Source organism: Actinocorallia aurantiaca (genome assembly GCF_039533685.1).
GTDB lineage: Bacteria > Actinomycetota > Actinomycetes > Streptosporangiales > Streptosporangiaceae > Actinocorallia > Actinocorallia aurantiaca.
In genome coordinates this window covers 532,352-589,134 of sequence record NZ_BAAATZ010000006.1, presented here as the reverse complement: position 1 = coordinate 589,134, position 56,783 = coordinate 532,352, and the positions used below count along the sequence as shown (strand labels likewise).

Genomic DNA, 56,783 nt, shown 5'->3' with positions numbered 1-56,783 from the left:
CTTCGCCCGGTCGCCGTGCCCGGGCCACCAGGCCGCGTGGCCCAGCAGCGCGGTGACGGCCGGGACCAGGAACATCGACATGACGAACGCGGAGAGCATGATGCCGGCGGCCACGCCGAAGCCCATCTGCTGCATCATCGCGACCGGTGCCAGGACCATGACGGCGAAGGTGCCCGCCAGGATCAGGCCGGCGGCCATGACCGTCGGGCCGCCGTGCTCGACGGCCAGCGCCGCCGCCTTCCTCGGCTCGTGGCCGTCCCGGGCCTCCTCGCGGAGCCGGGCGGTCATCAGGATGTTGTAGTCGGTGCCGATCGCCAGAACGAAGAGGTACATGATGATCGGCAGTTGGAAGGTGACGCCCGGCTTGTCGCCCAGGTACTGGAAGAAGTACACGGCCGAGCCGATGGTGGCCGCGAAGCCCAGCAGCACCGCGGGCACCAGGTAGAGCGGGGCGACGAGGCTGCGCAGCTGCAGTGCCAGGATCAGCGCGATGAGCAGCGCGGCCACCGGCAGGATGACCGACAGGTCGCGGTTGTTCACCTCGTTGATGTCCGCGTAGATCGACGTCGCGCCGCCGACGTAGGCGCGTACGCCCTCCGGCGACATCTCGTGCACGGCGGGCCGCAGTTCGTCCTTGACCAGGTTGATCGCGTCGTTGGAGTTCGGGTTCTCCTTCAGCAGCAGGTCGACCCGCGCGATCGACTTGGTCGTCGTCCCCAGGACCGCCTGCTGGACCCTGCCGACGCCCGGAGCGGACGCGGCCTTCTGGGCGAAGGCGTCGAGCTGGGCCTGGGTGAGGTCCGACCCGTTCTCGCTCTTGAGGATGACCTGCACGGGCGTGGTGAGACCGGGCGGGAAGCCCTTCTGCATGTCCTTGAGCGCCTGCGCCGACTCGGTGTCCTGGGGGAAGCCGGCCTGGAAGTCGTAGTCGGCCTTGAAGAACGCCGCGCCCGAGGCCAGGGCGACCAGGAGGCCGCCGGACACCAGCGCCACCAGCACCGGCCTGGCCGCGACGAGGCCTCCGAGTTTGCGCGCGACGCCCGGCTTGGGCTGGGTCTTCCACGACTTGGACGGCCAGAAGATCGCGGTGCCCAGCAGGGTGACGATCGCGGGGATGAGGGTGAGCGAGGTGATGGCCATGACCACCACCGCGATGGCCAGGGACGGGCCCCAGGCGCTGAACACCCCGAAGGCCGCCAGGAGGAGGACCAGGAAGGCCGCGGCCACCGCCGCGGCGGCGGAGGTGATGACCTCGCCGACCCGCTCGACCGCGTGGATCATCGCGGTCCGCTTGTCGTCGCCGGCGCGCAGCCGCTCCCGGAAGCGGAAGAGCAGGAACAGGTAGTAGTCGGCGCCGATGCCGAACAACACGATCAGGATGATCGTCGACAGCGAGTCGTCGCCGGAGAAGTCCATCACCTTGGACGCGGCGCCGATCAGCCCCATCGCCACCATCATGGTGACGTAGATCACGATGATCGGGAGGATCGCGGCCAGCGGGGCACGGAAGATCAACAGGATCAGGCCGATGATCAGGACGAAGGTCGCGATGCCGACGATGGCGAAGGCCTGGTTGAAGGAGTCCTCGTTGTCGAGCCAGCTGGCGATGTCACCGCCGACCTTGGCCTCGAGGCCGCTGCCCTGGAGCTGCCCGGGAAGGGCCTTGCGCAGTTCCTTGACCGCTTCGAGCTGCTTCGCCTGGTCATCCAGGGTCTGGCCCTGCATCGGCACGGTGATGATCTGGACCAGTTTGTTGGGCGCCACCGCCTCGGGGCCGGTGACGACCGCGACGACCGAAGGCGGCTTGGGCAGCGCCTGGGCGACCGCCGTCGTCTTGGCGACGTCGCCCTCGGTGAACGGCTTGCCGTCCGTGCGCTTGACCACGATCAGGGCCGAGGTGGCCTCGGCCTGCGGGAAGGCCTGCGCGGAGATCTCGGCCGCCTGCAGGGACTCGTACTTGGAGGGAAGGAAGTTGCTCTGGTCGGACTCGGTCTCCAGCTTGGGGGAGAGGACGATGACGAGTACCGCCACCACCAACCACGCCGCGATGGTCCACCAGGGATGTTTGACGACAGCGTTGCCGAGCCGTCCGAACATTTCGGAGCCTCTCTGATGAAGTCGGTTTATAGAATTTTTACTTAACCTAGGGCCCGCATATACGTCTTGTGATCCATCCCATTGCGGAGAACGGGGCTGGTACCTGCGATGGAGGGCGACCTCCCTCGGGAGGAGGCGGATACCTCCTAGCCTGGGGGGATGAACGACCAGAGCTTCGAGACGCTGGCGATCCACGCGGGGCAGGCGCCCGACCCGGTGACGGGCGCGGTGGTGCCGCCGATCTACCAGGTGTCCACCTACCAGCAGGACGCGATCGGAAGCCTGCGCGGGGGGTACGAGTACAGCCGCAGCGCCAACCCGTCCCGTACGGCCTTGGAGGAGTGCCTGGCGGCCCTGGAGGGCGGGAGGCGCGGGCTGGCCTTCGCGTCGGGCCTGGCCGCCGAGGACGCCGTCCTGCGGGCCCTGTGCGGGCCCGGCTCGCACGTGGTGATCCCGAACGACGCCTACGGCGGCACGTACCGGCTGTTCGCCAAGGTCTACGAGCGCTGGGGCGTGTCGTTCTCACCCGTGCCGCTGGCGGACCCGGCGGCCGTCCGGGCGGCGATGAGGCCCGAGACGGCCCTGGTGTGGCTGGAGACGCCCACCAACCCGCTGCTGGGCATCGCGGACATCGAAGCCATGGCGGGGATCGCCCACGAGGCCGGGGCGCTGCTGGTCGTCGACAACACCTTCGCCAGCCCCTACCTGCAGCAGCCGCTGGCGCTCGGCGCGGACGTCGTGCTGCACTCCACCACCAAGTACATCGGCGGGCACTCCGACGTGGTCGGCGGGGCCGCGGTCACCGCCTCGGACGAGCTGGGCGAGCGGCTGGCCTACCACCAGAACGCGATGGGCGGGGTGGCCGGCCCGTTCGACTCCTGGCTGACGCTGCGCGGGATCAAGACCCTGGCGGTGCGGATGGACCGGCACAACGCCAACGCCGCCAGGGTCGCGGACCTGCTCACCCGGCACCCGAAGGTCACCGGCGTGCTCTACCCCGGCCTGCCCGACCACCCCGGGCACGAGACCGCCGCCAAGCAGATGCGCGGCTTCGGGGGCATGGTCTCCTTCCGGATGGCCTCCGAGGAGGCCGCGGTCGCCGTCTGCGAGGCCACGGAGCTGTTCATCCTCGGCGAGTCCCTGGGCGGCGTGGAGTCGCTGATCGAGCACCCGGCCCGCATGACCCACGCCTCGGCCGCCGGTTCCCCTCTCGAGGTCCCGGCGGACCTGGTGCGCCTGTCGGTCGGCATCGAGGAGGCGGGCGACCTCCTCGCCGACCTGGAGCAGGCCCTGAAGAAGGCCTGAGGAAGGCTTGGAAGAGACCGGGGAAGATGCGAGGTGGGAGGCGCAGGGGTGGAGATTCAAGGGGAGAAGCGCAGGAGGGCCAGGTCAGCCGACCGCAGCGAAGCGAGGATCGGCTGACCCGGGAACAACCGACCGCAGCGCAGCGAGGATCGGTTGTTCCCTCGCGGGGGTCTGGGGGTCGCCCCCCAGATGGATACGGCTCAGTCGGCGTTCCAGTAGCTGTCGCCCTCGAAGATGAGGGCGGCGGCGCCGACGAGGCCGGAGGTCTGGCCGAGGGCGGCGGGGACGACCCGCACGTTGCGGGCGTACTCCATGCGGGCGTGGGCGCGGAAGGTCTCCTCCAGGGGGGCGAACAGCAGCGGTCCGGCCTGGGCGAGGCCGCCGCCGATGGCGACCACCTCCAGGTCGCACAGGTGGGTGGCCGAGGCGATGCCGATGCCCAGGGCGCGGCCCGCCCGGCGCATGGCGGCGACCGCGATGGGGTGGCCGCGGGTGGCGTCGGCGGCCAGGTCCTTGGCGGTGGCCACCATCTGCTCGGGGCGCCAGCCCTCGGCCTGCGCCCAGGCCGACAGGGCGGGGCCGCGGGCGATCGCCTCCAGGCAGCCGCGCCCGCCGCAGGTGCAGGGCAGGCCGCCGGGGTCGACGACGATGTGGCCGATGTGCCCGGCGTTGCCGCTGGCGCCGTCGATGAGCCGCCCGTTGAGGATCAGCCCGCCGCCGACACCGGTCGACACGACCATCCCCAGCACGTTCTGCGCGCCCTTGCCGGCCCCGCGCCAGTGCTCGCCGAGCGCCACGGCCACGGCGTCGTTGTGCACCCGGACGGGGAGCCCGGGGTGACGCTCCCGCAGCCGGTCGCGCAGGGGGAAGCCGCGCCAGCCGGGGATGTTGAGCGGGGAGACCTCGCCGGAGGGCCAGCGCATGGGCCCCCCGCAGCCGACACCGACGCCGATCAGTTCGGCGTCGGTGTGCAGCTTGTCGAGCAGGGCCTCCAGGGTCCGCCACAGGCCTTCGGCGTCCACTCTGGGGGTCTCGGCTCTCTCGTAGGACTCGATCCTCCCGTTCGGATCGACGATTCCCACGGCCATCTTGGTGCCACCGATGTCTACGGCTAGAACGCGCTCTTCTTTCATATGGCGCTGTCCTTCCTGTTGTCGGATTCTGCGAAGGCGAGAATGGAGGCGGTGAAGCCGTGAATGTGGTTGCGGCCCCGGACGGGGCCGATCTCCCCGTCGGCGAAGAAGCCGCCGACGTGGCCGAACTGGTCCAGGGCCCGCACGTCGTGGTCCGAGGCGCCGAACATCGCGCGTCCCCGGCCGTTGCAGGAGAACAGGAGGGCCCCTTCGACGGGGCCCATGTCGAAGCCCCGTACGAGTCTGGTGAGGTTGCTGTCGGCGGCCCCGGCGTCCCGCACCTGGAACCTGACCGTCTGGCCGGTGGAGATCACGTCGCCGACGGCCAGCGCCCCGGTGTCGGCGTCGACCCCGACGACGCCGCGGACCAGGAAGTCGCCCTGCTCGTGCTCCTCGGCGTACTCGTCCATGGCGATCCCGATGAGCAGGCCCTGGGTGGCCAGCTCGCGTTCGGGTTCGGAGAGCTCGGTGATGATCTCCTCGAGCTTGTCCAGGGCGGGGACCCCGGCCAGCTCCAGCAGGATGTTCTGCTCGGCACTGGTGACCGTCATGGGCGGCCCGATCGGGCGGGCGCCCTGGCTGAGCAGGGTGATGGCGTGGACGGGGCCGCTGATGACCACGCCGACCGCGCCGGACTCGACGATCTGGTCGTCCACGAAGAGCCGGGTCTCGCCCTCCCCGCCGCCCGCGAGGCCGCCGACCAGCGGGAGCCCGGGGAGGACCTCCTCGGAACGCTCGACGAAGGCGTCGACCGGGAAGGAGAACGGGTCGGCGAGCAGGACCCCGACCACGTCCTCCGGCGTGCTCTCCGGCATGCCCACGACGACCAGGCGCTCGTCCGCCTGGAGGGTCTCCAGCCGGAAGGGCTCCAGGCGGGCCCCCGGCAGGATCGCGGCCCAGGCGCTGACCGCGGAGGTCTCCTCGACGCCCCGGCCCGCGGCGATCACCCCGTCGGCGCTGCAGCCCAGCACCGTGCGGGCGTCGCTGTAGGCCATGGCGTGCCGTACGGCGCGCTCGACCTCCTGGGGGTCCGTCCCGCTGACGAACACGCACAGGAGGTCGGCCCTTCCGTCCAGAGCCCGGGTCGCCTGCCGTACGGCCTCCTCGGCCGCGCGGACGAGATCGGGCCCCATCGCCAGTCCGTCCCCGAAACGAGTCATGCTTTTGATTCAACCGGGCTTGACCCGGATTCGAAACCACTCCCATGTAAACAGTGCGGTTGGGACATGAGGGACGTAATCTCGTTTAGGTGCCTTCTCAACCGCGTGAGACCACGCTCGCCGAGTTGCTCCAGTCCGGCCATGCGTATCGGCCGGTGAAGACCGAGCTGCGAGAGAATCTCCTGTCACGTTTGAAAACAGGGGAAACGAGATTTCCGGGGATCGTGGGTTTCGATGAGACCGTGCTGCCCCACGTGGAGCGAGCCCTGCTGGCGGGCCACGATCTGGTCCTGCTGGGCGAGCGGGGCCAGGGCAAGACCCGCCTGATCCGGACGCTGGTCGGCCTGCTCGACGAGTGGACCCCGGTGATCGAGGGCTGCGAGATCAACGATCATCCTTTCGAGCCCGTCTGCATCCGGTGCAAGAGGCTGGCCGAAAAGGCGGGTCCGGAGCTTCCGGTCGTCTGGAGGCACCGGGAGGAGCGGTACGGCGAGAAGCTCGCCACCCCCGACACCTCCGTCGGCGACCTCATCGGCGACGTCGACCCGATCAAGGTCGCCGAGGGCCGCACCCTGGGTGACCCGGAGACCGTCCACTACGGGCTGGTGCCCCGCACCAACCGGGGGATCTTCGCCGTCAACGAGCTGCCCGACCTCGCCGAGCGCATCCAGGTGGCGCTGCTCAACGTGCTGGAGGAGCGGGACGTCCAGATCCGCGGCTACTCCCTGCGGCTGCCGCTCGACCTGCTGCTCATCGCCTCGGCCAACCCCGAGGACTACACCAACCGGGGCCGGATCATCACCCCGCTGAAGGACCGCTTCGGCGCGGAGATCCGCACCCACTACCCGCTGGAGCTCGCCACCGAGCTGGACCTGGTCGTCCAGGAGGCCGACCTGGTCGCCGAGGTGCCCCGGCACCTGCTGGAGGTCATCGCCCGGTTCACCCGCCTGGTCCGCGAGTCCAAGGCCGTCGACGCCCGCTCCGGCGTGTCGGCCCGCTTCTCCGTCGCGGGGGCCGAGACGGTCGCGGCCGGGGCGCTGCGCCGGGCCGCGCTGGCGGGCGAGGACCGCGCCGTGGCACGGGTCTGCGACCTGCCCGCGGTGGTGCCGAGCCTCATGGGCAAGGTCGAGTTCGAGGTCAGCGAGGAGGGCCGTGAGCAGGAGGTGCTGGAGCACCTGCTGCGCCGGGCCGTCGCCGAGACCTTCCGGCGGCACCTGGGCGGGGCGGACCTGTCCGGGCTCCTGGAGAAGTTCGACTCGGGCGAGACCGTCGACACCGGCGAGCTGGTGTCCTCGGCGGACCTGCTGCGCCGGCTCGGCCCGGTGCGCGGGCTGGCCAAGCTGATGGAACTGCTGGAGCTGGACGGGGACTCGCCCGGGCAGGCCGCCTCGGCGCTGGAGTTCGCGCTGGAGGGCCTGTACCTCAACCGGCGCCTGTCCAAGGACGCCTCGGGCGAGGGCGCTACCTACCGCATCTGAGGGCGTCACCTGAGGGGGAGCCATGAAATACCGGTACGGACCCTACCGGGAGGGACCCGACCCGCTGGCGCCGCCGTACGACGTCCGCGAGGCCCTCGACGCCGTCGGCGAGGAGGTGCTGAACGGCGGCCGGGTGGGCGACGCCCTGCGCGACCTCCTGCGCCGCGGCCTGGACGGCGAGAACGGCCGCCGCGGCCTGGACGACCTGCTGCGGCAGGTCCGGGAGCGCCGCCGCGAGCTGCGGGAGCGCGGCCGCATGGACGGGCTCCTGGAGCAGGTCAGGTCGCTGCTGGACACCGCGATCGGCCAGGAGCGCGCCGAGCTGTTCCCCGACCCGTCCGACGACGCCCGGCTGCGCGAGGCCGAACTGGACCAGCTGCCGTCCGACACGGCCGGAGCCGTCCGGGCGCTGCGGGACTACCAGTGGCGTTCCGAAGCGGCGAGGCGGACGTTCGAGCAGCTCAAGGACATGCTGCGCAGCGACGTCCTGGACGCCCAGTTCGAAGGGCTCAAGCAGGCGCTCCAGAGCGGTGATCCGGCCCAGACGGAGCGGGTCAAGCACATGATGGCCGCGCTCAACGCGATGCTGGAGGCCGACGCCAGGGGGGAGCACCGCCAGGAGGACTTCGACGCCTTCATGGCCGAGTACGGGGACCTCTTCCCCGACGAGCCCGGCACGCTCGAAGAGCTGGTGGACTCTTTGGCCCGCCGCTCGGCCGCGCTGAACCGGCTGATGAACTCCCTCAGCCCCGAGCAGCGCGCCGAACTCGGCCGGCTCATGGCCGAGTCGCTGCAGGACGCCGGCCTGGAGCTGGAGATGTCCCGGCTGGGCGACGCGCTGCGCCAGCGCCGCCCCGACCTGGACTGGGCCGGGCAGGAGGGCATGAGCGGCGAGGACCCCCTCGGCCTTGGCGACGCCACCAGTGCGCTGGCCGACCTGGCCGACCTCGCGGACCTGGAGTCGGCGCTGAGCCAGGACTACCCGGGCGCGAGCCTGGCCGACGTCGACGAGGAGGCGGTCCGGCGGGCGCTGGGCCGCGGCGCGGTGGACGACCTGGCCGAGCTGCGCCGGATCGAGGCCGAACTGGAGCGGCAGGGCTACCTGAACCGCGAGGGCGGGAGGCTGGAGCTGACCCCCAAGGCCGTCCGGAGGCTGGGCCAGACCGCGCTGCGGAAGGTCTTCTCCCAGCTCAAGGGCGGCAGGAACGGCCAGCACGAACAGCGGAGCGCCGGGCAGTCGGGCGAGCTCACCGGCACGTCGAGGCAGTGGCGGTTCGGCGACGAACAGCCCCTGGACGTGGTCCGGACGGTCTCGAACGCCATCCTGCGGAACCCGTCCGACGTCCGGCTGCTGCCGGAGGACTTCGAGGTCAAGGAGACCGAGCGGCGCACCGGAGCGGCCGTCTGCCTGCTGGTCGACCTGTCGTACTCGATGGTCATGCGCGGCTCGTGGGCGGACGCCAAGCAGACGGCCTTGGCCCTGCACTCCCTGGTCAGCACCCAGTACCCGCAGGACGCCATCCAGATCATCGGGTTCTCCCACCACGCGCGGGTGCTGCAGCCCGAGCAGATGGCCGTCCTGGACTGGGACATGGTCCAGGGCACCAACCTGCACCACGCGCTGCTGCTGGCCGGACGGCACCTGGACGCCCATCCGGGCTTCGAGCCGATCGTGCTGGTGGTGACCGACGGCGAGCCGACCGCGCACCTGAGGTCCGACGGGCGTCCGGTGTTCGACTACCCGCCCGCGCCCGAGACCCTGGTGCTCACCTTCGCCGAGGTCGACAAGATGACCAGGCGCGGCGCCACCCTCAACGTCTTCATGCTGGCCGAGGACCGCAGGCTGGTGGCGTTCGTGGAGGAGCTGGCCCGGCGCAACGGCGGGCGGGTCTTCTCCCCGGACTCCGGACGTCTCGGAGAGTACGTGGTCAGTGACTACCTGCGAGCGCGAGGCTAGTGGGGAGGTTAGGCTCGTGGTATGTCAACAGCTGATCGCATCCTGCTCATCCTGCATGTCGGGTTCGCCATCTTCACGTTGGGTCCGCTGACCGCCGCGACCATGTCCACGCCCCGCTACATCAGGGCGCGCAACACCGAGGTCCTGCGCTACCTGCGGTTGGTGACCCGCATCTACGGGGTGGGCGCGCTGGGCGTCTTCCTGTTCGGCCTGTTCCTGGCGGAGGGCCAGTTCGACCAGGTGTGGCTGTCGGCCTCGATGACCCTGTTCATCGTCGCCGTCGTCCTGCTCGTGGTCATCGAACGGGACCAGCGCAAGGCCATCTCCAAGCTCTCCGGCGGCTCGCACCACGGGAAGCCCGGGAAGCCGGCCAAGGGCGACGCCGAGCTCCTGGTGGACACCAGGGCCGAGCAGAGCCGTGTCGCCGCCCTGTCGGGCATCGTGGCCGTGCTCTGGCTGGTGATCCTGGTCCTGATGTTCTGGCACTGACGCTCAGGGCGTCACTTGGCCCACTTGGCGATCCATTTGAGGACCTGCTCGTAGTTCTTCTTGTTCTTGAGGATCTCGCCGCCGTGGCGCTTGCCGGGCAGCTCCCGCAGCGTCACCGGAACGCCCGCCTCGCGCATCGCGCTGCGCAGGTCCAGGCTCTGCTCGGCGCCCACGAACTCCTTGGCCGAGTGGACGAGCAGGGTGGGCGCGTCCCCGGGGGAGGCGTGCTCGGAGGGCGTGGCGTCGACGAGCAGGGGCCAGCAGTCGGGGTCCTGGAAGACCGGCGTGCAGCCCAGCAGCCTGACCACGGCCTGGCGCAGCTTGCGGGTGTACTCGTCGGCGCCGTCCCGGCCGCCCGCCTCGTAGCCCTCCAGCGGGGAGTTCACGGGGGAGAGCGCCACCGCGGCCCGCACCCGCCCGCCGCCGGTCCCGTGCACGGCGAGCATGGAGGCGAGCTGGCCTCCGGCCGAGGTGCCCATCGCGATGATGCGCTGCGGGTTGACGCCCATCTTCTTGGCGTTCTTGCGCACGTACTTGACCGCGGCCTCGGCGTCCTGGCGCTGCGCGGGCCACACGGCCTGCTGGCTCAGCCGGTAGTTGGTGGCGAAGACCACATAGCCGCGTCCGGCGAGGTCCTTGGCGATGGCCTTCCAGTGCCCCTTGTCGCCGCCCCACCAGTAGCCGCCGTGGATGAGGAGGACGGCGGGCCGCTTCTTCTTCTTGGAGGACACGGCGTAGATGTCCATACGCTGGGGCTTCAGCTTTCCGAATGCCACGGTCTTGGTCTTGACCTGCGGCGCGGCCTGGGCGGGTCCCGCCCATCCCAGAGACGTCAACATCACCGCGAAAGCCACCAGAAACACGCGCATGGGTCAGCAGCCTAGTGGGTGTGAATCTCTCATAGGGGAGGACTGGGAAGGTTACCGGAACCCGTCACAGGAGCCTCCGCCTCGCGGAAGCCGGGTACGGCGCGGTAACGTCCCCTCTGACCAGCGCGACCGAGCCGAGCAGCCCGGGAGATGACCCAGTGAGCCGAACCCTCTACTGGACGGCGGCCGCCGTTTTGTCCGGGGTCCTGGTCGCGTCCGTTCCCTTCGCCCTGGACGCGATCGAGGACGACGCCTCGGGGGAGCGGAAGACCGCGGAACAGGGCGAGACCCCCGGGAAGCGCGAGTACGAGCGGGCGGGGTACTTCCCGCGCTGGGCCTCCTACCAGCGCAAGTTCCAGGTGAAGAACCTGGTGACCAGCGGGGCGGTCGGCAACCTCACCACGATCAAGTACGCCTTCGCGGAGCTGGACTCCGAGGGCCGGTGCTCGGTGACGGCCAAGGCGAGCTCGGGCAGCAGCACCGCCTACGACGACTACGTGCGCCCCTACAAGGCCGGCGCCAGCGTGGACGGGGTCGCCGACGGGGCGGACTCCCCGCTGCGCGGGCACTTCGGACAGCTGATGCGGCTCAAGGCGCAGTACCCCGACCTCAAGATCAACCTGGCGATCGGCGGCTGGACCGGCTCGAAGTACTTCTCCAACGCGGCGCTCACGCAGGCCTCGCGCAAGGCGGCCGTCGACTCCTGCCTCGACCTGTTCATCCGGGGCGATCTGCCCAAATCCGGCACCGCGGGCGGCCCCGGCGCGGCCAGGGGACTGTTCGACGGCATCGACATCGACTGGGAGTGGCCCGCCTCGCCGGGCTACAACGACAACGTCCACCGGCCGGAGGACAAGCGCAACCTCACCCTTCTGCTGGCCGAGTTCCGCCGCGGGCTCGACGCCCAGGAGAAGAAGGACGGCAGGCGGTACGGGCTGACGATGTTCATGCCCGCGTCCCCCGGCGACATCAAGAACATCGAGGCCGCGAAGGTCCACCAGTACCTCGACTACGGCAGCCTCCAGGGCTACGACCTGCACGGGCAGTGGGACGAGCGCGCCAACCACCAGAGCAACCTCTACGACGTCGCCGACGACCCGGGAACGCCCGGGAAGTTCAGCGTGGACTCCGCGCTGAACGCCTATCTCGACGCCGGGTGGCCCGCCTCCAAGATGATCCTCGGCATCCCGATGTACGGCCGCGGCTGGAAGGGCGTCCCCGACGAGAACCGGGGCCTGTGGCAGAAGTCGAAGGGCGGCGCCAAGGGCGCGCACGAGGTGGGCCTGGAGGACTACAAGGTCCTCATACGCCGCAAGGGCACCGTCTACCGGGACGACCAGGCGGGAGCCGTCTGGAAGTACGACGGGGACACCTGGTGGTCCTACGACGACCCGGAACTCGTCAAGGTGAAGGCCGCCTACATCAAGGACAAGAAGCTCCGCGGCGGCATGTTCTGGTCCCTGGACGGCGACGACGACCGGGCGTCCCTGAGCACCGCCCTGTTCAAGGCCCTCTCCTGACCGCCTGACCTGCGGCGCCCCTCCCGGCTGCGAGGATGGGGGGATGAGCGACACCGTCACCCTCGACAAGATCCACCGGGCGGCGGAGGAACTGCGCGACGTCATCGTCCGCACCCCGCTGCTGCACTCCCGGCACCTCTCGGAGCTGTTGGGCGGCCCCGTGTACCTCAAGTGCGAGAACGTGCAGCGCACCGGCTCCTACAAGATCCGCGGCGCCTACACCCGGATCTCCCGGCTGAGCCCGGAGGAACGGGCCAGGGGAGTGGTGGCGGCCAGCGCGGGCAACCACGCGCAGGGGGTGGCGCTGGCCGCCTCGCTGCTGGGCTGCAAGGCGACCATCTTCATGCCGGCGGGGGCCCCTCTGCCCAAGGTGGAGGCCACCCGCGCCTACGGGGCGGAGATCATCTACCCGGGGGACTCGGTGGACGCGTGCCTGCCCGCCGCCCGGGAGTACGCCGAGGAGCACGGGGCGGTGTTCATCCACCCGTTCGACCACCCTGACATCGTCGCCGGACAGGGGACGCTCGGGCTGGAGATCCTCCAGGAGTGCCCGGACGTCAGGACGGTCGTCACCGCGGTGGGCGGCGGCGGGCTCGCCTCCGGGCTGGGCGTCGCGCTCAAGGGCGGCGGTTTCACCGGGAGCCTGCTGGGCGTCCAGGCCAAGCGGGCGGCGTCCTTCCCGCCGTCGCTGGCGGCGGGAAGGCCCGTGAGCATCACGCTGAGCCCGACGATGGCCGACGGAATCGCCGTGGGCCGCCCCGGCGACCTGACCTTCGACCTGGTCTCCGAGTACGTCGACTCGGTGGTGACGGTCTCCGAGGAGTCGATCTCCCGGGCGATGCTGCTCAGCCTGGAGCGGGCCAAGCAGGTGGTGGAGCCCGCCGGCGCGGCCTCCATCGCCGCGCTGCTGGAGCACACCTACGCGATGCGACCGCCGGTGGTGGCGGTGCTGTCGGGCGGCAACATCGACCCGCTCCTGCTGTCCAAGGTGCTGCGGCACGGCCTGGCCACCGCCGGGCGCTACATGGTCGTCCGGGTGCGGCTCACCGACCGGCCCGGAGCGCTGGTGCGGCTGCTGTCCGAGCTGGCCGACCTCGGCGTCAACGTCCTGGACGTCACGCACGAGCGGGTGGCGGCCCGGCTGCACCTGGAGGACGCCGAGGTGGTGCTGCACCTGGAGACCCGCGGCCCCGAGCACAGCGACGAGGTCGTGGAGCGGCTGCGCAAGCACAACTACACGGTCAAGTTCACCTGAGCGGGCCGCGCGGGCCCGCCCCTCAGAGCTCGGGCCTGCCCGCGGTGTAGACCCACTTCTTGAACAGGCCGTCCAGCTGCTTGCCGCTGAACTTCTCGGCGAAGGCGTGGAACTGCTTCGTGCTGACGGTCTTGCCCCGGTAGGAGCCGAGCCAGGCGCGCAGGAGCCGGAAGAAGACGTCGTCGCCGAGCTCCTTGCGCAGCGCGTGGACGGTCATCGCGCCCCGCTGGTAGACGAGGTTGTCGAAGATATGGTCGCGGCCGGGGTTGCCCAGCACGCCCTTCCACACGTCGGCGCCGGCGCCCGCGGAGTGGGCGGTGAGGAAGCTCTGCTCGGCGGTGCGCCCGCCGTTCCGCTCCAGCCACATCCACTCGGTGTAGGTCGCGAAGCCCTCGTTGAGCCAGATGTCGCGCCATTTGGCGGGGGTGACGCTGTCCCCGAACCACTGGTGGGCCAGCTCGTGGACGACGAGGTCGTCCGGCGGGTTCTGGCCGGGGGTGTTCCAGTCGTGCACCGGGCGGCCCTGCGTCTCCAGGGAGTAGCCGACGTTCAGCTCGTCGACGATGCCGCCGGTCGAGGTGAACGGGTAGGGCCCGAAGAGCTTGGACTGCCACTTCAGCACGGCCCGGGTCTTCTTGTCGTAGTTCTTGAGCTGCTTCTTGGAGGTGGCCAGGGAGGAGTCGAACGCGGTGACGCTCTGCAGCCCGCCGCTCCTGGTCCGCAGGACCTCGTAGTCGCCGATGGCGACCATCGACAGCTCGCTGGACATCGGCTGGCGCATCCGCCAGCGGTGCACGGCCTTGGCGCCCTTGACCTTGCGGCTGACGAACTCGCCGTTGGCCAGCGCCGTCAGCTTCTTGGGGACGGTGATGGCGAACGTGTAGGTCGCCTTGTCCTTGGGGGTGTCGTTGACCGGGAACCAGGTGGCGGCGCCGAACGGCTGGTTGAGGGCGACCGCGCCGTCGGAGGTGGTGATCCACCCGGACGAGCCGAGCGGCTCGTCGGCGATCTTGCCGGGACGCCCGCTGTAGCGGATGGCGACGGTGAACTTCTTGCCCAGCGGCAGGCCCTTGGCCGGGATGACGGTCAGCTCCTGGAACCCCGAGCGCTTCCACTTGGCGGCCTTGCCGTCGACCCGGACGCTCTGCACGGTCAGGCCGCGCAGGTCCAGGTTGAAGCGCGACAGGTTCTGCAGGGCCGTGGCGGTGATGGTCACCGAGCCGGTCAGGTGCTTGGCGGCGGGCGCGTACTCGAGCCGGATCCCGTAGTGGCCGACGTCGTATCCGCCGTTGCCCATCTTGGGGAAGTAGGGGTCGCCGGCGCCCGCCGAGCCGGGACGGTAGCCGACCGCGGCGTCGGCGGACACCGGAACCAGGACCAGGGAGGCCGCCAGGGTGGTGGCTGCCAGCAGCCGGGGGACGGTCATCTACGGTGTCTCCTGTCGCGGGGGTCACTTCATCTTTACCCGTGCGACACCGTATCGGTGGTAACGACACGTCCCTCGCCGACCCGCCGATGATCATCGGCGGCCTCCGCCGGTCACCAGCCGCCCTTGGCGGGCTTGCCCTTCTGGTAGAGCCAGGCCTTGAAGAGCCGGTCCAGCTGCTTGCCCGAGATCCGCTCGGAGAGCTTGACGAACGCCTCGGTGTCGCCGTGGCCGTTGCGGTTCTCGGTGGCCCAGGTGCGCAGGATGCGGAAGAAGGCGCGGTCGCCGACCTTGCGGCGCAGCGCCTCCAGCGTCATCGCGCCCCGGATGTAGACCGAGAAGCCGAACATCTCCGCGCGGCCCGGCCTGCCCGGCACCGGGCTGAGGGCGGGGGAGCCGCCGGCCTGCCGGTAGTAGCGGTCGAAGATCTTCCGGGTGCTCTCGTGCTTGTTGGTGCGCTCCTTCCAGAGCCACTCGGCGTAGGTGGCGAAGCCCTCATTCAGCCAGATGTCCTCCCAGCGGCGCAGGCTCACGCTGTTGCCGAACCACTGGTGCGCGATCTCGTGCACGACGAAGGCCTCGTCCGGCACGAAACCGCCGTAGATCGGCCGGCTCTGGGTCTCCAGCGCGTAGCCGAGCTGGGGGTCGTCCACGATGCCGCCGGCGGTGGTGAACGGGTAGGCGCCGAAGACCTTCTGCTGCCAGCGCAGCGACTTGATCGTGGTGTCGTGCACCCGCTTGAGGGACTTGCGGTACTTGGGATCCACCGCGGTGATGACCTGGATGCGGCCCAGCCTGCTGCGCTGCTCCACGAACCGGCCGATGGCCACGGTCGCCAGGTAGGAGGCCATGGGCGTGCGCTCGTGCCAGCCGTAGGTGGTCAGGCCGCCCTTGGTGACGGGCTTGTCCGGCTCGCCGTTGGCGTAGGCGCGCAGCCTGGACGGCACGGTGATCGAGAAGTCGTAGGTGGCCTTGTCGCTGGGGTGGTCGTTGGACGGCAGCCAGGCCGCGGCTCCGTCGGGCTGGCCGGAGACCAGCGCGCCGTCCTTCGTCTTGTTCCAGCCGTAGGAGCCCAGCCCCGAGTTGGTGAAGGTGGGCGGGGTGCCCGAGTAGCCGACCTCGGTCTCGAACTCCGTGCCCTTCTCGATCGCCGTGGCCGGCGTGACGACCAGTTCCTGGCCCTCGCGCTTGTACTCGGCGGGCCGCCCGTTCACGGTGACCTCGGTGATCTTCGGTCCCCGGTAGTCGAGGTTGAAGGAGGTCAGATCCTGGGTCGCCTTCGCGTCGATCTCCACGGCGGCGTCCACCCGGTGCCCCTCCGGGGTGAACCTCAGCTCCACCTCGTAGTTGCGGACGTCGTAGCCTCCGTTCCCGCTCTTGGGGAAGTAGCGGTCACCGAGCCCGGAATCCCCGGGGTCGGCCGCTCTTCCCATCGCTTCGGCGGCCGCTCCTGAGGGAAGACCCATCAGAAGCGCCGCCGCGGTCCCTGCCGCCACTGTTCGAAACCCATGCACGGGACCCACCATGCGCGGGCGGGCAGGTGCTGTCGCGGACGCACACGGCACTTGACGGAGTGCTGACCACCGATCTACTCAGCGCGGAGGGCGGGTCGGCTCGTACAGCCAGGCCTGGAAGAAGGAGGACAGCTCCTGCCCCGACACCTTCTCGGCGAGGTCGACGAACTGCGCGGTGGTGGCGTTGCCGTACCGGTGCTCCTCGGCCCACTTGCGCAGCAGGGAGAAGAACTTCTCGTCGCCCATCTTGGTGCGCAGCGCGTGCAGGACCATCGCGCCCCGGTCGTAGACGGCGAAGGAGTCGAACAGCCGTTCGCGTCCGGGGTCGCCGGTGAGGACCTGCCAGGCCGCGGGGGACGTCTGCTCGTAGAGGGAATCGAACCGGCCCTGGACGGACTCACCGCCCATGCGCTCGCCCCAGATCCACTCGGCGTAGCTGGCGAAGCCCTCGTTGAGCCAGATGTCCTTCCACTGGGTGACGCTGACGCTGTCGCCGAACCACTGGTGCGCCAGCTCGTGCGCGATGATCGTCTCGCCGGGGTCGAAGTCGCCGTAGATGGAGCGGGACTGGGTCTCCAGCGCGAAGCTCACCGCCGCGTTGTCGATGACGCCTCCGGTGGAACCGAAGGGGTAGGGGCCGAAGAGCTTCGTCCACTCGTCGGTGATCTCGGCTTTGGCCCGGTAGAAGTCGTCGATCGAGGGGACCCGCACGGAGGAGTCCACGGCCACCGTGATGGGGATCCCGCCGGGCGTCACCCCCTCCTTCACCTTGAAGTCCCCGACGGCGATCATGGCCAGGTAGGTGGCCATCGGCTGCTTGACCGTCCACTTGGTGGTGGTCAGGCCGTTCCGGGTGGAAGCCGGCCCGCTCTCGCCGTTGGAGACGGAGGTGAGGCCCTGCGGGACGGTCAGGGTGAGGTCGAAGGTGGCCTTGTCGCTCGGGTGGTCGTTGCCGGGGAACCAGGTGTGCGCGCCGCTGGGCTGGCAGGCGACGGCGACCCCGTCGGGGGTCCTGATCCACCCGTACTGGCCGAGGATGGGGTCGTTGACCGCCTTCGGGGCGCCCGAGTAGGCGACGGTGACCGTGAAGTCGCTGCCGCCCGCGATCGAGGCGGACGGCCGGACGACGAGCTCGCCGCCCTCCTGGTCGAAGTCGGCCTTCCGCCCGTCGACCTTGACCTGGGAGACGTCCAGGCCGGCGAGGTCGAGGTTGAACCGGACCATCTCGCTCTGCGCGTGGGCCTTGATGGTGGCGACCGCGTCCAGGGTCTTCTTCGCGTCCGACGGGACGATTTTCAGCTTGAGGGAGTAGTGCCGGACGTCGTAGCCGCCGTTGCCGTTCCCGGGTACGTAGGGGTCGCCGGCCGAGCTCTGGCTGGGCACGACGGGGGAGGAGCCGGCCGTCGGGGGCCGGTCGGCCGGGGTCGTGGGGGCGGAGGGACCGGGACCGGGCCCCCCCACCTGGCAGCCGACGCTCAGCGCGGCCACCAGGGCGAGGGAGAGGGCCGCCGCTGCGGGACGTCGGTTATGCACGTTGCCCAGATTGCCGGTTCGGCAGTGAATTGAGCAACTGCCGACTGATGTGTGAGATCAATAAGGCTGTCCAGGAGTGCCCGCCTGGTAGGGATTCGGGCCGGTGGCCTCGACGACGACTGTCTTCGCGGCCTTGTCGTGCAGGGTCTGGTTCTTGGGATTGGTGAAGATCCAGATCGCGTCGACCAGGAAGCCGACGCAGCAGATGTAGGCCAGCACGACGAAGACGCCGGCCCGGACCGCCGAGGTGCTCGCGTCGACGGGCCCGCCGTCCTGCTCCCGCACGACCCGGGTGCCCATCGCCTTCTTGCCCAGAGTCTGCCCGTTCCAGCGGTGGGTCAGCAGCCAGAAGTACAGGAACGCCAGGACCGCCGCCAGCAGACTGGCGAAGACCTGGCCGCCGGAGTAGAGCCGGTCGAACTCGTAGGCCGTGGTGCCGTCCGGCCGGGTGACCACGAAGTCGCCCCGGTTGCCGCCGAAGGGCAGCGCGATGCAGCAGGCGACCAGCGCGTAGAGGATCCAGTCGATGATGATGCCGACGAGCCGTTTCCCCTTGCCGGCGATCGTCGGCGGGACGGCCCCGTAGCCCCCGCCGTAGCCCCCTTCATAGCCTCCGCCGTAGGGAGGCTGACCGCCCCCGTACGGAGGCTGTCCGCCCCCATAAGGAGGCTGCCCTCCTCCATACGGCGGTTGTCCGCCTCCGTAGGGAGGTTGCCCGCCTCCGTAGGGGGGCTGGCCTCCGCCATAGGGGGGCTTGTCTCCGCCGTAAGGCTGCCCGCCCCCGTACGGGGGCGGATTCCGGCCGTAGGGGTCGGAGGAACCGTGGCTCTCGTGGGGACCGGGCTGGTCCTGGGAGAAGGGGAGGCCTTCCGGGGGCCGCCCGCCTCCGGGCCGGTCCCACGGGTCCTGCTGCGGTTGCGTCATAGTCGCAAGATCGCCGGGAATCGCGCGCTCAAACCAACCGATTGTCCGACTTGATGCTCCATTGGAGGTGTCTTGATTGGTAAGGCGGGTAAGGAATGAGGCGAGAATGCTGACAAATTGGACAAAGGCAAAGGGGAAAAAGAGAGCAGCGCCCGCGGAAGAGGCCGCAGGCGCTGGGAAAACGAAGCCGTGAAGGCGAAGGGGAGGTCAGGCGCCCACGTAGGGCACCGCGTCGATGATCTCGACGGTCATCGCGCGCCCGTTGGGCAGCGTGTAAGAGGCCTTGTCCCCGACCTTCTTACCGTTGATCGCCGCGCCCAGCGGCGACTTCGGGGAGTACACGTCGATCGGCGAGCCCTGCTCCTCCCGGGAGGCGAGCAGGAAGGTGACCTCCTCGTCGTCGCCCTCGAAGGAGATGGTGACGGTCATGCCCGGCGACACCTGGCCGTCGGCGCCGGCCGGAGCCTCGCCCACCCGGGCGTTGTCGACGATCTGGCGAAGCTGGAGGATGCGGCCCTCCATCTTGCCCTGCTCCTCCTTGGCCGCGTGATAGCCGCCGTTCTCCTTGAGGTCGCCCTCCTCGCGAGCTGCCTCGATCTTCGCGGCGATCTCCTTGCGGCCAGGACCCGAAAGGTACTCGAGCTCGCCCTTCAGGCGGTCGTACGCCTCCTGGGTGAGCCAGGTGACGTTTTCAGTGCGGGTCTCGGTCACGGGTACTCCTAGCTTCCACGCGAGTGGCCGGGGTGCCTCCACGTCGTTCCCAGGTCGGGACCGTACGGGAAACCTCAAGCCTATCCGGTCGATCAGAGTAAAGGTTCCCACCGACGGCGATCTGGAACCTGCCATCCGATGGTCAGGAACGCGCGCAGTCCACCACTTCGGCCGTGGTGGCCTTTCTGCTGGTGGAAAGGTAGATCATCTGGCTGGAAGTGCTCTTTCCGGGCTCCGCCACCACCTCCTGCTGCCCCACGATGAACCCGTCCACGGCCTGCGCGCGGACGGTGCAGGCGACCCGGGCGTCCTCGGGCTTGAGGATCTGGAAGGTGACCTGCACGGAGGACTCGCTCTGGACGTCGTAGGAGATGGTCCGTCCCGCGATACCGTGGATCCCGCTGCGGCCGTCGCCGGCATTGCCCATGACGACGGCCCAACCCACCATGCACAGGGCGACGAACAGGCCGATGACCCCGTAGCCGATCAGAGTGCCCACGGACCGCTTCTTCGGCTGTTCCGGAGCGGCCTCCCCGTGCCGGCCCGGTTCGGCATCGACGGTCATGGAATCCTCGCGGTTCTGTCGGTGTTGACTGCGACAATCTCGTAATACAGGTTCACCTTAAGCATAGGGAGCGCCCCCAGTGGCTGAGACCTTGCGGCTGATGGCCGTGCACGCCCATCCCGACGACGAGTCGAGCAAGGGGGCGGCGACGATGGCACGCTACGTCGCCGAAGGCGTCGAGGTGCTTGTGGTCACCTGTACCGGAGGCGAACGGGGCGACATCCTCAACCCCGCGATGGACCGGCCCGAGATCAAGGAGAACCTGGCGGCGGTCCGGCAGGCGGAGATGGACGCCGCCCGGGAGATCCTGGGCGTGCGCCAGGAGTGGCTGGGCTTCATGGACTCGGGCCTGCCCGAGGGCGACCCGCTGCCCCCGCTGCCGGAGGGATGCTTCGCCCTGGTCCCGCTGGAGGAGGCCGCGGCCCCGCTGGTGCGGGCGGTGCGCGAGTTCCGGCCCCACGTGATCCTCACCTACGACGAGAACGGCGGCTACCCCCACCCCGACCACATCAAGACCTACGAGATCTCCGCGGAGGCCTTCGACGCCGCCGGCGACCCCGACCGCTACCCCGGCCTGGGCGAGCCCTGGCAGCCGCTGAAGATGTACTACTTCCTCACCTTCCACAAGGAGCGCCTGCTGGCCCTGCACGAGGTCCTGGTGGCGGCGGGCAAGGAGTCCCCCTACCTGGACTGGATCGCCAACTGGGAGGACCGGCCGATGCCGTGGCCGCTCACCACGAGGGTGCCGTGCGGTGACTTCTTCGAGGTCCGGGACGCCGCGCTGATCGCGCACGCCACCCAGATCGACCCCGACGGCTGGTGGTTCGCCTGCTCGCCCGACCTCCAGCGCGAGGCATGGCCGACCGAGGACTACCATTTGGCCAGGTCCCTGGTCGATACGGAACTTCCGGAGGACGATCTGTTCGCCGGCATCCGGGAGAAGGTGGGCGCGTGATGTTGATTCTGGCGCAGGAGCTGAACGACGAGACGGTTTCGCCGGGGACGACGGGCACGCTGATCGTGCTCTGCCTGGGCATCGCCCTGGTCTTCCTGATCAAGTCGATGAACAAGCGCATCTCCAACGTCGACGCGCCGCGCCAGGCCGACCTGGACCAGGAGGCCTGGGAGAAGGCCGAGGCCCTGCGCGCCGAAGAGGGCGACACCCGGTAGAGGGCCCGTCGGCCGGGCCTGCCGCCGGTCAGGAAAGCCCCATGTTCGGTTGAACGACGGCGGGCTCGGGGCGCCTTCGGGGCGTTCCTTGCTTGCATGGCGGCATGAAGCGGCTCGGGTACGGCTTGGCGGCGGCGTTCCTGCTCATTCCCGTGGGCTCTCATCTGGCGACGGGAAGCACGGACTCGGCGCCTCCGGCGTCCGCACGGCCGCCTAAGGCCGAGCTCGCGCCCCGGGCCGCGGCGGTGCGGGTGCATCCGACCGAGCCGCCCTGGGCGCCGGTGGGCTGGGGCCCGCCCGTCCTCGCCGAGAACTTCGAAGGAGACCGGATAGACCTCTCCCGCTGGGCGGTCTACCACGATCCCCAGGGCACCCACCCCCGCACCAGGAAGGCCGTCTCCGTCCGGAACGGCGTCCTGCGCCTGACCGGCGGCGTCTACGGCGGCGAGCACCTCTCCGGCGGCGTCGCCGCCCACTACGCCCAGACCTTCGGCCGGTTCCAGGCCAGGATGCGGGTGGAGCGGGGCGCGGGCTACTCGGCGGTCATGCTGCTGTGGCCCACCAGGCAGGGCGACCCCGAGTGGGCCGAGATCAACTTCGCGGAGATCCCCGACCCCCTGCGCGGGACCACCGGCCTCTTCGTCCACCACGGCAAGGACGACAAGACCTCCTCCAGGTCGATCGACGGGGACTTCACCCAGTGGCACGTCTTCACCCTGGAGTGGCTGCCGGACCGGGTGACCTTCTTCATAGACGGGAAGGCCGTCTGGGAGCACACCGGCGGGAACATCCCGCAGAAGGCCGACATGCACCTGGCCCTGCAGAACGACATCGTCTGCTATTCCAAGGACCAGTGCCGCGGGGAAGGGGCCCCGGAACAGGTGACGATGTACGTCGACTGGGTACGGATCCATCCAATGTCTTCGTAACATCCCCGCTTTAGGGTGACGCCATGAACCGTCTGAAGGATGCGACCAGCCCCTACCTGCTTCAGCATGCGGACAATCCAGTCGATTGGTTCCCCTGGGGTGAGGAGGCCTTCGCGGAGGCGCGAAGGCGGGACGTGCCGATTCTGCTGAGCGTCGGGTACGCGGCCTGTCACTGGTGCCATGTGATGGCGCACGAGAGTTTCGAGGACCGGCAGACGGCCGAGCTCATGAACGAGCGGTTCGTCAACGTGAAGGTCGACCGCGAGGAGCGGCCGGACGTCGACGCCGTCTACATGGAGGCCACGCAGGCGCTGACGGGCCAGGGCGGCTGGCCCATGACGGTCTTCATGACCCCCGAGGGACACCCCTTCTACTGCGGCACCTACTTTCCGCGGACCCGCTTCCAGGGGCTGCTGAACGCGATCTCGGGAGCATGGGAGGGCCAGCGCGAGAAGCTGGTCGAGCAGGGGCAGCAGATCGTGGCGGCGCTGGGCGGTGAGCAGGCGGGCCCGCAGGGGCCGGGGCCGACCGAGACGGCGCTCGTCCAGGCGGTCCAGGTGCTGGGGCGCTCGTTCGACGAGAAGTACGGCGGGTTCGGCACGGCGCCGAAGTTCCCGCCGTCCATGGTGCTGGAGTTCCTGCTCCGCCAGGGGGACCCGGCCGGCATGGCCGCGCGGACGCTGGAGGCGATGGCCCGAGGCGGGATCTACGACCAGCTCGGCGGCGGGTTCGCCCGCTACAGCGTCGACGAGAGGTGGATCGTTCCGCACTTCGAGAAGATGCTTTACGACAACGCCCAGCTCGCGCGGGTCTACGCGCACTGGTGGCGCAAGGGCGGGGCGCCGCTGGCCCGCCGGATCGCCCTGGAGACCTGCGACTGGATGCTCCGGGAGCTGGGGACGGCCGAAGGCGGCCTGGCCTCGGCGCTCGACGCCGACAGCGAGGGCGTCGAAGGCAAGTTCTACGTGTGGACGCCCGAGCAGCTCGCCGAGGTGCTGGGGGAGGAGGACGCGGCACGTGCCGCGCGCGCCTTCAAGGTCACCTTGGAGGGGACGTTCGAGCACGGCTCGTCCACCCTCCAGCTGGAGGGCGACCTGCCGGAGGACCTGAGGGACCGGTTGCTCGAGGCCCGCGCCTCGCGGGTGCGGCCCGCCCGCGACGATAAGGTGGTCGCGGCCTGGAACGGGCTGGCCATGGCCGCGCTGGCCGAGTGCGGCGCCCTGCTCGACCGGCCCGACCTGGTCGAGGCCGCCGAGCGGATCGCGGACCTGATCGAGGAGCTGCACGTCGTGGAGGGCAGGCTGCTGCGCACTTCCAGGGACGGTGTCGCGGGCTCCAACGCGGGCGTCCTGGAGGACTACGCGGACGTCGCCGAGGGGCTGCTCGCGCTGCACGCGGTCACGGGCCGCCCGGAGTACGTGAAGCGCGCGGGGGTCCTGCTCGACGCCGTTCTCGCCCACTTCGGCGACGGCCAGGGCGGTTTCTACGACACCGCCGACGACGCGGAGGCCCTCTTCCGGCGGCCCAAGGACCCCACGGACAACGTGACGCCGTCCGGCCAGTCCGGGGCGGCCGGGGCGCTGCTCACCTATGCGGCCCTGACGGGCTCCCAGGAGCACCGGGACGCCGCGCTGGCGGCGCTGGGAGCGGTCGCCCCGCTGGCGGCCAAGCACGCCCGCTTCGTGGGCTGGGGCCTGGCCGTGGCGTCGGCCGCCCTGCACGGCCCGCTGGAGATCGCCATCGTGGGTTCCCCGGACGATCCGGCCGCCAGGGCCCTGCACCGCACGGCGCTGATGACCACCTCGCCCGGCGCGGTGGTCACGATCGGCCACGGGGACGAGATCCCCCTGCTCGCGGGCCGCGAGCCGGTGAACGGCGAGCCCGCCGCCTACGTCTGCCGCGACTTCGCCTGCCGCATGCCCGTGACGACCCCCGCCGAGCTCGGCGCGGAGTTGATGGCGACCAGCTGACCGCAGCGAAGCGAGGATCGGCTGGTCGCTTCCGGGGGTCTGGGGGTCGTCCCCCAGGCGGGTGTGGTTGTCCGCAGCGAAGCGAGGATCGGCTGGTCGCTTCCGGGGGTCTGGGGGTCGTCCTCCAGGCGGGTGTGGTTGTCCGCAGCGAAGCGAGGATCGGCTGGTCGCTTTCGGGGGTCTGGGGGTCGTCCTCCAGGCGGGTGTGGTTGTCCGCAGCGAAGCGAGGATCGGCTGGTCGCTTTCGGGGGTGTGGGGGTCGTCCTCCAGGTAGGTGTGGGGTGTCGGGAAGGCCCCCGGTCCGTATGGGATGTAAGTCGGTGTTTACAGTGAGGGAACTCACGTTTTAAGGTCTGTTGGGCCTGCTGTAAACGTATGGCGTTCCGAGTGACCGGGGGATCGAGGAGTGCGGGTGCGTGTACCTGGCCGTCGTGCCGTTCCGGCGGTCATCGGGGTGGCCATCGCGACCGTGCTCTCGGTCGACGTGGCGATCCTGGCCGAGCAGGCGACGAGGAGGCCCTCCGCCGAGAGCGCTCAGGGCGCCGAGCGCACCGAGCTGGTGGCCGCCGCCGACGACAGGCGGATCTCCCAGGAGGTGGCGCCCCTGGGGAGGCGGCTGGACCCCCAGTTCATGATCGTCTCCAGGGACCGTGCCGCCGTTCCGGACGAGCTGCTGGAGAAGGTCCGCCGGATCGAGGGGGTCGCCGCGGTCGAGCGGGTCGACGGGGCCCGTGCGGAGCTCGCGGGCAAGGAGGTCGGGATCTTCGGCGTCGACCCGTCCACCTTCCGCAACCTCACCCCGAAGCCCACGGCCGGGCACGACGGCCTGTGGCGCAACATCGCGGCGGGCGACGTCGCGGTCTCGTTCGTGCTGGGCAGCGACGGCGGCGTGGAGCTGAACAGCCGGGTGCCGGTCAGCGGAGGCTCCCGGGCCAACCAGGTGCGGGTGGGCGCGTACGCGACGATGGGCATCGGCGACATCGACGCGGTGGTCTCCAAGGCGACCGCCCGCCGTCTGGGCATGGTCGAGGACAACGTCCTGCTCGTCGCACTGGACCCCAAGAGCGCCAAGAGCACGAAGGCCACCGGCCGGATCAAGAAGGCCGTGGGCCGGCTGGTGCCGAAGAAGACCGGGACGCTGCGGACGCTCGACCCGAGCTTCGACTTCAAGTCCTCCGGTGGCAGCGGCTCCTCCCTGAGCGCCCTGGAGATCAGGACGGCCATCAACGCGGGCATGACCAAGCTGGGCATGCCTTACGTGTGGGGAGGGGAGTCGGACGCCGAGGGCGGCTACGACTGCTCCGGCCTGCTGCAGTGGGCCTTCCGCCAGGCCGGGATCCGGCTGCCCAGGGTGGCCGAGGACCAGGCCCGCACCGGTCCGGTCGTGCCGTTCGAGCAGGCCAGGACCGGCGACCTGCTGATCTGGGCCAACGACCCCACCGCCCCGGGCCGGATCTCCCACATCGCCCTCTACCTGGGCGGCGACGAGATGCTGGTGGCCCCGCGCACCGGCGACGTCATCAAGATCCAGAAGGTGTACTTCCGCGGCTTCCGCGGCGCGGTGCGGATCGACCGGCGGGCCGCGGTCCGGATGGCGGGTTGAGCGGCCGCACCGTACCGGCCCCGACATGGATCCGTGATCTGGCGAGACAAACGTGCCTCGGCGGCGATAATTGAAGTGGCCGAACCGAGGAGGACTTCGTAGTGGAGGTCAAACGCAGCATCAAGGACCGGATCAAGCGCAGCCGTCCTTACGGGGCGGTCCGTGACCTGGCCTACCGGCTGTACGAGGGGCGTGTCGAGAAGTACCTGCCCAGGGACCAGGTGCCCCGGCACGTGGGAGTGATCCTGGACGGCAACCGCCGCTGGGCCAGGGAGATGGGCCTGGCGGACGTGAACTCCGGGCACCAGGCCGGCGCCGACAAGATCTCCGACCTGCTGCGCTGGTCCACCGAGGCGGGGGTCGAGGTGGTCACCCTCTGGCTGCTGTCCCCCGACAACCTGGCCCGGCCCGCCGGCGAGCTCGAACCCCTGCTGCGGATCATCGAGAACACCGTGCAGCAGCTCGTCCGGGAGGGCTGGCGGGTCCAGGCGGTCGGCGCCCTCGATCTCTTGCCCGACAAGACCGCCCGTGTCCTGAAAGATGCCGGGGAATCCACATCCAATGTCGACGGGCTGATTGTGAACGTCGCCGTTGGGTATGGAGGTAGACGTGAGATCGCTGATGCGGTTCGCTCCCTGCTCCTGGAGCAGGCGGCACGAGGCACCAGCATCGAGGAGCTTGCCGAAGCCCTCGATGTGGAGCACATCGCCGAGCATCTCTACACGCGCGGTCAGCCCGACCCGGACCTTGTCATCCGGACCTCGGGAGAGCAGCGCCTCTCCGGCTTCATGCTCTGGCAGAGCGCCCACTCGGAGTTCCACTTCTGCGAGGTCCACTGGCCGGACTTCCGCCGGGTGGACTTCCTCCGGGCGCTCCGCTCCTACGCCGCGCGGCACCGTCGCTTCGGCACCTGAGAAGAGTCGATCCGAACTCCGTGTTCACGGCCCCGTCATGCATCTGTCATGTCGGGGCTGTTCTCTTTCAGGAGCCGAGGTAGCAATTTCCCAGGTAAGGGCGTTCAACAGCGTCCGAAGGAGAGCGAGTGGGCACACCCTCCACGCGTCAGGCATCTGCCCGGCGCACCTACGTCCTCGACACCAGCGTTCTCATCGCGGACCCCGCGGCCATCACGAGGTTCGCAGAGCATGAGATCGTCATCCCGATCGTCGTGATCACCGAGCTGGAGGCCAAACGCGACCATCCTGAGCTGGGCTACTTCGCCCGTCAGGCGCTGCGAGCCCTGGACGACCTGCGGGTGGAGCACGGTCGGCTCGACGATCCGCTGCCCATCGGCGAACACGGCGGCACGCTGCGGGTGGAGCTCAACCATTCCGACCCCAGCGTCCTGCCGGACGGGTTCCGGCTGGGCGACAACGACACCCGCATCCTGTCGGTGGCCCGCTGGCTGTCCGTGGAGGGCAAGGACGTCGTCCTGGTCTCCAAGGACCTGCCGCTGCGGGTCAAGGCCTCCGCGGTGGGCCTGCCCGCCGAGGAGTACCGCGCCGAGATGGTCGTGGAGTCCGGCTGGACCGGCATACGCGAGCTCGAGGTGGCCACGGCGGACGTGGAGGACCTCTACGAGCACCAGCGGCTGGAGCTCGAGGCGGCCCGCGAGCTGCCCTGCCACACCGGCCTGCGGCTGCTGTCGGACCGGGGTTCGGCGCTGGGCCGCGTCCTGCCGGACAAGTCGGTGCGGCTGGTGCGCGGCGAGCGGGAGGCCTTCGGACTGCGCGGCCGCTCGGCCGAGCAGCGCATCGCTCTCGACCTGCTCCTGGACGAGGAGGTGGGCATCGTCTCCCTGGGCGGCCGGGCGGGTACCGGCAAGTCCGCCCTGGCCCTCTGCGCGGGCCTGGAGGCCGTCCTGGAGCGTCGCCAGCACCGCAAGGTGGTGGTCTTCCGGCCGCTGTACGCGGTCGGCGGGCAGGACCTGGGCTACCTGCCCGGCTCGGAGAACGAGAAGATGTCGCCGTGGGGGCAGGCCGTCTACGACACCCTCTCGGCGGTGACCACGCCCGAGGTGATCGAGGAGGTCCTGGAACGCGGCATGCTCGAGGTCCTGCCCCTCACCCACATCCGGGGCCGTTCCCTGCACGACTCGTTCGTGATCGTGGACGAGGCCCAGTCGCTGGAGCGCGGCGTGCTCCTGACCGTCCTGTCCCGGATCGGCCAGAACTCGCGGGTGGTGCTGACCCACGACGTGGCCCAGCGGGACAACCTGAGGGTCGGCCGGCATGACGGCGTCGCGGCGGTGGTGGAGCGGCTCAAGGGGCACCCGCTCTTCGCGCACGTGACATTGAACCGTTCCGAAAGGTCCCCGATCGCGGCTCTCGTGACCGATCTGCTGAACGACATAGGCGCGTGAGAAAGGTGCGCCGGGAGGGTCCCGAGACGCCTCGCTGAGGGGGATCGGCCACTCGATTCGAACACTCACCGTCCGCATTCCGTTGCGGGCGGTGAGTTTTGTTATGACTCCCGGTGATGTGACCTATTCGTTACGTTCTTAGTGACCAGGATCACAGAACCTCTCGGCAATGGCCGAAACCGCAGCTACGGCGGGGGTTTCGTAAAGTTTCCGGCAAGGTGATCACCTGTCGGAGTCATGCGAACACCGGGATCGGGTTGCGGTGCACCCCCGACTCTGCGGCATGGTTTCCCCCGGAAGTGTGAGAGGCCGGACCAATTCGCTGGAAAGGAGCCAGAGCGTGCCGATCGAAGCACCGCCCAAGGCTTGGGAACCAGCGGGTCCGCACAGTCCGCACCCGGACATCAAGGTCGCGGGCGGCGCCGCGGAGGGAAGGCCGGAACGGCTGGACCTCGACTCCCGCGCCCAGCCGAAGCCGAGCCCGCTCTTCGTGGCGGGAGCCGTCACCACGCTGGTCGTGGTGGTGGGGGCCTCGGTGTTCACCCTCCTCTCCGGCGGATCCACCCCGGAGAAGGACTCGCTCAGCGCCGCCAGCGTCGTCGAGCCGACCCGGCAGGTCCCGGTCGACACCCAGCCGCTGGAGACGGTCGATCCGAAGATCGAGGCCGAACGGCAGCGCAAGGATCTCCGGAAGCGCGCCGTCACCGCCGCGCGGAAGGACAAGGCCCCCTCGCCCACCCTGAAGAAGGGGCCGACCCCCGAGCCCACCGAGTCCGCGGAGGCCGAGGTCCCCGCGGGTCCGCCGGTGAAGCCCGGTACGGCGCAGGCGATCGCCAAGTCCATGCTGCCGCAGTTCGGCTGGAAGGCGAACGAGCAGTTCGACTGCCTGTACCAGCTGTGGAACCGCGAGAGCGGCTGGCGCACCACCGCCGGTCGCGTGGACGGCCCCTACGGCATCCCCCAGGCCAACCCCGGCACGAAGATGGCCAGCGCCGGGCCGAAGTGGCGGACGGACGCGGCCACCCAGATCAAGTGGGGCCTCGGCTACGTCAAGGGCCGCTACTCGACCCCGTGCGGCGCCTGGTCGCACTTCCAGGCCAACCACTGGTACTAGGCCGGCGGCCGGTACCTCCCCAGTCTCCGGGCCCCCCTGCCCGGTGAGGCGACGCAGGTGTCGCCTCCGCCGTCCCCCCAAGGCGGCACGTTTCGCCCGCACCGGAGCGGGCTCACAACCCCATAAGCGGTGAGCAGTCCCGAGAGGCCCTCGCCTCCCTCGCCGCGTCCACCCCGGATGAGCGGGCAGTCCGCCCGCGCCCGCGCGCCTTCGCGCGCTCTCCTCCCGGAGCCCGATCGTCGCCCTTTCGCGACGGCTCTGCCCGGGGTGCCCCTGTCCGAGACGTGATCGGCGTCCGGCCGGAGAAAGGATCCCCCATGTTCGAGCACATCTCCCCCCAGGCCCCCCAAAACCGGCCTAAGCGATCTACTTCATCTATCGGAATGCGCACGGCACTCGTTACAACGGTGACGGGTCTGACTTTCGGTCTCGCATCGGCGGTGACGGGCACTACCGCCCACGCTGGGACCGAAACGGCGGACAGCGCGTCGAGGGTCTCGACCGCCTCGGTACAGACGGTGAGCACGAAGACGGTCCAGAAGAAGAGGCTCTCCGCCAAGCAGCGCAACAAGGCCATCGCCCGGAAGATGCTCAAAAAGAGGGGCATGTCCGACCGGCAGTACCGGTGCCTGGCGAAGCTGTGGACCAAGGAGAGCAACTGGAACCACCGGGCCTACAACTCCTCCTCGGGGGCCGGGGGGATTCCGCAGGCGCTGCCCGCGTCGAAGATGAGTTCCGCGGGCAGTGATTGGCGGACTAATCCGAAGACCCAGATCAAATGGGGTCTGCGCTACATCAAGGGACGTTACGGGACGCCTTGCGGGGCCTGGGCGCACTTCCTTTCCCGCAACTGGTACTGATCCCGCGGTCAAGGCCGCGGCCGTCCGGTCAGGACGTGCCCGGGACACGGGCAAATCCCGGTTCCGATGAGTGGTTTCCATGATCGATCCGCTGGTTTCGCGGTGACGGTACCTGCCGTGTCACCTCGCATGGTGAGTGGGACGCGGAAGATCCCGCGCCCCACCAGAGCCCCGGAGACCCGCGTCCGCGCGGGCCTCTTCCAGGAGCAGGCGTCCGGCCACCCGCGCGGCATCCCGCCGCGCGGGTCACGCCTACGGGGCGGAACCGCCTGCGGCACGGTCGGTGCCGCGATCGACGAAGGAAGCATCTTGATCGGAACATGCCCGTCTTGGATCAGCCGCCTGCCGGTCGCGGCCGTCGCCGCCCTGGCCGCGACCGGGCTGTGGTCCGCCCCCGCCGCGGCGGAGTCGGACGCCGTGAGCCGGCCGTCCGGGCTCGACGCCGCGGCAGGCACGGTGCCCCAGATCCACCGGATCCACCGGGTCCACCGGGTGGGGCGCACGGCGGAGGTCCACCGGCTCGCCCGGCCGGGGAAGGCCCCGGAGGCCCAGGTGATCCAGAAGGTACAGAAGCTTCGGACGCTGAAGAAGGCCGTGAAGACCGTTGAGTCGGTGAAAGCGGTGAAAGCGGTGAAGTCGGTGAAGCTGTCCCGGCAGAGCCGGAAGCTCAGGTCCGCGTCCCGGGTCGAGCGCAACAAGCAGATCGGCCTGGACCTCGCCGCCGACTTCGGCTGGGACGGCCGCCGGCAGTGGCGGTGCCTGGAGCGGCTGTGGTCCAGGGAGAGCGGCTGGAACCACCTGGCCCGCAATCCCAGCTCCGGGGCGCACGGAATCCCGCAGGCCCTGCCCGGCTCGAAGATGGGCGGGATCTCCGCGGACTGGCGCACCAACCCCGAGACCCAGATCAAGTGGGGCCTGCGCTACATCAAGGGGCGCTACGGGACTCCCTGCGGGGCCTGGGCGCACTTCGGGGCCTCCGGCTGGTACTGACCCGGCTTCCTAGCCTCCGGCCCCGTCCAGAGGCGTCTCGGCCTTCCGGTGGCCGGTCATCCGCAGCACGTCGAGAGCGGCGTCCAGTTCCTCCAGGGACAGGGCGCCGCTCTCCACATGGCCGCGCTCCAGGACGACGTCGCGGATCGTCCGGCGCTGCGCCAGAGCCTGCTTGGCGATGACGGCGGCCTCCTCGTAACCCACGTGCCGGTTGAGCGGCGTGACGATGGACGGGGAGCCCTCGGCGTACTCGAGGCAGCGCTCGACGTCCGCCTCCAGCCCGTCGACGCAGCGGTCGGCGAGCAGGCGGGTGACGTTGGACAGCAGTGAGACGGACTCCAGCAGGTTGCGGGCGAGCATCGGCAGCTGGACGTTCAGCTCGAACGAGCCGGACGCCCCGCCGAACGCGATCGCCGCGTCGTTGCCCACCACCTGGGCGGCGACCATGGCGACCGCCTCGGGCAGCACCGGGTTCACCTTGCCCGGCATGATGGACGAACCCGGCTGCAGGTCCGGCAGCCGCAGCTCGGCCAGGCCGGCCCGGGGCCCCGACCCCATCCAGCGCAGATCGTTGGCGATCTTGTTCAGGCCGACCGCGACGGTGCGCAGCGCCCCGCTCGTCTCCACCAGGGAGTCCTGGGCGCTCTGCGCCTCGAAGTGGTTCCTGGCCTCGCGCACCGGCAGCCCCGTACGCTCGGCCAGCAGCGCCGAGACCCGCCCCCCGAAGCCGGGCGGGGTGTTCACCCCGGTGCCCACCGCCGTTCCGCCCAAGGCCAGTTCACCGAGCCGGGGCAGCACCGCCTCCAGCCGCTCGATCCCGTACCGGACCTGCGCGGCGTACCCGCCGAACTCCTGCCCGAGGGTCACCGGGGTGGCGTCCATGAGGTGCGTGCGGCCCGCCTTCACCACCGTGGCGAACTCCTCGGACTTGCGCTCCAGCGCGACGGCCAGGTGCGCCAGCGACGGGATCAGCGAGGTCACCACGGCCTCGGTGGCGGCCAGGTGGATGGAGGAGGGGAAGACGTCGTTGGACGACTGGGAGGCGTTCACGTGGTCGTTGGGGTGGACCGGGCGGCCCAGCCTCTCCTCGGCCAGGGTGGCGATCACTTCGTTGGCGTTCATGTTCGAGGAGGTGCCCGAGCCCGTCTGGAAGACGTCGACGGGGAAGTGCTCGTCCCACTCGCCGTCGGCGACCCGTCCGGCGGCCCAGGCGATGGCGTCGGCCAGGTCGGGTTCCAGCACGCCCAGTTCGGCGTTGACCGCCGCCGCGGCCGACTTGATCAGCGCCAGCGCCCGGATGTGGGCGCGGGAGAGCCGCTGGCCGGAGATGGGGAAGTTCTCCACGGCCCGCTGGGTCTGGGCCCGCCACCTGGCCTCGGCCGGTACCCGGACCTCGCCCATGGAGTCGTGTTCGACACGGAAGCCGCCTGCCCGAGAGTCATCCATGTTCAGGACATGTCCCGGGCAGGGCGGTTTATTCCTTATTCGACGAAGGCAGGGGTGTTCTGCCGGTCACTCGCGCTCGATGTCGCGGTAGGTCTGCTCGCCGGCCTCGGACGGCTGGAGCTCACCGTTGATCGTCACCTGGCAGACCTGGCCGTCGCTGACCGTCAGGTCCATCGGGACGGAGTTGTACCGGGCGCTCTGGCCGTCGCTCATGGTCACGTTGTTGACCACGCCGGCCGCGCCGCCCTCGCGCCCGACCACCGTGGTGAGCTTGCACCGGCCGCCCTGCGCCTTGATCACCACCACGTCGGCGTCCGCGCTGAGCGGGGTGGACGCCTCGGACGTGGGGGCGGCGGTGGCGGGCGTCTCCTCCGACCCGCCGTCGCCGAGCAGCGCGAACAGCGCGATGGCCAGCACGACGATCCCGGCGGTCGGAAGCCCGAACAGCAGGTACGAGGGCACCCTGCCGCCCGAGCCCTGCTTGGCCCGGTGCGCGCCGCTGCGCCGGCTCGGCAGCCCCGAGTAGGACATCGAGCCCGCGCCCTCCGGCGGGATGCTGGCCGACGCGCTGCGCTTGGGCGTCGCGGCGCGCTCCAGGCGCTCGGCCAGCCGGGAGTGGCTGAGCCGCCGCTTGGGGTTGCGCTGCAGCAGACCGTTGATGATCGGGCCGAGGTCTCCGGCGCGCTGGGAGGCCGCCGGGTCCTCGGTGAGGACGGCCGACAGCGTCGCCATGACGTTCTCGTGGTCGAACGGGGGACGCCCCTCGACCGCGCAGTAGAGCGTCGCTCCGAGCGACCACAGGTCGGACTCGGGGGTCGCCTTCTCCCCGCGCGCCACCTCGGGCGCGACGTAGGCGGGCGAGCCCACGAAGGTGCCGACCTTGGTGATGGTGGACGAGCCGTTGGTGACGGCGAGCCCGAAGTCGGTCAGCACGACCCGCCCGGGGGCCAGCAGCACGTTGCTCGGCTTGATGTCGCGGTGCAGGACGCCCGCCGCGTGGGCCTCGTCGAGGGCGTCGACCAGCTGGCGTCCGAGGGCGGCGGCCTCGTCGGGGCGCAGCGGCCCGTGCTCCTTGATGTGCTGCTCGAGGGTCGGCGCCTCGATGAGCTCCATGACGATCCAGGGCCGCGCGTGCTCCTGGACGACGTCGTAGACCTCGATGATCGACTTGTGCCGGACCCGGGCGGGGGCGCGGGCCTCGCGCAGAGTGCGTCGGTAGAACACGACGCGGTCGTTCTCGTCCAGCTCCGCGGGGAACCGGATCTCCTTGATCGCGACATCGCGTTCCAGCAGCTCGTCGTGGGCGCGCCACACCGTGCCCATCGCCCCGTGTCCGAGTGCATGGAGCAGGCGGTAACGCTTCGCCAGAACGAAGTGCTCCGTCTGAGTCATGCGGGCAAAGATACAGGAGCAAGAGGCTTGTCAGACACCGGATGCAATGTCTAGATATAACGCTTTCTTGCTCACTCGCCGCCAAACACGGAGCCGGTCGCGGTGAGTGGAGCGGGCCAACGCCCGCCCCACTTCCGCGTCCGGTGAACCGCGGCGCCGAGGCCCTATCCGCGCGCCGGAACGGTGGGCATGAACGTCACCTTCCGGCCTTCGCTGAAGAAGTCCTCGCCCTTGTCGTCGACGACGATGAAGGCGGGGAAGTCCTCGACCTCGATCTTCCAGACGGCCTCCATGCCGAGCTCGGGGTACTCCAGGACCTCCACCTTCTTGATGCAGTCCTGGGCGAGCCGGGCGGCGGGGCCGCCGATGGAGCCGAGGTAGAAGCCGCCGTGCGCGGCGCACGCGTCGGTGACCTGCTGGGAGCGGTTGCCCTTGGCGAGCATGACGAGGGAGCCGCCCGCGGCCTGGAACTCCTCGACGTAGGAGTCCATGCGGCCGGCCGTGGTCGGGCCGAAGGAGCCCGAGGCGTAGCCCTCGGGGGTCTTGGCCGGGCCGGCGTAGTAGACGGCGTGGTCCTTCAGGTACTGCGGCATGCCCTCGCCCGCGTCCAGCCGCTCCTTGATCTTGGCGTGGGCGATGTCGCGGGCCACCACCAGCGGTCCGGTCAGGGACAGGCGGGTCTTGACCGGGTAGCGGGTCAGCTCGGCCAGGATGTCGGCCATCGGACGGTTGAGGTCGATCTTGACGACCTCATCGTCCAGCTGGTCGTCGGTGGTGTCGGGCAGGAAGCGGGCCGGGTCGGTCTCCAGCTTCTCCAGGAAGACGCCCTCCGCGGTGATCTTCGCGAGCACCTGCCGGTCGGCCGAGCAGGATACCGCGATGGCCACCGGGCAGGACGCGCCGTGCCGGGGCAGGCGGATCACGCGGACGTCGTGGCAGAAGTACTTGCCGCCGAACTGGGCGCCGATGCCGAGCTTCTGGGTGAGCTCGAAGACCTGCTGCTCCAGCTCCAGGTCGCGGAAGCCGTGGCCGTCGGTCGAGCCCTCGGTCGGCATGTGGTCCAGGTAGTGCGCGGAGGCGTACTTGGCGGTCTTCATCGCGTACTCGGCGGAGGTGCCGCCGACGACGATCGCCAGGTGGTAGGGCGGGCAGGCCGCGGTGCCCAGGCTGCGGATCTTCTCCTCCAGGAAGGAGAGCATGCGCTTGGGGTTCAGGACGGCCTTGGTCTCCTGGTACAGGAAGGACTTGTTGGCGCTGCCGCCGCCCTTGGCCATGAACAGGAACTTGTACTCGTCGCCGTCCGTGGCGTACAGCTCGACCTGGGCCGGGAGGTTGGTGCCGGTGTTCTTCTCCTCCCACATGGTCACCGGGGCCATCTGGGAGTAGCGCAGATTCAGCTTCGTGTAGGCGTCGTAGACGCCCCGGGAGATGTGCGCCTCGTCCCGTCCGTCGGTCAGCACGTTCTGGCCGCGCTTGCCCATGACGATCGCGGTGCCGGTGTCCTGGCACATCGGCAGGACGCCGCCGGAGGCGATGCCGGCGTTCTTCAGCAGGTCCAGGGCGACGAACCGGTCGTTGGGCGAGGCCTCCGGGTCGTCGAGGATCTTGCGGAGCTGGGCGAGGTGAGCCGGGCGCAGCAGGTGGGAGATGTCGCGCAGGGCCGTCTCGGTGAGCAGGCGCAGCGCCTCGGGCTCCACCTGGAGGAAGGTCCGCCCCGCCGCCTCGACCGTGGAGACTCCCTCGGTGGTGAGCAGCCGGTACTCGGTCTCGGTGTCCTTGCCGAGAGGTAGCAGGTCGGTGTAGGCGAACTCAGGCATTCCATCCCTCGCACTGTGAAAATTTCAGAGAACCCGGCTTCGGGCCGCCCCCAGGGTAGACCTTCGCTCCCGGAGCTTTACGCCACAGGTCAGGCCCAACGCCACCAGCAGGCACCCGGCGAGCTGGAGGGGAGAGGGCGTGCCGAGCCCGAGCAGCAGGCCCGTTCCGGCCGCCGAGACCGGGACGAGCCCGGCGAACAGCACGGCCCGGTCGGGGCCGAGCCTGCCCAGGGCGTCGAACCACACGAGGAAGGCCAGCGCGGTGATGACCACGCCGAGGTAGAGGAAGCCCGCCCCCTCCGCGGGGGAGGGGAGGCGGGGGCGCTCGCCCGCGACCAGGCCGGCCGCCGCCAGGAGCGGTACGGCGAGGGCGACGCTGTAGGCCGAGACCCGCAGCGGGCCGAGCCTCGGCAGCAGAGGCACCGCCAGCAGGGTGAAGAGGACCTCCCCGGCCAGCGCGCCGAGGGAGAACAGCGTCCCCCTGAGATCGCCGTCGCCGCCCGGCCCGTTGGCCAGCACGGCCCCGGCCGCCACCACGAGGCCGGCGGCGAGGATCCGTCCGGACGGGCGCCGCCGTGCGGCCAGGGGCGCCACGATCGCCATGACCGCGGGAGTGGCGCCGACGACGGCGCCCACGGTGGCCGGATCCGCCGAGCGGGACGCCTCGACCAGGCAGTAGTTGAAGCCCGCGAGCCCGGTGGCGGCGAGGGCGGTCAGCAGGGACCACTCGCGGAGGCCCCGCGGCCGCACCGGGGAGCGCAGGACGAGCGGGAGCAGGATCAGCGCGGCCAGCCCGTAGCGGAGCGCCTGCCCGGTGAACACCGGATAGTCCCCGATCACCGCGGACACCGCCATGAGGGTGCCGATGAGGGTCATCGAGACGGCCGCTCCGGCCGTGCCCCGGAGGCTTCCGGGGCCGGCCGCGCCGGTCGTGTCCGCTTCTGTCGTGCCCGCGGTTCTCGCGGGCTTCGTCGCCAGGTCCATGGATGAGAAGGTAGAAACCCATTGGTCTGCGAAACAGATCCATTCAGACGAAGAAAAAAAGGACCATTGATGTCCGACCTCCACCTCGACCTGGACCGTTCGGCCGGGAGGCTGGCCGTCCAGCTTGCCGCCCGGCTGCGCGAGGCCGTGCGGAGCGGACGGCTGCCGCCCGCCACCCGCCTCCCCGCCACCCGCGCGCTCTCCCGGGACCTGGACGTCTCCCGGGGCGTGGTGGTCGCCGCCTACGAGCAGCTGACGGCCGAGGGCCTGCTCGCCTCCCGCTCCGGCGACGGCACCCGGGTCGCGCGGCTGCCCGCGTCCGCCGGGCCCGCCGTGCCCCGGTCCCGGCGGGCGGAGCCGTCGGCCGAGTACGACCTGCGCCCGGGCACACCCGACCTGTCGGCCTTTCCCCGCACGCAGTGGGCGGCGGCGCTCAAACAGGCACTGGACGGCATGGAGCACGCGGACTTCGCCTACCCGGATCCCGCGGGGGTGCCCGCGCTGCGCGAGGAGCTCGCCGGCTACCTGGGCCGGGTGCGCGCCGCCGTCGCGACCCCGGACCAGGTCGTGGTCACCGGCGGGGTCGCGCACGGGCTGTCGTCGGTGGTCCGGCTGGCGGGGGTGTCGCTCGCGCTGGAGGACCCCCTCTCCGAACGGCAGATGTCCCTGCTCGAGGCGACGGGGGTGCCGCTGCTCAGGGTGCCCGTGGACGAGGAGGGCATGGACGTCGACGCGCTGGCGCGGTCCGGGGCGAAGGCCGTGCTGCTCACCCCGGCCCACCAGTTCCCGACCGGGGTCGTGCTGTCGTCCCGCCGCAGGGCCTCGCTCGTCGCCTGGGCCGAGGCCACCGGCGGCCTGCTGCTGGAGGACGACTACGACGCGGAGTTCCGCTACGACCGGGACCCGGTGGGCTGCCTGCAGGGGCTGGCCCCGGACCGGACGGTCCTGCTCGGCTCGGTGAGCAAGGCCCTGGCCCCGGGGCTGCGGCTCGGCTGGCTGGTCGCCCCGCCCGCGCTCGCCGTGCGGGTCGCCCGCCACCGCGCCGACACCGACCTGGGCTCCCCGGCGGTCGAGCAGCACGCCCTGGCCCGCTTCCTGGCGTCCGGCGGCTACGACCGGCAGCTGCGCCGCATGCGCCGGGTGTACCGGGCACGCCGGGACGCGCTGGTCGCGGCGCTGGCCGAGCACCTGCCGGAGGCCGGGATCCACGGGATCTCCGCGGGCCTGCACCTGTACCTGCGCCTGCCCCGCCCGGTCCGGGGCCTGGCCGAGGCCGCCGCCGAGAGGGGCGTGCTCGTGCACACCTCGGGACGGGACGGCCTGGTCGTCGGCTACGCGGGACTCAACGAGCAGCGCCTGGCCGAGGCCGTGGCCCGGCTGGCCGAGGCGGTCAGGCGGCTGCCGGGCTCGTGATCCGCTTGGGCGCGAACGAGGGGGCGAGCGCGAAGATGACGAGGATGAGCACGGTCGGGATCATGAAGGCCGTCCGCAGGTCGCTCTCCCCCTCGGCGGGCGCGAAGGCGCCGATGATGGCGGCGCCGAGCACGAATCCCACGTAGTTGAAGAGGTTGACGCGGGAGACCGCGATGCCCAGGCCGGTGGAGTCCACCCGGTCCGCGGCGGCGAAGGCGATGGGCGCCACGACGCAGACGCCCAGGCCCATGACGGTGACGGCGGCGATGGCCAGGCCCGCGTTGGGCGCGGCGACGACCCCGGCCATGCCCGCGAAGCCCACCACGGCCCCGGCGCGGACGATGCTCACCGGGCCCCACCGCCGGACGCCGAAGTCGGCCACGCCCCGGCTGAGGACCATGGCGACCTGGTAGGCGACGTAGGCCAGGGGGGCCACCGTGGCGGAGGAGCCCAGCTCGTCCTGGAGGTACTTGGCGCTGTAGTTGGAGATGGCCGCGTCCGCGATGTAGAAGCAGGCCATCGCGACGCCGACCAGGGCGACCGGCTTCCACGGGACGAGCCTGCCCGCGGCCTTGAGCTCCTCGGCGGACGGCCCGGAGCCCTCCTCGTGCCTCTTGTAGAGGAACGACCCGAGGACGAGGGAGCCTCCGAGGCCCAGGAGCGCGGGAACGACGAACCCGGCGTACAGCGACAGCTCGAGGCGGCCCGCCAGGGACGCCCACAGCCCGCCGAGGATGCCGGCGGCGCTCCACACCGCGTAGAAGCCGGAGATGACGCTCTTGCCCTCGCGGCGTTCGACGGCGACGGCCTGGGCGTTCATCGAGGCGTCGACCGCGCCGACGGCCAGGCCGAACAGCGCGACGTACAGGTACAGGGGGAGGAGCTCGCCGCCGGTCAGGCCGATGAGGGCGATGGACAGGGCGACGGCGGGCTGCCCGATCCGCAGCACGGGGGCGCTGCCGAAGCGCTGGAAGGCGAGGCCGGACAGGAAGCTGCCCACGCCCGCGATGACCGGGACGAGCAGCAGCACTATCGCCAGGTCGGCGTCGCTGAGACCGTGCACGTCCTGGATGTGGGGGACGCGGGTGACGAGCGAGGCGAAGGACAGACCCTGGATTGCGAAGGCCGCGTAGGTGGCGAGTCTGGCCTGCCGATCCCGCATGGCTCGCTCCCGGAGGTGAGAAAGGTTCACGGAAGGCTATGGACCAGCCGGATTCGGGTCAAGAGTCACTTCTCAACCGTGACATTCCGCTTTCCGTCGGGCAGCCTGACCACCAGCTCGTCACCGGTCTCCAGTTCCTCCGCGCTGCGCACGACCGCGCCGTCGGGCCGCTGGACGATCGCGTACCCGCGCTCCAGGGTCGCCGCGGGGGAGAGCGCGGTCAGCCGGGCTCCCGTGTGGACGAGCTGGTCCCCGGCGCGGTCCAGCGCCGCGCTCAGCGCCCTGCGCGCCCTGTCCCGCGCCGTCAGCACCTGCTCGTGCTTGCGCTCGACCTCGCGCACCGGGTCGGCCAGCGCCGGACGGGAGCGGACGGAGGACAGCCACGTCCGCTCCCGCTCGATCCGGCCGGTGACCGCGCGGCGCCCCCGGTCCCGCAGCTGGCCGATGAGCGCGACCTGCTCGCGGACGTCCGGGACGACGCGCTTCGCGGCGTCCGTCGGGGTGGACGCGCGGTGGTCGGCGACCAGGTCGAGCAGAGGACTGTCCTGCTCGTGGCCGATCGCCGAGACCACCGGGGTGCGGGCCGCGGCCACCGCCCTGACCATCGTCTCGTCGGAGAACGGCAGCAGGTCCTCCAGCGACCCGCCGCCCCGGGTGACGACGATGACCTCGACCTCGGGGTCGGCGTCCAGCCTCCGCAGCGCCTCGACGACCTCGCCGACCGCGTAGGAGCCCTGGACGGCCACCGGCTCCACCTTGAAGGACACCGCGGGCCAGCGCCGCCGGGCGTTCTCCAGCACGTCCCGTTCGGCCGCGGAGTCCCGGCCGCAGATCAGCCCGACGGTCCCCGGCAGGAACGGCAGCGGCCTCTTGCGCTCGGGCCGGAACAGGCCCTCCGCGGCGAGGGTCCGCTTCAGCTGCTCCAGCCTGGCCAGCAGCTCCCCGATCCCGACCGCCCGCACCTCGACGGCGGTCAGCGAGAACGACCCGCGGTTGATGTAGAAGTCGGGCTTGGCGTGCACCACCACCCGCGCCCCGTCGACGACGGCCGGGTTGTCGAACACCCCCCGCGCGCCCACGACCCGCACCGACATGTTGGCCGCCGGATCCCGCAACGTCAGGTAGACGGTCCCGCCGCGCCGGTTCAGCTCGGTGATCTGTCCCTCGACCCAGACCCGTCCGAGCCGCCCGATCCAACCGCCCACCAGCTGGAGCACGGTCCGCACGGGCACAGGCGAGTCCGCCGAGGTCTGCAAAGCCATGCCCGCGAGATTAGCGCGGTGCTCCTGATCCGGGGGGCGACCCCCAGGCCCCCGTGTCCGGTCGACCGATCCTCGCTTCGCTGCGGTCGTTCGTGTTTCTCATCCGGGGGGCGACCCCCGGCCCCCCGCGTGTCCGGTCGACCGATCCTCGCTTCGCTGCGGTCGTTCGCCCGGGGGCGTTACGCTGGCGGTATGTCGGAGGAGACGCTCTCGTACGAGAAGGCCAGGGACGAGCTCGCGGAAGTGGTGAAGCGGCTGGAGGCCGGGGGGCTCGCGCTGGAGGAGTCCCTGGCGTTGTGGGAGCGCGGGGAGAGGCTCGCGGGCATCTGCGAGGAGTGGCTGGAGGGCGCGAGGGCCCGGCTGGCCGCCGTGATGGCGCCGCAGCCGGGCCGGGACGAGGCACCCTTCTGAGAGGGCGCGTCCGGCCGGTTCAGCCGTTCTTCGGCTGCGCGACCAGGGAGCCCGCCAGGACCGCCAGCTCGTCGTAGGAGGCGGTGCCGGTGAGCACGATCGTGCTGTCGGGGAGCCTGCGGACCAGCGAGTACTGCTTCTTGTCCCGCTGGTAGTACCGCTCCCACTCGGCGCCGCCCGCGGTCTGCCGTCCCTCCGCGTTCTCAGGCGTGGACTTGGGCACGTTGGTCATCCGCGCGACGAAGCCCTTCGGCCCGTCGGGGTTCTCGTTGCTCTGTTCGAAGGCGGCGTAGCGCTGGGACGGGGCGACCAGGACGAGGTGCCAGGCCACCGTGCCCTTCGCGGCCTCCTTCGCCGTGGCGTTGGTGCCGGTGAGGCGGCTGGCGGTGGCGGCCCACGGCGCGGGCAGCCCGGCGGGGGCGTAGGCCTGGTAGGGCGCCTTGCGGGCGAACTCCTTGGCGTTCCAGGTGTAGTCGATCGTCCTGGGGAGCGGCTTGTCGTCCTCGGCCGGGGTGATGAGGAAGACCGCCAGGATCAGCGCCAGGCAGGCGCCGATGGCCAGCACGAACTGCCCGGGCCCCGACAGGTAGCGCTTGAGCGTGCCCTCGGTGACCGTCCTGGTCTCCCGCTTGGGGCCGGGGGCGGAGCCGCCCTCCGCCGGGCCGGTCTGGTCGGTGTCTTGAATGGTTCCCACGGTCCCGGTCATTCGACTGGCTGGATGGTGGCGAGCACCTTGATGATGTTCTCCGCCAAGATACGTGAACGTTCCCTGTCCTCACCCGCGGAGACGACGTCGACCGCGCTGATCATCGCGCCGGTGAGCACAATGACCAGGGGCTCGTTGAAGCCGCCCGCCTTGGAGTGGAACAGCGCCGCGTTGCGGCGGGCCCACTTGTTCAGCCGCTCCCGCATGATCCGGTCGAAGCCGGGCGGGCCGTCCCCGGAGATGAAGAGGCGGGACAGCTCCCGTTCGGACACCGATCCCTCGAGATAGGCGGCGGCCCCGGCCAGAAACTGGTTCTTGGGATCGTTGTCGCCGTTCTCTCTGATCTGGTGGATGGCTTCGCGGGTGCGTTCCTGCTGGCGTCCCTGGAATTCCTCGAACAGCGTCAGATACAAGTCGGCTTTGCCGTTGAAATGGTGGTAAAGACTGCCGACACTGGCCCCGGCTCGGGCCACGATGTCGGTAACGGCGGCCTGGGCGAAGCCCTGTTCGCAGAACACTTCCCTGGCCGCGCGCAACAGGGCGCCCCGGGTGGCCTGGCCCCGTTCGGAGACCCTGGTGGAGGTCTCCTCGATCTCGCTGCTCATGAACGTCGAGATTACGCCACCACGGGGGAGGTCGGCGTCCGCCCCCGCTCTCTGGTCTGGTCCAATTTGTGAGATGACCTTCCAGGATCAGAGAATCCGGGAGAGCCCGCCTCGACCGAAGGGTCCACTATGTCTGAGAACTCACCGTTGGCAGCCGCGCCTGAGGCGCCGGACCGCAACCTCGCGATGGAACTCGTCCGGGTGACCGAGGCGGCCGCGCTCGCCGCGGCCCGCTGGGTGGGCCGCGGAGACAAAATAGGCGCGGACGGCGCCGCCGTCAACGCGATGCGCCAGCTGATCAACACGGTCTCCATGAAGGGCGTCGTGGTCATCGGCGAAGGGGAGAAGGACAACGCCCCGATGCTCTACAACGGCGAGCAGGTGGGCGACGGCACCGGCGCCGAGTGCGACGTGGCCGTGGACCCGATCGACGGCACCACCCTCAACGCCCTGGGCATGCCCAACGCCATCGCCGTGCTCGCCGTGGCGCCCCGGCACTCGATGTACGACCCGTCCGCGGTCTTCTACATGGAGAAGCTGGTCACCGGCGCCGAGGCGGCCGACGCCGTCGACATCGAGCGCCCGATCGGCGACAACATCCGCGCCGTGGCCAAGGCCAAGGGCTCGTCCGTCCAGGACGTCACCGTGGTGATCCTCGACCGGCCCCGCCACGAGGGCATCGTCAAGGAGATCCGCGAGGCCGGCGCCCGGATCCAGTTCATCCGGGACGGCGACGTGGCCGGCGCGATCATGGCGGCCCGCGAGGGCACCGGCGTGGACATGCTGCTGGGCATCGGCGGCACGCCCGAGGGCATCATCGCCGCCTGCGCCATGAAGTGCCTGGGCGGCGTGATCCAGTCCCGGCTGTGGCCGCAGGACGACGCCGAGCGGCAGAAGGCCATCGACGCCGGCCACGACCTCGACCGGATCCTGACCACCGACGACCTGGTCAGCTCCGACGACGTGTTCTTCGCCGCGACCGGCATCACCGACGGCGAGCTGGTCAAGGGCGTGCGCTACGGCAAGGGCCTGGCCAAGACCCACTCGCTGGTCATGCGGGGCCGCAGCGGCACCATCCGCCGCGTGGACGGCGAGCACCGCCTGGGCAAGCTGCGCGCCTACTCGGCGATCAACTTCGACGGCCCCGTCTGAGCGACGCGCGCCAGGGCCGCTTCGGCCTGACCACCTTCACCGAACCGAACAGGAGGGTGCCGGTCACCTCGACGACCGGGCCCTCCTCGGGAAGGTCCTGCCGCCTGCCCTGGCGGGCGGAGCTGAGGACCGTCCGCCCGGTGACCCGGACCTCCACCCCGTCCGGGACGATCAGCCGGAGCCGCCCGCACAGGGCGCTCACGTCCAGGGTGATGTGCCTGCGCTGCAGGATCGCCTGGCGCAGGTCGAGTTCGACGGTGCCGAACAGGGCGGCGACCGGCAGCCTCGCCGGGACCACCCACCGGCCGTCCCGCCGCTGGGAGCCGAACAGCGCCAGGAGGTTCTGGGCGTCGACCTTGAACGGCTGCTGCTCGGCGGGCAGCAGGTCCCGGGTGAAGGCGGTCAGCTCGCCGAGCGTCCGCGCCCGGTAGACCGCCTCGATCCGCTCGGAGTGCTCCTCCATGGTGAGCCGCCCGTCGGTGACCGCGTCGTGGAGGAGCTCCGCGACGCGTTCACGGTCGGCGTCGGACGCGCGCATCTCGCGCACGGGCACGGGCCGGTCGGAATCCACATCCTTGACGATAATGCGCCGATCCCCTTCCCGTACAACGGAAGGCCCCGTCCGGCGCCGTGTCCCGCACGCCGGCCCGGGGCCTTTCCAGATCCCGTCAGGCCTGCTCGGCGAGCTTCGCCAGCCGGTTGTCGTACATCGTGATGAGCTCCTCGCGGCCGGCGTTCGCCGCCTCGTACTCGCGCAGCATCTCCACCTGCGCGGCGGTCAGCTTGCGGAGCCGGGCGCGCAGCGAGGCGTGGGTGAGCTGGTCGTAGTTCGGGACGGGCAGGTCGTCCTCGGCGAGCGAGCCGAGCGGCGGCGCGGGCTCGGGCTCGATGATCTCCTCGACCACCGCCTCGATGACCTCCGGGTCCGGGGCGGGGACGGGCTCGGGGACCAGCACGGGCTCCAGCCGCTCGTCCTCCGGCTCGGCGGCCGGGGCGGGCGCGGGCACGGTGGCGGGCTTGCCGACGGTGATCTCGGCGGTCCCGGCGGCCCCGGCCGCGGACCCGTTGGCCTGGGCGGGACGCGGCGGCCGGGCCACCGGAGTCTCCAGCGGGACCGGCGCGGGCTTGGGCGCGACCAGCTCGATCACCTTGCCGACCGGGGTGCCCTCCAGCCGGGAGCCCACCTTGTGGGTGATCCGCTCGGCGTCCTCGAGCAGCCTGTCCAGAACCGGCCGCAGCTCGCCGCCGCGGATGTCCTTGTAGTCCTTGGTGACCCTGTCGGTGAGCAGCAGAGTCCGGCCCACGCCGAACATGGCCAGGCGCGCCGCGTGAAGGGGCAGATCCCTGACCTGCTCGTTCACCGCCTCCTGGACCTGCTTGCCCACTTCTCGCGGGTTACGCGGCATCGTTCAGCTCCTGTTTCGTCCGACGGCGCAGTGCGTCTGGCTCGTACGGGAAGTGTGGGAACAACCGTCAGTATCACTGTGCCGTACGCGTTCGGGGATGGTCACCCCCAGTGAACGGAAATATGGTGTGCCCCACGGTGGATTGGGTCACATCCGTCCGGTGGTATCGAGACACGGGTGACGGAAAGTAAAGTGTGACCATGGCCTCTTCAAGCACTCGCCGGGTACTGCTCGCCAAGCCTCGTGGGTACTGCGCGGGCGTGGACCGCGCGGTGCAGACGGTGGAGAAGGCGCTCGAGCAGTACGGCGCTCCCGTGTACGTCCGCAAGCAGATCGTCCACAACGTCCACGTGGTCAAGACCCTCGAGGGACTCGGCGCGATCTTCGTGAACGAGAACGACGAGGTCCCCGAGGACGCGATCGTCGTCTTCTCCGCGCACGGCGTGGCCCCCATCGTGCACGAGGAGGCCGCCCGGCTCAATCTCCGCACGATCGACGCCACCTGCCCCCTGGTGACCAAGGTGCACCGCGAGGCGGTGCGCTTCGCCAAGGACGACTACGACATTCTGCTGATCGGGCACCAGGGCCACCCCGAAGTGATCGGCACCACCGGTGAGGCCCCCGCGCACATTCAGCTGGTCGACGGCCCCAAGGACGTCGCCAACGTTACCGTGCGTGACCCCGAAAAGATCGTATGGCTCTCCCAGACGACCCTTTCGGTGGACGAGACCAACGAAACGGTCGACGCGCTCAGGGAGCGCTTCCCGTCGCTGCAGAGCCCGCCGTCCGACGACATCTGCTACGCCACCCAGAACCGGCAGGCCGCGATCAGAGAGATCGCCGCCGAGGCCGACCTGGTGCTGGTCGTCGGCTCGCGCAACTCCTCCAACTCGGTGCGGATGGTCGAGGTCGCCAAGGACTACGGCGCCAAGGACGCCCACCTCGTCGACTACGCCGACCAGATCGACCCGGCCTGGCTGGAGGGCGTGCGGACCGTCGGCGTCAGCAGCGGCGCCTCCGCCCCCGAGATCCTGGTCCGCGGCGTCATGGACTACCTGGCCTCCCAGGGCTTCGACGACGTCCAGGAGGTCGAGACCGTCAAGGAGCACATGATCTTCGGTCTGCCCCGCGAGCTGCGCCAGGACCTGCGCGCGCCCCGGCCGTCCTGACCGCCTGAGAGCCCGCGGTTCCGGGGCGGCCCGCACCGGGCCGCCCCGGAGCTCACTCGTCCCAGCGGACCGGGTCCTCCTCGGTCTGCCGCTCCTGGGTGAGGCGGAAGCCCGAGGCCTTGAGGCTGATCTCCCGCCACGCCTCCAGCACCCCGCGCCGCCAGGCGACGACCGCGGTCAGCACCGTGCCCGCGACCAGCCACGGCGCGCGGGCGCCCAGCTCCAGCGGCACCGCGATCAGCAGGCTCCGCAGGACCGAGCCATCGCTCAGCCCGCCCGCCACCTCGGCGGTCAGCGTCGCCAGGAAGCCCACCAGCGGCGGGGCCACCACCAGCGAGGGCAGGTCGGCGGGCTTGGTGAACACCGCCGCCAGCACGCAGGCCGCGACGAACACCAGGCCGGGCAGGACGGAGACGTCCACCAGCGCGCCGAGCAGGCTCAGCACGAAGACGGCGGCGATCCCGCCGCGCGCGGTGAGGCTGAGGGGCGCCGCTTTCTTCTTCTGGCGCCGTCCCTGCCTCCGCCGCTGCACGTCTTCCTCCGTCCGCGCGGCCCCGCCCTCGTGGTCGCCGGACCCGCCGCTCTCGTCCTTCTCGGCGACCGCATCGCCTTCGTCGGCCGGGCCCTTCCGGGGCTTCCGGGGCTTCTTGTGGGTCCGGGTGGTCATCAGGCCTCCTCCGAGCTCGGCCGGCCGGAGATGGGCCGCGCAGCGAAACCTACCTTGTCGACGGTGTCGGGAATCTCGGCTCCCAGAAGTTCCGCCGCGGACAGCGCGCGCGGGGCCTCCTCGACGGGCTTGGGGGCCTCCAGCACGGCGTCCGTGACCCCCAGCTCGACCAGTCTGCGGGCGCTGACCAGGACCCGGCTCTCCAGCGAGCCCACCGTCCGGTTGTAGCCGCGCACGGCTCCCGACAGGGCGCGGCCCAGGTCGTCCAGGTGGCCGCCCAGCACGCCGAGCCGCTCGTACAGCTCCCGGCCCGTGTCGAAGACCTGGCGGGCGTTGCGGGACAGCGCGGCCTGCTGCCAGGTGTAGGCGGCGGTGCGCAGCATGCTGATCAGGGTGGTGGGGGTGGCGATGTGCACCTTGCGGGCCATCGCGTGCTCCAGGAGGCCGGGGTCGCGGTCCAGCGCGGGGGCCAGGAACGCCTCGCCCGGCACGAACAGGACGACGAACTCCGGGGTCGGGCTGAAGGCCTGCCAGTAGGCCTTCGCCGCCAGCCTGTCCACGTGCTCGCGCAGGTGCCGGGCGTGCGCGTCCAGCCGGTTCTCCTTGCCCTCGGCGGCCTCCAGGTAGGCGGCGAGGGAGACCTTGGAGTCCACCACGATGGTGCGGCCCTCGGTCAGGCGGACGACCATGTCGGGGCGGACGGTGCCGTCGACGGTCCGGGCGCTCGCCTGCTCGGAGAAGTCGCAGTGCGCGGACATCCCCGCCAGCTCCACCACGCGGCGCAGCTGCAGCTCGCCCCAGCGGCCCCGCGCCTCCGGCCGCTGCAGCGCCCGCACCAGGGTCTGGGTCTGGTCGCGCAGCTGCTCGGAGCTCCGGCGGACGAACTCGACCTGCTTGGCCAGCATCGCGTGGGACTCCCGGCGGGAGGTCTCCAGCTCGCGCAGCTGCTCCGAGACCCGGCCCAGCGTCTCCTTCAACGGCTCCACGAGGTGCTCGACGGCCTGCTTGCGCTGCTCCAGCTCACCGGCGGCCTCCGCTCCCGCCGCCTTGAGCCGGGCGTCCGCCAGTTCCAGGAAGCGCTGGTTGGAGGCGTCGAGCGCCTGGGCCGACAGGGCGGCGAACTGCTCGCTCATGCGCTGCTCGACGTAGGCGAGCTTGTCCTCGGCGGCCTTCGCGCGGGCGATGAGCGAGGACTGGCGGGCCATGGCCAGGGCGAACCCCAGGACCACCCCGATCACCAGTCCCGTCAGCAGCGCCGCGCTCATACCCCCGATCGTCGCACGGGAAGGGCCCGAAGCCGGTTCACGACGCGGCCTCTCGGTTGTGTGATCCGTCCCCGCGGGTGAGACTGCCGGGCATGAGCGAAGCCTTCGAACGAGCTTTCCGCGAGGCGCTGGAACTGCGGCCCGACGCCCCGCCCTCCCGCGCGGCGCGGGTGACCGGGCTGGCCGTGCGGCTGGCGGGCAAGCGGATGTGGGCGTCCGTCCCGGACACCCCGGGCGGGCTGCTGCGGTTCCGGCGGGCGGCGGCCCTGGCCGGCCGCGCCATGCGGACGCCTCCCGGGGTCCTGGTCGAGCAGGAGGATTTCGGGCTGTTCTCCGGCGAATGGGTCAGGGCCGGGCGCCCGTCCGAGAAGAAGGTGATCCTCTACCTGCACGGGGGCGCCTACTTCTTCGGCGGTCCGGGGCTGTACCGGGGGTTCTCGTGGCGGTTGTCGGCGGCCACGCGCCGTCCCGTCCTCATGGTCGACTACCGGCTGGCGCCCGAGCACGCCCCGGCGGACGCCCTGGCCGACGCGCTGCTCGCCTACGACGCCCTGCTGGCCAGGGGGCACCGGCCCCAGGACATCACCGTCGCCGGGGACTCGGCGGGCGGCCACCTGGCGATCGGCCTGGTCCACGCGCTGAAGCGGCGCGGCGCCCCGCTCCCGGCCGCCGTCGTGGCGCTCTCGCCGTGGGCGGACCTGCGCTGCCAGGCCGAGTCCCACCGGTCCAACGAGCTGAGCGACGACCTCCTGCCGGCCGCGAAGATCGCCTGGCTGGGCGGGGTCTTCTGCGACGGCGCCCCGGAGGAGGACCCGCTTTTCGACCCCGTCAGGGGCGACTACACGGACTTCCCGCCGCTGCTCCTGATCTCCAGCTCCACCGAGATCCTGCGGGACGACGCCCGGCTCGTGGCGAAAACAGCGGCCTCGGCGGGGGCGGAGGTGGTGCACCACGAGTGGATCGGCCAGGTGCACGTGTTCCCGGTCTTCGCGGACTTCGTCCCCGAGGCCAAGGCGGCGCTCCGGCAGGTGGCGGAGTTCCTCGCCGCCCGGGACTAATACTGCAACGACAGGCAATGATCACAACCTGTCGTTGCAGTACTAAGGCCTGTTTCAAAGTCGGTCGTGGTCGGGTCGGTGGATGTACCGGGACGAGGATTTCGGTGCGGGTTTTGCCGGGTGGCAACAAGAACTTTGGTTACTCTCTGTATTTATTCGGTTGCGTATGGCAAGATCTGGGGTTATGCAGACCACCGCCGCTACCGGACCGGGGTCACCGGATGACTCCGGTGGCTCCGAGGGTGGTGTACGTCGCACGCGGGGTGCGAACAAGGCTCCTGCGTGGCGGTGGGACGGCCCTGTGTCGGTGGTCCGCCTGCCGCTGGTCGTCGACGAGCAGACCGCAGCGCGCCTGGAGTCCCTGTTCTTCGCGATGTTTCAGCTCAAACGGACGGTGCAGCGTGAGGCCCGCTCCCGAACAGAGGTGTTCTGGGCGGGCACGCGTCGCCGGGAGGCGAACGCGGCGGCCTGGCGGCGTGAGGTGGGCCTGACCCGCCCGGGGTTGGAGCGGGCCGCCTACGCCCATCTGGACGCCTCCGGCTGGCTGCGCCACCACGCCACCAAAGCGCTGGCGCTGCACCAGGCGGATGAGGTGTGGAACGGCGTGGAGCGCCACCTGTTCCCCGATGCCTCCGGCAGGCGTGCCGGACGTCCTCGGACGGGTTCGTGGTGGGAGTACACGCGCATCCCGGGCCGGGCGCGCTCACACACCACGGCGCGCAAATGGGAGACGTTCCGGCTGCACGGGAGCCTGCAAGGCCACCTGGACACCTGGCGGCATCCCACTCTGCCCGCCCACGTGAGGACCCCAGAGCAGGCCGCGCGGCTGGTACCAGGGACGCCGGTGCTGGCCCAGCCCCGCCGTATGCACCCACCCCGACCTGCAGCCGGTCGCGGGGGCAGGAGTTCGTGGTGGGAGTACGACGGGCCGCTGACGGTGGTGTTCACCGGCGGCCCCGACAGCAAGCGCGGGGAGATCGTGCTGCCGGTACGGCTGCCGCAGGGCGCTGGCCGGTGGCGGCGGTTGTTCCACTTTCTGGACCGGCCGCACCTGTGGCACAAGATCGACCTGGTGCGGCGGCCCCACCCGGCCGCGCCCGGCGGGTGGGCGTACGAGGCGCATCTGATGGTCCTGGACCGCGGCTACACCTCTCCGGCCACTCAGGAACGCAGGCAGAAAGCGTCTGCTTTGGAGCGGGTCGGCGGGGTGGATCTCAATGTGGGCAACCTGTCCGTTGTCTCCCTGCCCGCGACATTGCGCCTCGCCGACGGGCCCGTGCTGGCCGACCAGATCGTCCTCACCGACCTGGAGCGCGCCGCGGTGGAACGGGAGCGGCGCACCGCCCGCAGACGCGCCCGGGCACTGGAGCGCTCACGGCGCGCGAACAACAAGGCCCGCTACGAGTTGTCGCGCCGTCAGCGCAGGCGGCGGGAGCGCAGGCGGGCTGCCGGACTGCCCGAGCGGCAGGTCGGGCTGCCCAAGGGCCCGCGGCTGGCCAACGCGGCGGGCCGCCCCCTGGTCTCTCACAGAAAGGACCGGCTCACCGGCGCCTACCGGGCGCTGCGCACCCGTACCCGCGTACAGCAGGCCGGGCGCACCGAGGCCGGGCGCGCCCGCGCCCGGCGCGTGGCGGAGCGCATCACCGCCGCCCACGGGGTGCGGCTGACGGTCGAGGACGGGCCGGTCAGCTCCTGGTTTCGTTTGTGGGGGCGGGCGTGCGCGGTGTTCACCCCCGGCATGCTCAAGGCCGCGCTGGCCGCCGAATGCTCGGCTGCGGGCGGCCGGTTGGGGCGGGCGTCGACGTTCACCACCGCCCTGTCCCAGCACTGCCTGTGCGGACGCAGAACACCCAAGACCCTCGCTGATCGGGTGCACCACTGCCCGTCCTGCGGGCTGAGCGCCGACCGGGACCTGGTCTCGGCCGCACTGGGCGCGTTCGTGGTCTGGACCGACGAGGCCGACCCCAAGACCGCGTCGGTCGATTTCGATGCTTCCCGGCACGCCCTGGGCGTGTTCGGGCACGGGCTGCAAGGAGCCCTGGCCGAGTCAACCGCCACCCGCCCACCCGCCGCCCGAACAGGCGGCCGGAAGCGAGGCGGCAGCCGCCCTCAGGGGGCGGCCTCTGCTCGGCCGATTCCGGAACGCCAGAGGCGCCGACCCCGGACCGGGACCCTCCACGGGCCCCACCGGACAGACGCCACCGGGCACCGGACTGTTTCGGCCACTTTGAAACAGTCGTTAGACTTCCAGAACGTGAGCCTTTCGATCGGGATCGTCGGCCTGCCCAACGTCGGCAAGTCCACGCTGTTCAACGCCCTGACCAAGAACGACGCGCTGGCCGCGAACTACCCGTTCGCCACCATCGAGCCGAACGTCGGGGTGGTCGGGGTGCCCGACCCCCGGCTGCAGAAGCTGGCCGAGGTGTTCGGCTCGGCGCGGATCCTGCCCGCGACCATCGAGTTCGTGGACATCGCGGGCATCGTCAAGGGCGCGTCCGAGGGCCAGGGGCTGGGCAACAAGTTCCTGGCCAACATCCGGGACACCGACGCGATCTGCCAGGTGATCCGGGCGTTCGACGACCCCGACGTCACCCACGTCGACGGCGAGACCAACCCGCTGCGCGACATCGAGACGATCAACACCGAGCTGATCCTCGCCGACCTCCAGACCGTCGAGAGGGCGCTGCCCCGGCTGGAGAAGGAGGTCAAGCTCAAGAAGGACAAGGACGCCCCGCTGGTCCTGGAGGCCGTCCAGGCCGTCCAGGAGAAGCTGAACGAGGGCGTGACGGCGTACGCGTCCGGCGTCGACCTCACCCTGCTGCGCGAGCTGCACCTGCTGACGGCCAAGCCGTTCATCTACGTCTTCAACCTGGACGAGGACGAGCTGGTCGACGAGGCGCTGCGCGACAAGCTCAGCGCCCTGGTGGCCCCCGCCAAGGCCGTCTTCCTCTCCGCCAAGATCGAGTCCGAGCTGATCGAGCTCCCCGACGACGAGGCGCTGGAGCTGCTGCAGTCCATGGGCCAGGAGGAGTCCGGCCTCGCCCAGCTGGTGCGCGTCGGCTTCGACACCCTCGGCCTGCAGACCTACCTGACGGCGGGCCCCAAGGAGGCCCGCGCCTGGACCATCGACAAGGGCGCGACCGCCCCCGAGGCCGCCGGCGTCATCCACACCGACTTCCAGCGCGGCTTCATCAAGGCCGAGGTCGTCTCCTTCGACGACCTCGTCGCCGAGGGCTCCATCCCCGCCGCCCGAGCCGCCGGCAAGGCCCGCATGGAGGGCAAGGACTACGTCATGCAGGACGGCGACGTCGTGGAGTTCCGCTTCAACGTCTGAACGGCGACCTCGGTGGCGGGGCGGGAAACGGTGGCTCGAACATCCGGTGCTGACTGAATTCGTACGGGACCAGACCTTCACCGTCGCGTGGTTCGGCCTGATGGCCGTCGTGTGGCTGGGCTGGGCGCAGGAGGATCCGCCTCCCTCCTGGCGCAAGTGGCTCGGCCTCGGCTCGGTGCTCGGCATCGCCTTGGCGCTGGGTTTCGGCGTTCTGACCGCGCGGCACTGGTCCGACGGTACGGCCCTCGCCGACCGCTACCACTGGTTCGGGGTACTGGTGGCCGTCGAAGTGGCGGCCGCCGGAGCGGGCTGCGCCGTCCTGGCCCGGCGGAACGCCGAGCGCTGGATGGCCTGGTGGGTCGCGCTCGTCGTAGGCCTGCACTTCCTTCCCCTGTCCGCACTGCTCGACGATCCGAGCATCGCGGTCTTCGGCCTGCTGCAGTGCGCAGCCCTCGTCCTGCTCGCCCGATCCCTGCGCCGCAACGACGTGACGACCAGCCGTTACGCGGGTCCGCTGATGGGAGCGTCGCTCCTGGCCTACGCCGCCCTCGTGGTCCTGGCCGGCACGGCTTCCTGACCCGCCGAAGACCGGCTTCGCTTCAGGCGTCGTAGACCGCGGACCGATGCCCGACCCGCACCACCCAGACGACGAGCTCGCCGTTGTCGACGGTGTAGATGATGCGGTAGTCACCCACACGGAGGCGTCGGCGCTCCGGCTGGGACACGAGCGCGGTGGTGCCGTACCCGTAGGGGTCGGTTTCGAGTTCCGTCAGCTTGGTCAGGATGCGCAGGGCCATGCCCCGGGAGACTTTGCGCAGTTCCTCGCGTGCCTCCGGATGGAAGACCGTGCGGTACTCACTCACCGCGTGCCAGGGTTTCCCTGAGTACGTCTTCGAGTGGAACGCCCGCCTGGCGATCCGCCATCCGTTCGTCGATGATGCGGTTGATCTCGCGCTCCTCCCACTCCCGGTACCGGTTGAGCATCTCGATGGAGACGACCGCGGCGACCGGCTTGCCATGACGGGTGATGATGGTCGGCTGATCGTCGCGATCTGCGCGCTCGACCACTTCGGCCAGGTGTGCGCGGACGTCGCGGACGGACTCGATCGGGCACTGTGTCATGACCCTACGGTACTCAATGTACTTTGTGTACACAAGCGAACTCACCTCGCGGTGCTCTGTCATCGCGGCGCCTGGCAGTCGTGTTCAGAGGCGTTTCGTGGTGATCTTGACGTGGTCGAGGAAGGTCAGGCCGCAGGCGGTGAGTTGGTGCGCCCTCAGGTCCTTGTCCTTCTCGCCTATCTCGTAGACGTCCTCCAGGCAGGGTCGCTGGGAGGCGGGGAGCGCGACCACGTGGAAGCGGAAGGAGAGCCCCTGCGCGCGGGAGTAGCTCAGCGTGGACGGCGGCAGCTTCCAGCAACCGTCCGAGTCCGGTGAGATCTCCTGGTCTGGAGCCCAGGAGAAGAGACCGTTCCCCGGGTTGTTCTCGCTGTCCCTGGTGTTGGGATCGGACCACAGAAGGAAGTGCAGCTGATGGGCCGGAGGCAGACCGGTGACCTGGCCGGCCGCCTCCAAAAAGGCGAACGGCGCGTTGCCTTTGTGGCCGTAGGTGAGGTCGTGGTACATGGACGTCGTCCGCGGCCCGTTCCCCCCGTCGGGAACGATGTGCCCCGGCTTCGAGTTCGAAGGCCTGGGGCATCGTCCCGAAGGGTTCCACTTATCGACCAGGATCGGCAAGAGGAACGCCACGACAGCTGCCACCACTGGTCCCGCCGCTGCTATCAGAGCCAGACGGCGGTGGTTCGGTCCAGGGGCGGCGGCTTGGGGGCTGCGCTGTCTCCACCTCATCGATGTCTCCCGTTCGTGACGAGGAGGCGCTCACTCCGCATCGCGGTGGCCTCGGCCGTTTGAGAAGAGAAGTACGCGGATGGTCGCGCGGAGTGTTGGGACATGACGAAGTTGCTATGAGTCGGCTTCGGGGGATGCTCTCCGGGGGTGTGGAAAGCGCTGGATCTGGGCAATGTGTCCGGGGATTAGTCGGGCTTGTGCGAGAGTGCGGTCGTTCTAGTGGGTCGGTGGTGGTTGGTGTGATGTGTGTGGGTAGTGCGACATGCACATCCGCGCGCCGAGACTGGGCATCTTGGTGAGTCGCTGGAACAATTGCCTCTCGTGGCTACGCTTGGGGCCACATGACGGATGAGGCGCGCCGACAGGGCAAGGCGCATAGGCGGAGGCTTTGATGGCTCGCAGGTCGGCTGTGGACGAGGGTCCTGCTGCGCTCGACGAGCCGTGGGACGAGGAGCCGAAGGCTCGTAAGAAGCAGTGGAGCGGAGGCGGCGGCCGCTGGTGGATCTGGGTCGGGCGGGCGTTGCTGTGGACGTTCGTGCTGGTCGTGATAGTGAACGGGATCCGCGCGCCGTTCGAGCGGTTCACCGCGGAGACGCCGTCGTCGATCACCAGCGCGGATGACGGCGGGCCGAAGTTCCCGCAGACGCAGGCTTCGGCGTACGCGCTGCAGTTCGCGCAGGTGTACCTGAACTACGACGAGAACTCGACCGGCGGACGCCAGGAGGAACTGGCTCGCTTCCTGCCCGAGGGCGCGGACGCGCAGTTCGGGTGGAACGGTCTGGGACAGTTGTCGGCGCAGCACATCCAGGTGCTGTCCGTCGATGTGAAGGACGTGGACGACGCGATCGTCAACATCGCGGCGAAGGCCGGCGAGCGCTGGGTCACTCTGGCCGTCCCCGTGTACGCCAAGGGCGGCGGCTTCGTCATCTCCGGCGAGCCCGCGCTGCTCGAGGCGCCGAAGAAGGCGCAGCTGCCGCAGGAGAGCGGCGTGGAGCACGACGAGGAGCTGGAGGCCCAGCTGAAGACCCAGCTGGTCGGCTTCTTCCAGGCGTACGGCAACAGCGACGTGGTGAACCTGCAGCGGTTCACCGAGGGCGACGGCATCACCGGCCTGGGGTCGGCGGTCAACCTCCTCGAGATCTTCGAGGTGAGCGCCCCTCCCGGTGACTCCGGCGAACGCACGGTCACCGCGACCGTGCGGTGGAAGGTCCCCCCGACCCAGCCTCGCGGGACGGAAGGTCAGCTCACGCAGACCTACGAGCTCGCCGTGGTGAAGAAGGACGATCAGTGGAGTGTTCGTTCGATCCGCGGCGCCGTGCGGGCCGGGTCCTAGAAATGAGGTTGTAGTGCTGTTCCACCATCTGGCAGCGGCCCTCCCCGTGGAGACGCTGGCAGCCGCCGACGAGCTGAACACCGACGACCTGGCGACCTGGCTGCGGAACCTCTTCGGTCCGCTGTTCCTGGTGATCGTCTCGATCGTCGCGCTGTTCTTCCTCTTCACCCGGGAGATCACCCGGTTCGCGCAGTTCATTCTGCTGGCCATCGGCATCGGGATCATCTTCTACGTGCCCAACATCATCGAGGTGACGGCCAAGGCCATCGCCAAGGCGCTGGGCGTCGACCTGGACTGAGGTCGGCGACCGACGGCGAGGGGAGCGGCGCATGGATCTGCCCACATACACCAATGTCTGGCGTATCGAAAAACGGCTGTACAAGCTGTACGACCTGCGGTTGCCGATGCCGCTTCCGCTGGTCACGATCGGTGTGTACGCGGGCTCCTTCCTGCCCTGGATCGCCCTTCTGCAGTTCCTCGGCGTCCCGTTCGGCGCGCCGTGGCACGTGCTCTACCTCGTCCCGCCCGGGGTCGTCGCCTGGCTGGCGACCCGCCCGGTCATCGAGGGCAAGCGGCTCAACGAGCTGCTGCAGTCGCAGACGCGCTACCTCAGCGAGCCGCGCACCTGGTGCCGCCTGACGCCGATCCGCGAGCCGCGCGAGGTCGTGGTCGTCGCGCGCGTGTGGCGTTCGCCCCGCCAGTTCACGCCCTCCCTCGACGCGCTCACCGAGGTGCCGGCGCAGGCCCGCCAGCAGGTTCCCGCCGCTCCCGTGCCGATCCCCGCCACCGCCGCCGCCCCCCCGCCGCTGTCGGAGTACGCCGCCGAGTACGCGGCCGCCCACCAGGGCGCCGTCGCCCGCATGCAGGCGCAGATGGACGTCCAGCACGTGCCGGGGCCCGAGCCCGCCGAGCGCATGCCGCTCCCGGTCGCGCTCGACTCGCCGTCGGAGCCGCTGCGTACCGAGTCGGTGCCCCCCGGCGCCGTCCCGCTGGACGAGCCGGTCCCGGCCGAGGGCGTTCCCGCCGAGCCCGTCCGCGCGGAGGTCGAGCCCGAAGGCGACCCGGCCCCCGCCGGTCCGCCTCGCCCCGAGGCTCCCAAGCGCGCCCTCATCTCGGGCATCCGCCGTCCGGGAGAGGAACTCCAGTACTGGCGTCCCGCGGACTCCGAGGAGGGCGCCGCGGGCACTCCCACCCACGCCGTCCGCACCACCTTCGACGCCGCCGCCATCCGCCAGGCCGCCGCGGAGGCCCGCGCCGAGGAGGCGGCCCGCGCCCGGCGTCCCGCGCCCCGTCCGCAGACGTCCGTCCGCGCGGGCGAGACGGCTCCCGTCGAGCGGTCGCCGCGCGCGCCGGAGACTTCGCGTGAGGCCGCGTGGAACGAGAACGTGGTGCGGGCTCAGGAAACCGCACGGCTGGAGG

Annotated in this window: 51 protein-coding genes and 1 pseudogene (1 of these 52 cut by a window edge); 27 read left to right on the top strand and 25 right to left on the bottom strand. The window is 70.5% G+C overall.

All coding sequences use genetic code 11. The features are described from left to right. Positions 1-2,097 carry the 5' portion of an MMPL family transporter gene (locus ABD327_RS09750; protein ID WP_344449932.1) on the bottom strand. The gene continues 39 nt to the left of window position 1, outside the view, so only the first 2,097 of its 2,136 coding nucleotides appear in the window; it begins with the start codon at positions 2,095-2,097; the stop codon falls past the left edge of the window. Between the two features lie 159 nt (positions 2,098-2,256). Here ABD327_RS09750 and ABD327_RS09745 point away from each other — a divergent pair, with 159 nt between their 5' ends. After that, a complete protein-coding gene (locus ABD327_RS09745) occupies positions 2,257-3,402 on the top strand; it encodes a cystathionine gamma-synthase (RefSeq protein WP_344449931.1) in 1,146 nt (381 codons plus the stop codon). A gap of 200 nt (positions 3,403-3,602) precedes the next feature. Here ABD327_RS09745 and ABD327_RS09740 read toward each other — a convergent pair whose 3' ends face one another. Continuing rightward, a complete protein-coding gene (locus tag ABD327_RS09740; RefSeq protein ID WP_344449930.1) occupies positions 3,603-4,535 on the bottom strand; it encodes an ROK family protein in 933 nt (310 codons plus the stop codon). Further along, positions 4,532-5,695, bottom strand: a complete 1,164-nt coding sequence (locus tag ABD327_RS09735) for an FIST signal transduction protein (protein ID WP_344449929.1) — start codon at positions 5,693-5,695, stop codon at positions 4,532-4,534. The genes ABD327_RS09740 and ABD327_RS09735 overlap by 4 nt, the downstream gene beginning before the upstream one ends. 89 nt (positions 5,696-5,784) lie before the next feature. On the opposite strand from ABD327_RS09735, the gene ABD327_RS09730 reads away from it, so the two are divergent. Genes ABD327_RS09730 through ABD327_RS09720 form a run of 3 tightly spaced genes read left to right on the top strand, consistent with a single transcriptional unit; the run spans position 5,785 to position 9,619 of the window. Further along, complete coding sequence (locus tag ABD327_RS09730; protein ID WP_344449928.1) at positions 5,785-7,173, top strand: sigma 54-interacting transcriptional regulator; 1,389 nt, start codon at positions 5,785-5,787, stop codon at positions 7,171-7,173. Positions 7,174-7,195: 22 nt separating this feature from the next. Continuing rightward, positions 7,196-9,130 (top strand): vWA domain-containing protein, encoded by a 1,935-nt coding sequence (locus ABD327_RS09725; protein ID WP_344449927.1) that lies wholly within the window; start codon positions 7,196-7,198, stop codon positions 9,128-9,130. Positions 9,131-9,151: 21 nt separating this feature from the next. After that, on the top strand, positions 9,152-9,619 hold the full coding sequence (locus tag ABD327_RS09720) for a hypothetical protein (RefSeq protein ID WP_344449926.1): 468 nt from the start codon (positions 9,152-9,154) through the stop codon (positions 9,617-9,619). An 11-nt stretch (positions 9,620-9,630) separates the two neighbouring features. On the opposite strand, the gene ABD327_RS09715 is transcribed toward ABD327_RS09720, so the two are convergent. Next, on the bottom strand, positions 9,631-10,488 hold the full coding sequence (locus tag ABD327_RS09715) for an alpha/beta hydrolase (RefSeq protein ID WP_344449925.1): 858 nt from the start codon (positions 10,486-10,488) through the stop codon (positions 9,631-9,633). Between the two features lie 158 nt (positions 10,489-10,646). Here ABD327_RS09715 and ABD327_RS09710 point away from each other — a divergent pair, with 158 nt between their 5' ends. Both ABD327_RS09710 and ilvA read left to right on the top strand, forming a co-directional pair. Beyond that, entirely contained in the window at positions 10,647-12,008 is a 1,362-nt protein-coding gene (locus ABD327_RS09710; RefSeq protein ID WP_344449924.1) for a glycoside hydrolase family 18 protein, read from the top strand. A 43-nt stretch (positions 12,009-12,051) separates the two neighbouring features. Beyond that, complete coding sequence (ilvA, locus tag ABD327_RS09705) at positions 12,052-13,263, top strand: threonine ammonia-lyase (RefSeq protein ID WP_344449923.1); 1,212 nt, start codon at positions 12,052-12,054, stop codon at positions 13,261-13,263. 22 nt (positions 13,264-13,285) lie between these two features. On the opposite strand, the gene ABD327_RS09700 is transcribed toward ilvA, so the two are convergent. The 6 genes from ABD327_RS09700 to ABD327_RS09675 all read right to left on the bottom strand — a co-directional run bounded on the left by ABD327_RS09700 (position 13,286) and on the right by ABD327_RS09675 (position 19,936). Beyond that, positions 13,286-14,689 carry a M1 family metallopeptidase gene (locus ABD327_RS09700; RefSeq protein ID WP_344449922.1) on the bottom strand — a complete coding sequence of 468 codons (1,404 nt, stop codon included), beginning with the start codon at positions 14,687-14,689 and terminating at the stop codon, positions 13,286-13,288. Positions 14,690-14,802: 113 nt separating this feature from the next. Beyond that, positions 14,803-16,122, bottom strand: coding sequence for a M1 family metallopeptidase (locus tag ABD327_RS09695; RefSeq protein ID WP_344449921.1), 1,320 nt, complete (start codon positions 16,120-16,122; stop codon positions 14,803-14,805). Positions 16,123-16,281: 159 nt separating this feature from the next. Continuing rightward, on the bottom strand, positions 16,282-17,736 hold the full coding sequence (locus ABD327_RS09690; protein WP_344449920.1) for a M1 family metallopeptidase: 1,455 nt from the start codon (positions 17,734-17,736) through the stop codon (positions 16,282-16,284). A gap of 57 nt (positions 17,737-17,793) precedes the next feature. Next, positions 17,794-18,660, bottom strand: a complete 867-nt coding sequence (locus ABD327_RS09685; protein ID WP_344449919.1) for an RDD family protein — start codon at positions 18,658-18,660, stop codon at positions 17,794-17,796. Positions 18,661-18,867: 207 nt separating this feature from the next. Continuing rightward, positions 18,868-19,371: a transcription elongation factor GreA gene (gene greA / locus ABD327_RS09680; protein ID WP_344449918.1), complete on the bottom strand. Its 504-nt coding sequence runs from the start codon at positions 19,369-19,371 to the stop codon at positions 18,868-18,870. 142 nt (positions 19,372-19,513) lie between these two features. Next, positions 19,514-19,936 carry a DUF4307 domain-containing protein gene (locus ABD327_RS09675; protein WP_344449917.1) on the bottom strand — a complete coding sequence of 141 codons (423 nt, stop codon included), beginning with the start codon at positions 19,934-19,936 and terminating at the stop codon, positions 19,514-19,516. Between the two features lie 79 nt (positions 19,937-20,015). Here ABD327_RS09675 and mca point away from each other — a divergent pair, with 79 nt between their 5' ends. The 10 genes from mca (at position 20,016) to ABD327_RS09625 (ending at position 30,934) form a co-directional block, all read left to right on the top strand. Further along, on the top strand, positions 20,016-20,891 hold the full coding sequence (gene mca, locus ABD327_RS09670) for a mycothiol conjugate amidase Mca (RefSeq protein WP_344449916.1): 876 nt from the start codon (positions 20,016-20,018) through the stop codon (positions 20,889-20,891). Next, on the top strand, positions 20,891-21,106 hold the full coding sequence (locus tag ABD327_RS09665; protein WP_344450115.1) for a hypothetical protein: 216 nt from the start codon (positions 20,891-20,893) through the stop codon (positions 21,104-21,106). Before mca ends, ABD327_RS09665 begins: the two co-directional genes overlap by 1 nt. A 104-nt stretch (positions 21,107-21,210) precedes the next feature. After that, a complete protein-coding gene (locus ABD327_RS09660; RefSeq protein ID WP_344449915.1) occupies positions 21,211-22,035 on the top strand; it encodes a glycoside hydrolase family 16 protein in 825 nt (274 codons plus the stop codon). A gap of 23 nt (positions 22,036-22,058) precedes the next feature. Then, positions 22,059-24,005, top strand: coding sequence for a thioredoxin domain-containing protein (locus ABD327_RS09655; RefSeq protein ID WP_344449914.1), 1,947 nt, complete (start codon positions 22,059-22,061; stop codon positions 24,003-24,005). Positions 24,006-24,417: 412 nt separating this feature from the next. Then, positions 24,418-25,608, top strand: a complete 1,191-nt coding sequence (locus ABD327_RS09650) for a C40 family peptidase (RefSeq protein WP_344449913.1) — start codon at positions 24,418-24,420, stop codon at positions 25,606-25,608. 101 nt (positions 25,609-25,709) lie between these two features. Beyond that, complete coding sequence (locus tag ABD327_RS09645) at positions 25,710-26,522, top strand: isoprenyl transferase (RefSeq protein WP_344449912.1); 813 nt, start codon at positions 25,710-25,712, stop codon at positions 26,520-26,522. Between the two features lie 128 nt (positions 26,523-26,650). Further along, positions 26,651-27,970 (top strand): RNA 5'-3' helicase PhoH2, encoded by a 1,320-nt coding sequence (phoH2, locus tag ABD327_RS09640; RefSeq protein WP_344449911.1) that lies wholly within the window; start codon positions 26,651-26,653, stop codon positions 27,968-27,970. 340 nt (positions 27,971-28,310) lie between these two features. Continuing rightward, positions 28,311-29,084: an aggregation-promoting factor C-terminal-like domain-containing protein gene (locus ABD327_RS09635; protein WP_344449910.1), complete on the top strand. Its 774-nt coding sequence runs from the start codon at positions 28,311-28,313 to the stop codon at positions 29,082-29,084. A gap of 518 nt (positions 29,085-29,602) precedes the next feature. Next, positions 29,603-29,944: an aggregation-promoting factor C-terminal-like domain-containing protein gene (locus ABD327_RS09630; RefSeq protein ID WP_344449909.1), complete on the top strand. Its 342-nt coding sequence runs from the start codon at positions 29,603-29,605 to the stop codon at positions 29,942-29,944. A 309-nt stretch (positions 29,945-30,253) separates the two neighbouring features. After that, positions 30,254-30,934 carry an aggregation-promoting factor C-terminal-like domain-containing protein gene (locus ABD327_RS09625; protein ID WP_344449908.1) on the top strand — a complete coding sequence of 227 codons (681 nt, stop codon included), beginning with the start codon at positions 30,254-30,256 and terminating at the stop codon, positions 30,932-30,934. A 9-nt stretch (positions 30,935-30,943) separates the two neighbouring features. Here ABD327_RS09625 and ABD327_RS09620 read toward each other — a convergent pair whose 3' ends face one another. From ABD327_RS09620 to ABD327_RS09605, 4 genes are all read right to left on the bottom strand, one after another. Then, positions 30,944-32,380, bottom strand: coding sequence for a class II fumarate hydratase (locus tag ABD327_RS09620; RefSeq protein ID WP_344449907.1), 1,437 nt, complete (start codon positions 32,378-32,380; stop codon positions 30,944-30,946). A gap of 66 nt (positions 32,381-32,446) precedes the next feature. After that, positions 32,447-33,772, bottom strand: a complete 1,326-nt coding sequence (locus ABD327_RS09615) for a serine/threonine-protein kinase (protein WP_344449906.1) — start codon at positions 33,770-33,772, stop codon at positions 32,447-32,449. A gap of 164 nt (positions 33,773-33,936) precedes the next feature. Beyond that, on the bottom strand, positions 33,937-35,589 hold the full coding sequence (locus ABD327_RS09610) for a fumarate hydratase (RefSeq protein ID WP_344449905.1): 1,653 nt from the start codon (positions 35,587-35,589) through the stop codon (positions 33,937-33,939). 24 nt (positions 35,590-35,613) lie between these two features. Next, positions 35,614-36,573, bottom strand: coding sequence for a DMT family transporter (locus ABD327_RS09605; RefSeq protein WP_344449904.1), 960 nt, complete (start codon positions 36,571-36,573; stop codon positions 35,614-35,616). A gap of 69 nt (positions 36,574-36,642) precedes the next feature. On the opposite strand from ABD327_RS09605, the gene pdxR reads away from it, so the two are divergent. Then, positions 36,643-37,986 (top strand): MocR-like pyridoxine biosynthesis transcription factor PdxR, encoded by a 1,344-nt coding sequence (pdxR, locus tag ABD327_RS09600; protein WP_344449903.1) that lies wholly within the window; start codon positions 36,643-36,645, stop codon positions 37,984-37,986. On the opposite strand, the gene ABD327_RS09595 is transcribed toward pdxR, so the two are convergent. Both ABD327_RS09595 and xseA read right to left on the bottom strand, forming a co-directional pair. Further along, a complete protein-coding gene (locus ABD327_RS09595; RefSeq protein WP_344449902.1) occupies positions 37,964-39,148 on the bottom strand; it encodes an MFS transporter in 1,185 nt (394 codons plus the stop codon). The genes pdxR and ABD327_RS09595 overlap by 23 nt on opposite strands. A 65-nt stretch (positions 39,149-39,213) precedes the next feature. After that, entirely contained in the window at positions 39,214-40,410 is a 1,197-nt protein-coding gene (xseA, locus tag ABD327_RS09590) for an exodeoxyribonuclease VII large subunit (protein ID WP_344449901.1), read from the bottom strand. A gap of 192 nt (positions 40,411-40,602) precedes the next feature. Here xseA and ABD327_RS09585 point away from each other — a divergent pair, with 192 nt between their 5' ends. Next, entirely contained in the window at positions 40,603-40,821 is a 219-nt protein-coding gene (locus ABD327_RS09585) for an exodeoxyribonuclease VII small subunit (RefSeq protein WP_344449900.1), read from the top strand. A 19-nt stretch (positions 40,822-40,840) separates the two neighbouring features. Here the strand turns inward: ABD327_RS09585 and ABD327_RS09580 are convergent, their stop codons facing one another. Further along, complete coding sequence (locus ABD327_RS09580) at positions 40,841-41,515, bottom strand: DUF4245 domain-containing protein (RefSeq protein WP_344449899.1); 675 nt, start codon at positions 41,513-41,515, stop codon at positions 40,841-40,843. An 8-nt stretch (positions 41,516-41,523) separates the two neighbouring features. Then, positions 41,524-42,132, bottom strand: a complete 609-nt coding sequence (locus ABD327_RS09575; RefSeq protein WP_344449898.1) for a TetR/AcrR family transcriptional regulator — start codon at positions 42,130-42,132, stop codon at positions 41,524-41,526. 129 nt (positions 42,133-42,261) lie between these two features. Here ABD327_RS09575 and glpX point away from each other — a divergent pair, with 129 nt between their 5' ends. Further along, positions 42,262-43,284, top strand: coding sequence for a class II fructose-bisphosphatase (gene glpX, locus ABD327_RS09570; protein WP_344449897.1), 1,023 nt, complete (start codon positions 42,262-42,264; stop codon positions 43,282-43,284). Here glpX and ABD327_RS09565 read toward each other — a convergent pair. Both ABD327_RS09565 and ABD327_RS09560 read right to left on the bottom strand, forming a co-directional pair. Next, positions 43,262-43,855, bottom strand: coding sequence for a DUF1707 SHOCT-like domain-containing protein (locus ABD327_RS09565; RefSeq protein WP_344449896.1), 594 nt, complete (start codon positions 43,853-43,855; stop codon positions 43,262-43,264). The two genes, glpX and ABD327_RS09565, sit on opposite strands and share 23 nt — an antisense overlap. Before the next feature lie 97 nt (positions 43,856-43,952). Then, positions 43,953-44,690 (bottom strand): DUF8129 domain-containing protein, encoded by a 738-nt coding sequence (locus ABD327_RS09560; RefSeq protein WP_344449895.1) that lies wholly within the window; start codon positions 44,688-44,690, stop codon positions 43,953-43,955. A gap of 200 nt (positions 44,691-44,890) precedes the next feature. On the opposite strand from ABD327_RS09560, the gene ABD327_RS09555 reads away from it, so the two are divergent. After that, positions 44,891-45,859, top strand: a complete 969-nt coding sequence (locus ABD327_RS09555) for a 4-hydroxy-3-methylbut-2-enyl diphosphate reductase (protein WP_344449894.1) — start codon at positions 44,891-44,893, stop codon at positions 45,857-45,859. Positions 45,860-45,911: 52 nt separating this feature from the next. Here the strand turns inward: ABD327_RS09555 and ABD327_RS09550 are convergent, their stop codons facing one another. Together ABD327_RS09550 and ABD327_RS09545 are read right to left on the bottom strand one after the other, a co-directional pair. Beyond that, the gene (locus ABD327_RS09550) at positions 45,912-46,526 is read right to left on the bottom strand and encodes a DUF6542 domain-containing protein (protein ID WP_344449893.1); all 615 of its coding nucleotides are present in this window, start codon (positions 46,524-46,526) and stop codon (positions 45,912-45,914) included. Next, a complete protein-coding gene (locus tag ABD327_RS09545) occupies positions 46,526-47,791 on the bottom strand; it encodes a DNA recombination protein RmuC (RefSeq protein WP_344449892.1) in 1,266 nt (421 codons plus the stop codon). Before ABD327_RS09545 ends, ABD327_RS09550 begins: the two co-directional genes overlap by 1 nt. Positions 47,792-47,883: 92 nt before the next feature. Between ABD327_RS09545 and ABD327_RS09540 the strand changes: the two genes are divergently transcribed. The 4 genes and pseudogenes from ABD327_RS09540 (at position 47,884) to ABD327_RS09530 (ending at position 52,760) form a co-directional block, all read left to right on the top strand. After that, positions 47,884-48,849 carry an alpha/beta hydrolase fold domain-containing protein gene (locus ABD327_RS09540; protein ID WP_344449891.1) on the top strand — a complete coding sequence of 322 codons (966 nt, stop codon included), beginning with the start codon at positions 47,884-47,886 and terminating at the stop codon, positions 48,847-48,849. 82 nt (positions 48,850-48,931) lie between these two features. Next, positions 48,932-50,761, top strand: a pseudogene (locus ABD327_RS37450) (transposase family protein); the annotation flags it as partial. A gap of 342 nt (positions 50,762-51,103) precedes the next feature. Continuing rightward, positions 51,104-52,183 (top strand): redox-regulated ATPase YchF, encoded by a 1,080-nt coding sequence (gene ychF / locus ABD327_RS09535; protein ID WP_344450114.1) that lies wholly within the window; start codon positions 51,104-51,106, stop codon positions 52,181-52,183. Between the two features lie 46 nt (positions 52,184-52,229). After that, entirely contained in the window at positions 52,230-52,760 is a 531-nt protein-coding gene (locus ABD327_RS09530; RefSeq protein WP_344449890.1) for a hypothetical protein, read from the top strand. A 22-nt stretch (positions 52,761-52,782) separates the two neighbouring features. On the opposite strand, the gene ABD327_RS09525 is transcribed toward ABD327_RS09530, so the two are convergent. The 3 genes from ABD327_RS09525 to ABD327_RS09515 form a co-directional block, all read right to left on the bottom strand. Further along, entirely contained in the window at positions 52,783-53,046 is a 264-nt protein-coding gene (locus ABD327_RS09525) for a type II toxin-antitoxin system RelE family toxin (RefSeq protein ID WP_344449889.1), read from the bottom strand. Continuing rightward, the gene (locus ABD327_RS09520) at positions 53,039-53,305 is read right to left on the bottom strand and encodes a type II toxin-antitoxin system Phd/YefM family antitoxin (RefSeq protein ID WP_344449888.1); all 267 of its coding nucleotides are present in this window, start codon (positions 53,303-53,305) and stop codon (positions 53,039-53,041) included. Before ABD327_RS09520 ends, ABD327_RS09525 begins: the two co-directional genes overlap by 8 nt. Positions 53,306-53,389: 84 nt before the next feature. Then, complete coding sequence (locus ABD327_RS09515; protein ID WP_344449887.1) at positions 53,390-53,809, bottom strand: hypothetical protein; 420 nt, start codon at positions 53,807-53,809, stop codon at positions 53,390-53,392. A gap of 613 nt (positions 53,810-54,422) precedes the next feature. Between ABD327_RS09515 and ABD327_RS09510 the strand changes: the two genes are divergently transcribed. The 3 genes from ABD327_RS09510 to ABD327_RS09500 form a co-directional block, all read left to right on the top strand. Continuing rightward, on the top strand, positions 54,423-55,364 hold the full coding sequence (locus ABD327_RS09510) for a conjugal transfer protein (protein WP_344449886.1): 942 nt from the start codon (positions 54,423-54,425) through the stop codon (positions 55,362-55,364). Positions 55,365-55,380: 16 nt separating this feature from the next. Further along, positions 55,381-55,662, top strand: a complete 282-nt coding sequence (locus ABD327_RS09505; RefSeq protein ID WP_344450113.1) for a hypothetical protein — start codon at positions 55,381-55,383, stop codon at positions 55,660-55,662. 31 nt (positions 55,663-55,693) lie between these two features. Next, on the top strand, positions 55,694-56,783 hold a 1,090-nt coding region (locus tag ABD327_RS09500), incomplete at its 3' end, for a conjugal transfer protein (protein ID WP_344449885.1).

What these genes read in the sequence shown, in the direction of transcription:
- ABD327_RS09660 (WP_344449915.1), top strand. Translation starts at nt 21,211, where the DNA reads ATGAAGCGGCTCGGGTACGGCTTGGCGGCGGCGTTCCTGCTCATTCCC.
- ABD327_RS09740 (WP_344449930.1), bottom strand. Translation starts at nt 4,535, where the DNA reads ATGAAAGAAGAGCGCGTTCTAGCCGTAGACATCGGTGGCACCAAGATG.
- ilvA (WP_344449923.1), top strand. Translation starts at nt 12,052, where the DNA reads ATGAGCGACACCGTCACCCTCGACAAGATCCACCGGGCGGCGGAGGAA.
- ABD327_RS09620 (WP_344449907.1), bottom strand. Translation starts at nt 32,380, where the DNA reads ATGGATGACTCTCGGGCAGGCGGCTTCCGTGTCGAACACGACTCCATG.
- ABD327_RS09655 (WP_344449914.1), top strand. Translation starts at nt 22,059, where the DNA reads ATGAACCGTCTGAAGGATGCGACCAGCCCCTACCTGCTTCAGCATGCG.
- ABD327_RS09510 (WP_344449886.1), top strand. Translation starts at nt 54,423, where the DNA reads ATGGCTCGCAGGTCGGCTGTGGACGAGGGTCCTGCTGCGCTCGACGAG.
- ABD327_RS09520 (WP_344449888.1), bottom strand. Translation starts at nt 53,305, where the DNA reads ATGACACAGTGCCCGATCGAGTCCGTCCGCGACGTCCGCGCACACCTG.
- ABD327_RS09575 (WP_344449898.1), bottom strand. Translation starts at nt 42,132, where the DNA reads ATGAGCAGCGAGATCGAGGAGACCTCCACCAGGGTCTCCGAACGGGGC.
- ABD327_RS09605 (WP_344449904.1), bottom strand. Translation starts at nt 36,573, where the DNA reads ATGGACCTGGCGACGAAGCCCGCGAGAACCGCGGGCACGACAGAAGCG.
- ABD327_RS09550 (WP_344449893.1), bottom strand. Translation starts at nt 46,526, where the DNA reads ATGACCACCCGGACCCACAAGAAGCCCCGGAAGCCCCGGAAGGGCCCG.
- pdxR (WP_344449903.1), top strand. Translation starts at nt 36,643, where the DNA reads ATGTCCGACCTCCACCTCGACCTGGACCGTTCGGCCGGGAGGCTGGCC.
- ABD327_RS09540 (WP_344449891.1), top strand. Translation starts at nt 47,884, where the DNA reads ATGAGCGAAGCCTTCGAACGAGCTTTCCGCGAGGCGCTGGAACTGCGG.
- ABD327_RS09615 (WP_344449906.1), bottom strand. Translation starts at nt 33,772, where the DNA reads ATGACTCAGACGGAGCACTTCGTTCTGGCGAAGCGTTACCGCCTGCTC.
- ABD327_RS09745 (WP_344449931.1), top strand. Translation starts at nt 2,257, where the DNA reads ATGAACGACCAGAGCTTCGAGACGCTGGCGATCCACGCGGGGCAGGCG.
- ABD327_RS09700 (WP_344449922.1), bottom strand. Translation starts at nt 14,689, where the DNA reads ATGACCGTCCCCCGGCTGCTGGCAGCCACCACCCTGGCGGCCTCCCTG.
- xseA (WP_344449901.1), bottom strand. Translation starts at nt 40,410, where the DNA reads ATGGCTTTGCAGACCTCGGCGGACTCGCCTGTGCCCGTGCGGACCGTG.
- ABD327_RS09545 (WP_344449892.1), bottom strand. Translation starts at nt 47,791, where the DNA reads ATGAGCGCGGCGCTGCTGACGGGACTGGTGATCGGGGTGGTCCTGGGG.
- ABD327_RS09720 (WP_344449926.1), top strand. Translation starts at nt 9,152, where the DNA reads ATGTCAACAGCTGATCGCATCCTGCTCATCCTGCATGTCGGGTTCGCC.
- ABD327_RS09610 (WP_344449905.1), bottom strand. Translation starts at nt 35,589, where the DNA reads ATGCCTGAGTTCGCCTACACCGACCTGCTACCTCTCGGCAAGGACACC.
- ABD327_RS09675 (WP_344449917.1), bottom strand. Translation starts at nt 19,936, where the DNA reads ATGACCGTCGATGCCGAACCGGGCCGGCACGGGGAGGCCGCTCCGGAA.
- ABD327_RS09665 (WP_344450115.1), top strand. Translation starts at nt 20,891, where the DNA reads ATGTTGATTCTGGCGCAGGAGCTGAACGACGAGACGGTTTCGCCGGGG.
- ABD327_RS09725 (WP_344449927.1), top strand. Translation starts at nt 7,196, where the DNA reads ATGAAATACCGGTACGGACCCTACCGGGAGGGACCCGACCCGCTGGCG.
- ABD327_RS09695 (WP_344449921.1), bottom strand. Translation starts at nt 16,122, where the DNA reads ATGGGAAGAGCGGCCGACCCCGGGGATTCCGGGCTCGGTGACCGCTAC.
- ABD327_RS09515 (WP_344449887.1), bottom strand. Translation starts at nt 53,809, where the DNA reads ATGTACCACGACCTCACCTACGGCCACAAAGGCAACGCGCCGTTCGCC.
- glpX (WP_344449897.1), top strand. Translation starts at nt 42,262, where the DNA reads ATGTCTGAGAACTCACCGTTGGCAGCCGCGCCTGAGGCGCCGGACCGC.
- ABD327_RS09560 (WP_344449895.1), bottom strand. Translation starts at nt 44,690, where the DNA reads ATGCCGCGTAACCCGCGAGAAGTGGGCAAGCAGGTCCAGGAGGCGGTG.
- ABD327_RS09715 (WP_344449925.1), bottom strand. Translation starts at nt 10,488, where the DNA reads ATGCGCGTGTTTCTGGTGGCTTTCGCGGTGATGTTGACGTCTCTGGGA.
- ABD327_RS09555 (WP_344449894.1), top strand. Translation starts at nt 44,891, where the DNA reads ATGGCCTCTTCAAGCACTCGCCGGGTACTGCTCGCCAAGCCTCGTGGG.
- ABD327_RS09585 (WP_344449900.1), top strand. Translation starts at nt 40,603, where the DNA reads ATGTCGGAGGAGACGCTCTCGTACGAGAAGGCCAGGGACGAGCTCGCG.
- ABD327_RS09735 (WP_344449929.1), bottom strand. Translation starts at nt 5,695, where the DNA reads ATGACTCGTTTCGGGGACGGACTGGCGATGGGGCCCGATCTCGTCCGC.
- ABD327_RS09685 (WP_344449919.1), bottom strand. Translation starts at nt 18,660, where the DNA reads ATGACGCAACCGCAGCAGGACCCGTGGGACCGGCCCGGAGGCGGGCGG.
- ABD327_RS09595 (WP_344449902.1), bottom strand. Translation starts at nt 39,148, where the DNA reads ATGCGGGATCGGCAGGCCAGACTCGCCACCTACGCGGCCTTCGCAATC.